31 protein-coding genes and 1 riboswitch (1 of these 32 running past the window's edge) are annotated in these 57,671 nt (G+C 74.2%); of the genes, 17 read left to right on the forward strand and 14 right to left on the reverse strand.

Annotated elements, in window-relative coordinates; translation table 11 throughout:
- The first annotated feature begins 408 nt into the window (after window positions 1–408).
- The 4 genes from ACZ6I1_RS09485 to ACZ6I1_RS09500 all read left to right on the forward strand — a co-directional run bounded on the left by ACZ6I1_RS09485 (window position 409) and on the right by ACZ6I1_RS09500 (window position 5,962).
- A complete protein-coding gene (locus ACZ6I1_RS09485; RefSeq protein WP_469284977.1) occupies window positions 409–1,872 on the forward strand; it encodes an NCS2 family permease in 1,464 nt (487 codons plus the stop codon).
- A gap of 139 nt (window positions 1,873–2,011) precedes the next feature.
- Window positions 2,012–3,232 (forward strand): XdhC family protein, encoded by a 1,221-nt coding sequence (locus ACZ6I1_RS09490; protein ID WP_469284979.1) that lies wholly within the window; start codon window positions 2,012–2,014, stop codon window positions 3,230–3,232.
- A 130-nt stretch (window positions 3,233–3,362) separates the two neighbouring features.
- Complete coding sequence (locus tag ACZ6I1_RS09495; protein ID WP_469284981.1) at window positions 3,363–4,610, forward strand: YncE family protein; 1,248 nt, start codon at window positions 3,363–3,365, stop codon at window positions 4,608–4,610.
- 119 nt (window positions 4,611–4,729) lie between these two features.
- Window positions 4,730–5,962, forward strand: a complete 1,233-nt coding sequence (locus ACZ6I1_RS09500; protein WP_469284983.1) for a GNAT family N-acetyltransferase — start codon at window positions 4,730–4,732, stop codon at window positions 5,960–5,962.
- 95 nt (window positions 5,963–6,057) lie between these two features.
- Here the strand turns inward: ACZ6I1_RS09500 and ACZ6I1_RS09505 are convergent, their stop codons facing one another.
- On the reverse strand, window positions 6,058–8,274 hold the full coding sequence (locus ACZ6I1_RS09505; protein WP_469284985.1) for a terpene synthase family protein: 2,217 nt from the start codon (window positions 8,272–8,274) through the stop codon (window positions 6,058–6,060).
- Window positions 8,275–8,386: 112 nt separating this feature from the next.
- Complete coding sequence (locus ACZ6I1_RS09510) at window positions 8,387–10,411, reverse strand: ATP-binding cassette domain-containing protein (protein ID WP_469284987.1); 2,025 nt, start codon at window positions 10,409–10,411, stop codon at window positions 8,387–8,389.
- Between the two features lie 348 nt (window positions 10,412–10,759).
- Here ACZ6I1_RS09510 and ACZ6I1_RS09515 point away from each other — a divergent pair, with 348 nt between their 5' ends.
- On the forward strand, window positions 10,760–12,406 hold the full coding sequence (locus ACZ6I1_RS09515) for an FG-GAP repeat domain-containing protein (protein WP_469284989.1): 1,647 nt from the start codon (window positions 10,760–10,762) through the stop codon (window positions 12,404–12,406).
- Window positions 12,407–12,476: 70 nt separating this feature from the next.
- Here the strand turns inward: ACZ6I1_RS09515 and cobN are convergent, their stop codons facing one another.
- Window positions 12,477–16,094 (reverse strand): cobaltochelatase subunit CobN, encoded by a 3,618-nt coding sequence (gene cobN / locus ACZ6I1_RS09520; RefSeq protein WP_469284991.1) that lies wholly within the window; start codon window positions 16,092–16,094, stop codon window positions 12,477–12,479.
- A gap of 53 nt (window positions 16,095–16,147) precedes the next feature.
- Window positions 16,148–16,253, reverse strand: a riboswitch (cobalamin riboswitch).
- A gap of 568 nt (window positions 16,254–16,821) precedes the next feature.
- Here cobN and ACZ6I1_RS09525 point away from each other — a divergent pair.
- The 3 genes from ACZ6I1_RS09525 to ACZ6I1_RS09535 are packed head-to-tail and all read left to right on the forward strand — an operon-like array spanning window position 16,822 to window position 20,212.
- Complete coding sequence (locus ACZ6I1_RS09525; protein ID WP_469284993.1) at window positions 16,822–18,054, forward strand: cobalamin biosynthesis protein CobG; 1,233 nt, start codon at window positions 16,822–16,824, stop codon at window positions 18,052–18,054.
- Window positions 18,051–18,698: a precorrin-8X methylmutase gene (locus ACZ6I1_RS09530; RefSeq protein WP_469284995.1), complete on the forward strand. Its 648-nt coding sequence runs from the start codon at window positions 18,051–18,053 to the stop codon at window positions 18,696–18,698. The genes ACZ6I1_RS09525 and ACZ6I1_RS09530 overlap by 4 nt, the downstream gene beginning before the upstream one ends.
- On the forward strand, window positions 18,695–20,212 hold the full coding sequence (locus ACZ6I1_RS09535) for a precorrin-2 C(20)-methyltransferase (RefSeq protein WP_469284998.1): 1,518 nt from the start codon (window positions 18,695–18,697) through the stop codon (window positions 20,210–20,212). Before ACZ6I1_RS09530 ends, ACZ6I1_RS09535 begins: the two co-directional genes overlap by 4 nt.
- Before the next feature lie 151 nt (window positions 20,213–20,363).
- Here ACZ6I1_RS09535 and ACZ6I1_RS09540 read toward each other — a convergent pair whose 3' ends face one another.
- The 6 genes from ACZ6I1_RS09540 to ACZ6I1_RS09565 all read right to left on the reverse strand — a co-directional run bounded on the left by ACZ6I1_RS09540 (window position 20,364) and on the right by ACZ6I1_RS09565 (window position 25,627).
- On the reverse strand, window positions 20,364–20,756 hold the full coding sequence (locus tag ACZ6I1_RS09540; RefSeq protein ID WP_469285000.1) for a hypothetical protein: 393 nt from the start codon (window positions 20,754–20,756) through the stop codon (window positions 20,364–20,366).
- A gap of 65 nt (window positions 20,757–20,821) precedes the next feature.
- Complete coding sequence (locus tag ACZ6I1_RS09545; protein WP_469285002.1) at window positions 20,822–21,631, reverse strand: cobalt-precorrin-6A reductase; 810 nt, start codon at window positions 21,629–21,631, stop codon at window positions 20,822–20,824.
- The gene (cobM, locus tag ACZ6I1_RS09550; RefSeq protein WP_469285005.1) at window positions 21,621–22,370 is read right to left on the reverse strand and encodes a precorrin-4 C(11)-methyltransferase; all 750 of its coding nucleotides are present in this window, start codon (window positions 22,368–22,370) and stop codon (window positions 21,621–21,623) included. The genes ACZ6I1_RS09545 and cobM overlap by 11 nt, the downstream gene beginning before the upstream one ends.
- On the reverse strand, window positions 22,367–23,620 hold the full coding sequence (cbiE, locus tag ACZ6I1_RS09555; protein WP_469285007.1) for a precorrin-6y C5,15-methyltransferase (decarboxylating) subunit CbiE: 1,254 nt from the start codon (window positions 23,618–23,620) through the stop codon (window positions 22,367–22,369). Before cbiE ends, cobM begins: the two co-directional genes overlap by 4 nt.
- 286 nt (window positions 23,621–23,906) lie before the next feature.
- Window positions 23,907–24,563, reverse strand: coding sequence for a TetR/AcrR family transcriptional regulator (locus ACZ6I1_RS09560; RefSeq protein WP_469285010.1), 657 nt, complete (start codon window positions 24,561–24,563; stop codon window positions 23,907–23,909).
- A 119-nt stretch (window positions 24,564–24,682) separates the two neighbouring features.
- Entirely contained in the window at window positions 24,683–25,627 is a 945-nt protein-coding gene (locus ACZ6I1_RS09565; RefSeq protein WP_469285011.1) for a trypsin-like serine peptidase, read from the reverse strand.
- A 198-nt stretch (window positions 25,628–25,825) separates the two neighbouring features.
- Between ACZ6I1_RS09565 and ACZ6I1_RS09570 the strand changes: the two genes are divergently transcribed.
- Window positions 25,826–26,875: a phosphatidylinositol-specific phospholipase C domain-containing protein gene (locus tag ACZ6I1_RS09570; RefSeq protein WP_469285013.1), complete on the forward strand. Its 1,050-nt coding sequence runs from the start codon at window positions 25,826–25,828 to the stop codon at window positions 26,873–26,875.
- 18 nt (window positions 26,876–26,893) lie between these two features.
- Here the strand turns inward: ACZ6I1_RS09570 and ACZ6I1_RS09575 are convergent, their stop codons facing one another.
- Entirely contained in the window at window positions 26,894–27,817 is a 924-nt protein-coding gene (locus ACZ6I1_RS09575; RefSeq protein ID WP_469285014.1) for an aldo/keto reductase, read from the reverse strand.
- A gap of 67 nt (window positions 27,818–27,884) precedes the next feature.
- On the opposite strand from ACZ6I1_RS09575, the gene ACZ6I1_RS09580 reads away from it, so the two are divergent.
- Window positions 27,885–28,880, forward strand: coding sequence for an ArsR/SmtB family transcription factor (locus ACZ6I1_RS09580; protein ID WP_469285016.1), 996 nt, complete (start codon window positions 27,885–27,887; stop codon window positions 28,878–28,880).
- A gap of 39 nt (window positions 28,881–28,919) precedes the next feature.
- On the opposite strand, the gene ACZ6I1_RS09585 is transcribed toward ACZ6I1_RS09580, so the two are convergent.
- The gene (locus tag ACZ6I1_RS09585) at window positions 28,920–29,867 is read right to left on the reverse strand and encodes an ion transporter (protein ID WP_469285018.1); all 948 of its coding nucleotides are present in this window, start codon (window positions 29,865–29,867) and stop codon (window positions 28,920–28,922) included.
- A 250-nt stretch (window positions 29,868–30,117) separates the two neighbouring features.
- On the opposite strand from ACZ6I1_RS09585, the gene pqqA reads away from it, so the two are divergent.
- Genes pqqA through pqqB form a run of 5 tightly spaced genes read left to right on the forward strand, consistent with a single transcriptional unit; the run spans window position 30,118 to window position 33,289 of the window.
- Complete coding sequence (gene pqqA, locus ACZ6I1_RS09590; RefSeq protein WP_469285020.1) at window positions 30,118–30,222, forward strand: pyrroloquinoline quinone precursor peptide PqqA; 105 nt, start codon at window positions 30,118–30,120, stop codon at window positions 30,220–30,222.
- A gap of 58 nt (window positions 30,223–30,280) precedes the next feature.
- Window positions 30,281–30,976: a pyrroloquinoline-quinone synthase PqqC gene (gene pqqC, locus ACZ6I1_RS09595; protein ID WP_469285022.1), complete on the forward strand. Its 696-nt coding sequence runs from the start codon at window positions 30,281–30,283 to the stop codon at window positions 30,974–30,976.
- Window positions 30,977–31,002: 26 nt separating this feature from the next.
- The gene (gene pqqD / locus ACZ6I1_RS09600) at window positions 31,003–31,257 is read left to right on the forward strand and encodes a pyrroloquinoline quinone biosynthesis peptide chaperone PqqD (protein ID WP_469285024.1); all 255 of its coding nucleotides are present in this window, start codon (window positions 31,003–31,005) and stop codon (window positions 31,255–31,257) included.
- Complete coding sequence (gene pqqE, locus ACZ6I1_RS09605; RefSeq protein ID WP_469285025.1) at window positions 31,248–32,372, forward strand: pyrroloquinoline quinone biosynthesis protein PqqE; 1,125 nt, start codon at window positions 31,248–31,250, stop codon at window positions 32,370–32,372. The genes pqqD and pqqE overlap by 10 nt, the downstream gene beginning before the upstream one ends.
- Window positions 32,369–33,289 (forward strand): pyrroloquinoline quinone biosynthesis protein PqqB, encoded by a 921-nt coding sequence (pqqB, locus tag ACZ6I1_RS09610; protein WP_469285028.1) that lies wholly within the window; start codon window positions 32,369–32,371, stop codon window positions 33,287–33,289. The genes pqqE and pqqB overlap by 4 nt, the downstream gene beginning before the upstream one ends.
- 99 nt (window positions 33,290–33,388) lie before the next feature.
- On the opposite strand, the gene ACZ6I1_RS09615 is transcribed toward pqqB, so the two are convergent.
- From ACZ6I1_RS09615 to ACZ6I1_RS09625, 3 genes are all read right to left on the reverse strand, one after another.
- On the reverse strand, window positions 33,389–34,147 hold the full coding sequence (locus ACZ6I1_RS09615) for a thioesterase II family protein (protein ID WP_469285030.1): 759 nt from the start codon (window positions 34,145–34,147) through the stop codon (window positions 33,389–33,391).
- A gap of 28 nt (window positions 34,148–34,175) precedes the next feature.
- Window positions 34,176–34,373: an acyl-CoA carboxylase epsilon subunit gene (locus ACZ6I1_RS09620; RefSeq protein ID WP_469285033.1), complete on the reverse strand. Its 198-nt coding sequence runs from the start codon at window positions 34,371–34,373 to the stop codon at window positions 34,176–34,178.
- 72 nt (window positions 34,374–34,445) lie between these two features.
- Window positions 34,446–36,005, reverse strand: coding sequence for an acyl-CoA carboxylase subunit beta (locus tag ACZ6I1_RS09625; RefSeq protein ID WP_469285035.1), 1,560 nt, complete (start codon window positions 36,003–36,005; stop codon window positions 34,446–34,448).
- A 321-nt stretch (window positions 36,006–36,326) separates the two neighbouring features.
- On the opposite strand from ACZ6I1_RS09625, the gene ACZ6I1_RS09630 reads away from it, so the two are divergent.
- Both ACZ6I1_RS09630 and ACZ6I1_RS09635 read left to right on the forward strand, forming a co-directional pair.
- Window positions 36,327–52,883, forward strand: coding sequence for a type I polyketide synthase (locus tag ACZ6I1_RS09630; protein WP_469285037.1), 16,557 nt, complete (start codon window positions 36,327–36,329; stop codon window positions 52,881–52,883).
- Window positions 52,880–57,671, forward strand: the 5' end (the start) of a protein-coding gene (locus ACZ6I1_RS09635) for an SDR family NAD(P)-dependent oxidoreductase (protein ID WP_469285300.1). The gene runs 5,741 nt beyond the window's last position; only the first 4,792 of its 10,533 coding nucleotides appear in the window; the start codon lies at window positions 52,880–52,882; its stop codon lies beyond the right edge, outside the window. The genes ACZ6I1_RS09630 and ACZ6I1_RS09635 overlap by 4 nt, the downstream gene beginning before the upstream one ends.

A 57,671-nucleotide genomic window follows, 5' to 3' on the forward strand; every position in this document is an offset into this window, starting at 1 on the left:
CTTCCTTGGGGGCGATCGGGAGGGAGACGGTTTGGGGGCCAAAAAAGACCCTGCTCTTTCGGGAGTCCTTTACGGGGACCCTTGGGGAGGGTGGGGTCGGGGGGCCGCGAGCCCCCCGGACCCCCTCACACTCTCCGGGCGGTGCGACATGGGAACGTCACACTTCACACCGCGCCGCCCGGAGTACTCGAAGTACCGCACCGCTCGCGGTCCGCTTCGCCCGGCAGTACCCCTGCAAGAACCCCCACGTAGTACCAGCGGTCACCCCCGCACTACCCGCAGTACACGCAGTGCACCTTCGCGTCGCCTCGGGCCGTCACCCCGGGTCGTGCAGCCAACGCAGTTTCCCAAATCCCGCGTCTCCAATCTTCATGCGGGTGCCCCTTTGAACCTTGGGAGTTAGGCACCATGACCCAGTCGTCTGTGGAGCCCAAGACCACCGCGGAAGAGGCCGGCGACGGCTCTCGCACCCCCGCCGGGCGTTCTTGGCTCGATCGCTACTTTCACATAACCCATAGAGGGTCCAACGTCGGCAATGAAGTGCGTGGCGGTATCACGACCTTCATGGCGATGGCGTACATCCTCTTGCTCAACCCCCTGCTCCTGTCGGGCAAGGACGCCGCCGGCACCGTGATGGACGCATCCGCGATCATCACCGCCACCGCCTTCGCGGCGGCCGTCACCACGCTCCTCATGGGCTTCGTCGGCAAGGTGCCGCTGGCCCTCGCCGCCGGCCTGTCCGTCTCCGGCGTGCTGGCCTCGCAAGTGGCCCCGCAGATGACCTGGCCGCAGGCCATGGGCATGTGCGTGGTCTACGGCGTCGTGATCTGTCTCCTGGTCGTCACCGGCCTCCGCGAGATGATCATGAACGCGATCCCCCTTGCGCTCAAGCACGCCATCACCATGGGCATCGGCCTGTTCGTCGCCCTGATCGGCTTCGTGAAGGCCGGGTTCGTCGGCAACGGCGGGGAGTTCATGCCCCCCGTCCAGCTCGGTGCGACCGGTGAGCTGTCCGGCTGGCCCGTGCTGCTCTTCGCCATCACCCTGATCGCCATCTTCATGCTCCAGGCCCGCAAGGTCCCCGGCGCGATCCTGATCGGCATCGTCGGCGGCACGATCCTCGCCGCGATCCTCAACGCCATCGTGGACATCGACCCGAAGGCCTGGAAGAACGGCCCGCCGGAGCTCAGCGGCTCCGCGGTCTCGATGCCGGACTTCTCGCTCTTCGGCGACGTCTCCTTCGGCGGCTGGGGCGACGTCGGCTACATGACCGTCGGCATGATCGTCTTCACCCTGGTGCTCGCCGGCTTCTTCGACGCGATGGCCACCATCATCGGCGTCGGCACCGAGGCCAAGCTCGCCGACGACAAGGGCCGCATGCCGGGCCTGTCCAAGGCCCTGTTCATCGACGGCGCCGGTGGCGCCATCGGTGGCGTCTCGGGCGGCTCCGGCCAGACCGTGTTCGTCGAGTCCGCGACCGGCGTCGGTGAGGGGGCCCGCACAGGCCTCGCCTCCGTCGTGACCGGCCTGTTCTTCGCCGCCTGCCTCTTCTTCACCCCGATCACGCAGATCGTCCCGGGTGAGGTCGCCTCCGCGGCCCTGGTCGTCATCGGCGCCATGATGATGCAGAACGCCCGCCACGTGGACTGGGCCGACAGCTCGACCGCGATCCCGGTCTTCCTGACCGTCGTGATCATGCCCTTCACCTACTCGATCACCGCCGGTGTCGCCGCGGGTGTCATCTCCTACGTCGCCATCAAGATCGCTCAGGGCAAGGCCCGTGAGATCGGCGGCTTCATGTGGGCGCTGACCGGAATCTTCCTGGTCTTCTTCGCGCTCCACCCGATCGAGGGCTGGCTCGGGGTCGGCTGACCCGGGCCGCGGCCGATCCGTACGGCTCGGCCGCCACGGCTCGACCGGTACAGCTCGATCGGGACGGCTCCATCCGCACCGAGAACCGCGCTCTTCACGTATCCGATACTGGAAATCGAACCTCGCCGAGGAGGCCCCCATGCTGGACATCGCCGAAGAACTGAACCGGTGGGTCGAGCAGGGACGTGACTTCGCCGTCGCCACCGTGGTGGCGGTCGGCGGGAGCGCGCCCCGGCAGCCCGGGGCCGCGCTCGCCGTCGACGGCGAGGGCACGGCCATCGGCTCGGTATCCGGTGGATGCGTGGAGGGCGCGGTGTACGAGCTGTGCCGACAGGCGCTGGAGGACGGCGAGTCCGTCCGCGAGCGCTTCGGATACAGCGACGACGATGCCTTCGCCGTGGGTCTGACCTGCGGCGGAATCATCGACATCCTGGTGACCCCGGTCCCGGTGGGCTCTCCCGTACGGGAGGTCTTCGCGGCCGGTCTGGCCGCCGCCGCCCGTGGGGAGGCGGCGGCGGTCGCCCGTATCGCCGAGGGCCCCGCGGACCTGACCGGCGGAGCGCTCCTGATCCGCCCGGACGGCTCGTACGAGGGCACGCTCCGCGCGCCGCAGCAGCCCGACTCCACCCCCGGCGCCGAAGGCGCCCTCGGCGGACACCCCGAACTGGACCGCGCCGTCGCCGAAGAGGCCCGCGCCATGCTGGACGCCGGCCGGACCGGCGTGCTGGAGATCGGGGCCGACGGCCGGCTCTGCGGAGAGCCGCTCACGGTGCTGGTCGAATCCAGCGTCCCGCCCCCGCGGATGATCGTCTTCGGTGCCATCGACTTCGCCTCCGCCCTCGTGCGCATCGGCAAGTTCCTCGGCTACCGGGTCACCGTCTGCGACGCGCGGCCGGTCTTCGCGACGAAGACCCGCTTCCCCGAGGCGGACGAGATCGTCGTCGACTGGCCGCACCGCTACCTGGAGGCGCAGTCCGCGGACGGCTCGGTGGACGGCCGCACCGTGCTGTGCGTGCTCACCCACGACGCCAAGTTCGACGTCCCGCTCCTCGAACTGGCCCTCAGGCTTCCCGTCGCCTACGTCGGCGCCATGGGCTCCCGCCGCACCCACGAGGACCGCAACAAGCGGCTCCGCGAGGTCGGCGTGAGCGAGCTCGAACTGGCCCGGCTGCGCTCCCCGATCGGCCTGGACCTCGGCGCCCGCTCCCCGGAGGAGACCGCGCTGTCCATCGCCGCCGAGATCGTCGCCAACCGCCGCGGCGGCAGCGGCGTGGCGCTGACCGGAGCGCACATCCCGATCCACCCCGATCCGCAGGGCGTCTCGAACACCGTGATAGGCAGGATCGGTTCCGTCGCTTGAAGAGCTGAACCGCGTACGTGAAGAAGGGCGCGACCCCCAAGGGGTTGCGCCCTTTTCGCGTACCGCCTATTTTACCGGCCGGTAACAGGAGGCACCTTCTCCATCCCTTCCCCCCACCGGAGTTGAACGGATGTCACGTACCCTCCGCACCCTCGGCGCGCTCGCCGCGGCCACCCTGCTGTCCTCCCTCGCGCCCGGCGCGCCCGCCGCGGCCGCCCCCGGTGACGGCGGCCTGCGCGAGGTGCTCTTCGTCGGGAACAACTGGGAGGGGACCGCCGACGTCCTCGCCTCCACCGGCGATCTCGCCAAGGTCGGCCGGATCAACGTCATACCCGACAAGGAGGAGCGGCTCCGGGAGATCTACCTCAACCCCGTCAAGCTCGGATTCTTCCTCGGCATCCGGGCCACCGCCGGCGAGGGCCACGACCAGTTCGTGGACGACATGTACACCACCCCCGACGGCTCGGCCGTCGTCGCCTCCCGGCCCAGCTTCGCCGACGTCGTCTCCATCGACGTACGGACCGGGCGGATCAACTGGCGCTTCCCCGTGTCCGGTTACCGCGCCGACCACATGGCCGTCTCGCCCGACGGGACCCGGATCGCGGTATCGGCCTCCACCGCCAACACCGTGCACGTCCTCGACATCGCCACGGGCCGGCAGGTCGGCTCCTTCGCCACCGGCGACAAGCCCCACGAGAACAGCTTCACCGACGGCGGCCGCTACCTGTGGAACAGCTCCATCGGCGACGTGACCTCCGCCCTCGACGCCCCCTGGCTGGACTGGACGAAGGGCGACCGGAAGATCACCGTCGTGGACGCGCAGACCTTCCGCACGGTCAAGGTGATCGACATGCGCGAGCGGCTCGACGCCTTCGGCCGCCCGGACCTGTCCGACGCCGTACGCCCCGTCTCCTTCAGTACCGACGAGTCGAAGCTCTACTTCCAGGTGTCGTTCTTCAACGGCTTCCTGGAGTACGACGTGGCCACCGACCGCATCACCCGCCTCAAGACCCTCCCCGAGAACCCGGCCACCGGCACCGACCGCACCAAGTGGGTCAACGACTCCCGCCACCACGGCATGTCCATGAGCCCGGACGGGACCAAGCTCTGCATCGCCGGAACCATGGACGACTACGCGACCGTCGTGGACCGGGCCACCCTCACCGAGGGGCCGCTGGTGCCCGCCGACAAGCCGTACTGGGCCACCGTCGACGGCGACGGCACGGCCTGCGTGATCTCCGAGAGCGGTTCGGACCGGGTGACGGCCATCGACTTCGCCACCGGCGCCAAGCGGGTGTCCGTGCCCGTCGGCGACCACCCGCAGCGCGTCCGTATCGGACACGTCCCGGCGGGCTGGACGGGCCCCGCCACCGGGTGAGGCGGGCGCGGCCAGGCGGACACCGCGGATCCGAGCGCCCGCAGCAGCACCTGGCCAAACGCGCAGATCCGGCCACTATGAGGTGACCGGTCCCCCCGTGACCGATTAGTCTCGTGATCATGGTGGACATCCGCGAGGTACCCGAAGCCGACATCGACCGTGCTCTGGAGCTCGCGTACCTGGTCTTCAACGACCGGCCCGAGAAGGAGGGCCGCGAACGGCATCACGCGCTGCTGGAACGCTGCAGCCGGATCGGCGCCTACGACGGCGACACCCTGGTCGGCTTCATGGCCGCACACGACTTCCGGCTCTCGGTGCCCGGGGCAGACCTGCGCTGCCCCGGGCTCACCTTCGTCTCCGTCGCCCCCACCCACCGCCGCCGGGGCGTACTCACCGCGCTCATGGCCGAGCAGCTGCGGCGCGCCTCGGCCGCCGACAGCCCCCTCGCCGCCCTGTGGGCCTCCGAAGCCGCGATCTACGGCCGCTTCGGCTACGGCGGGGCCACCACCGGCGTCACCATCGAGATCGACTCCACCCGGCCCCTGCCGCTGCGCATCGTCGCGGACCGGCGTCCGCTGCGCCTCGTCGCCCCCGACGAGGCGCTCACCGTCATCGGGCCCTTCCACGAGGCGGCCCGCGCCGTGCGGGCCGGCCGGCCGACCCGCAGCCCCGAGCGCTGGACGCAGGAATGGCTGGCCGAACAGGACGAGGAGGACGAGGAGTTGAGCCCGCCCCGGATCATCGTCCTGGGCGACCCCGGGGAGCCGATCGCCGGCTACGTGCTCTACCGCACCAAGCCGGAGGACGACAGCGGACCCGTCCGCACCCCGGGCCTGGTCCGCGTGGAGGAGCTGGAGGCCCGGACCCCGGCCGTCGCCGCCGCCCTGTGGGAGTGCCTCGCCGCCCTCGACCTCACCGGCCGGGTCACCGCGTGGGGCCGTCCGGCCGACGACCCGCTGCTGCACTTCGCCGCCGACCGGGACCAGGTGCGGGTCACCGCCCAGTTCCCGGCGCTCTGGCTGCGCCTGGTCGACGTACGGGCGGCGCTCACCGAGCGGTCCTGGGCCGCGCCGGTGGAACTGGTGCTGGAGCTGACCGACGTGCGGCTGCCCGCGAACGCCGGGCGGTACCGGCTGAAGGCCGGGCCGGACGGGGCCGCGTACGAGCCCGCCCGCGCGGCACCGGACCTGACCCTGGACGTCCGGGAGCTGGCCGCCTGCTACCTGGGCGGCACCCGGGTCGTCGAGCTGGTCGCCGCCGGGCTGGTCGCCGAGCACGCGCCCGGCGCGGCGGCGGCGCTGGACGCGGCCCTGCGGACCGACCTGCTGCCGCACACGAGCGACGAGTTCTGACGCGCGGGGGAGGGTGGGGGGTGGGGGGTGGGGTCGGGGGTGGGGTCGGGGCGGTCCGTCCGGCCCCCCACCCCCCGCGCTTCAGGCGGGCCGCCTCAGGCGGGCAGGGAGATGCGGGCCGCCGACATCCCGAAGCCGGAGTCCAGGACGCCGGTGGACAGCGCGTCGGGGAGCCCGTGCAGGTCCTGCGGACGGTAACGGGCGATGCTCTGATGCCAGTTCAGGACCCCGGCGTGCCAGTCCTTCAGCTCGCCGACGTACGCGTCCAGGGCGGCGCGGGCCTCCTCGTCGAGCTTCCAGTCCTCGTAGAGCAGCGGCAGCTGGTGCGCGACGATGTGCTCGAACTCCTCCGTGCGCTGCGTCATCAGCGCATGGCAGATGTGCAGTGCCTCCGGGTAACCGATGTCGAAGAAGTTCCGGGTGACCAGGACGTAGTTGTGGACCTCGCCCTCGAACTCCACCTCCTTCTGGTACGAGTAGATGTCGTTGATCAGGCAGGCGGCGTCGGCGACGGCGTTCTCCAGCGACCGGATCGTCCCCGAGGCGTAGATCTCCTCCGGAACGCCCCGTCCCTGGTGCCCCAGCCGGCACAGGTACATCGTGAGGTAGGTGCCGAAGGTGCGGCGGCGCATCTCCGCGTAGTCCACCGGGTCCGGGATGCGGTTCTGGATCTGGTTGTCCACCTCCCACAGCCAGCTCTCCAGCATGTCCACCAGCGTGGCCCGGAACTCGGTGCGCTGCGCGGTGGACATGCCGGCGCTGGTGCGCACCCAGAGGTCGGCCAGCGCGCGCTCCATCGCCGTCGCCGGCTCCGCCTGCTCCGCGTGGTCGACGGGGATCATCGAGACGAGCCGCGCCGTGGTGGCCTTGGCCGCCGCCAGGTTCTTGGCCTGCGCGAACACCACCGGGTAGTAGTCGTCCCCGTAGGTGCCCCAGGTCAGCCAGCAGGCGTTGAGGGCCAGCTCCTCGGGGGTGGCGTCCGGGTCGAGTCCGGCCGAGCAGACCGCGAAGTCGTAACCCCGCAGCTTGGCTTCGGTCCAGATGGCCGAGCCCGGGTCGCCCGGCTGCGGGTCGAGCAGGCCCATCCGCTTGGACCACGCCACCGATTCCTCGCGCGCGTACGCCAGGTGCGGGCTGAGGCTCAGCCGGTGCGGCATGTAGATGTCGGGAATGACGGAAGGCCCGGTCTTCTCGAACGGGACGTGCGTGAAGGAGCGCCGGCGCAGGTCCATCGAGCGCTGGGTGAAGACGGACCGCAGCTCGAGCGCGGCGGTGCCGAGCCCGGACGGCAGGAAGGGCAGGGTGAGCGGGGCGGTGGCCCGGGCCTCCTTGTTCATGTAGCGGCTGGAGACCATGTGCCACTCGTGGCCGCCCGACTGCCAGTCCTGCAGGCCCTTGGCGTAGGCGAGGACGGCGGCGATCTCCGCCGGGTTCAGGGCGAAGTCCGCGAAGAGCTGGGGGAGTTCGGCGAGCGCGGTCTGCTCGAACTGCTGGAGGCGCGAGGTGAGCAGGTCGTTGGAGGCCTCGGCGGCCTCCTGGGTGGTGCAGCCGAGGAAGGTCTCCAACACCAGGATGGCATTGGAGAGTTCACCCTCGTCGGCGACCTCGCGCTGGTAGGAGAAGATGTCGTTCCTGAGGTGCACGGCGTCGGAGAAGGCGTCGCGGAGCACGCCGAGCGGCCGCGAGTGCGCCACGCGGGCCGGGACCTCGGCGGAGACGTACTCGATCAGGCCGGCGGACCAGGGGGCGCCGCCGACCTTGCGGCGCATCTCGATGTATTCGAGGGGGTTGGCGACGCGCCCGATGTTGATGTTGGCCAGTTCCCACATGGACTCGTTGAGGAGGTTCTTCGTGGAGACGGAGAACCGTTCCCTCCAGTCCGCGGACATGGCGGGAACGGTACGCCGCCAGAGGTCGGCGAGGCCCGCCTCCACCGGGTTGGTGGGCTCGGGGAAGCCGTCGGCCAGATCCATCGGCATGAAGGCGGCGAGCTTGTCGAGGTACTCCTTGGCGCCGTCGCGGTCCTGCGAGCGCTTGTACATCTCCAGGAAGTGGTCGTCGAAGAAGAACACCCAGACGTACCAGTCCGTGACCAGGGACAGCGCCTCGCTGTCGCAGTCGGGGTGGGTGTACGAGCACAGCAGCGCGTAGTCGTGCGAGTCGAGGTCGCTCTCCTCCCAGACGCCGGAACCTTCCAGCATCCCGAGTGCGCGCGCCCATTGCTTGGTGTGGACCCTCGCGGCCTCCAGGTGGGGGTTCAGTCGCGCCGGATAAGGCACATAGAAATCCGGCAGTTGAAACGGCTGCGTCACGGCAGGGTCGGCCTTTCGTCCATGGGTGCGGGGGCCGGTGGGGCCCGGCCCCCGCACGAGATCAGCAGTGCCCTACCCGTGGTGGCCTCGGGATAAGGGGGAGTTCACTGCTTCAGGTGACGGACGGGTCGTTCAGCGGCGCGGTGGCCTGGCAGGGGATAGGAGCCGCGTCTGCCTGACCGGGCTGGTCGCCGTACTGGTCGGCCTGGATCCGGAACATGGCGGCGTAGCGGCCGCCCAGGGCCAGCAGCTCCTCGTGGCTGCCCCGTTCGACGAGCCGGCCCTCGTGCAGCACGTAGATGACGTCGGCGTACCGCACCCCCGACATCCGGTGGGTGACCAGGACGACCGCGCGCTGCGGCCCGGCCAGGCCGCGGATGCGGTCGAAGGCGGCGATCTCCGACTCCGGGTCCAGCGCCGAGGTGGGCTCGTCCACGACGAGGACGCGGGCGTCCCGGAAGCGGGTGCGGGCCAGCCCGAACTTCTGCCACTGGCCGCCGGACAGCTCCGAGGCACCCCGGAACATCCGGGCGAGCAGCGTCTCGTAGCCGTGCGGGAGCTTCGCCACGATCTGGTCGGCGCCCGCGTACCGGGCCGCGGCCACCACGTCGGCGGCCTGGTCCGGGGACCCGTCCCCGCCCCGGCCGCCCGCCCGGCCGATGGCGATGTTGGTACAGGCGGTCACCGGCCAGCGCTCGAAGTCCTGGGTGAGCAGCGAGACCCGGTCGAAGACCTGCTCCCGGTCGGCCTCCCGGACGTCCACCCCGTCCCAGGTCAGCGAACCGGCGTCGGGCAGGTGCAGGCCGGCGAGGAGTTTGACGAGGGTGCTCTTGCCGGAGCCGTTCTCGCCGACCAGGGCGACGACGGTGCCCGCCTCGATGGTGAGCGAGACGCCCCTCAGGGCGGGCTCCTCGCGGTCCGGATAGCTGAAGGAGACGTCCTCGAGCCTCAGCGTGCCGAGCCGTTCGGGCAGGGGCGCTCCGCCCGCCGGGACGGCGCGACGGCCGGCCTCGGCGACGAACCGCTCCAAGTCCCGCACGTACAGGGACTCCTCGTGCAGGGTGTTGGTGGTGGCGACGAGCGCGCCGAGCCCGGCCGAGCCGGCGCGCACCGCGATCACGGCGGTGCCGGCCACGGCCAGGTCCATCCGGCCGGTGACGATGAGCACGCCCATCGCCGCGTAGGTGACGAGGGCCGCGACGCCGGAGAGCGCGGCGGCGAGCAGTTCGGTGGCCGCCTTGTCCTTGGCGAGGCGGGTGGCCTCGCCCTCGGCGTGTTCGGCCATGTTGCGGTAGTGGCCGAGGAGGTAGCGCCCGACTCCGTGCACCCGTACCTCGGGGGCCGACGTACGGGAGATCAGCAGCTGCCCGATGAGCCGGGCGGCGCGGACGTGCTCCACCCAGGTGATCATGGAGAGGTAGCGGCGCTGGGCCACCCGCATCGCGCCCCAGCCGCGCGGGGCGGCGATCAGCAGCAGCATGGGCAGCAGCAGCGGGTGCAGCACGGTGAGCACCCCGGCGGTGGCGACCAGGGAGATCAGCCCGCCGAGGGTGGCCACGCAGGCCCCGACGGTCCGGCGGGCCGACGGCGGACCCCACTGGGCGCTGTCGAGCAGCCGCCGGAACTCCCCGTCCTCGATGGCCTCGAGCTCCACCTCGACGGCCGCCTTCAGGTACTGCTCGTGCGCGGCCCGCTCCACCTTGGGCTCCAGCCGGCCGGCGGCCGACGTGGACCACGAGGCCAGTACGGCACCCAGTACGGCGACCAGCGCGCCCGCGGCGAGGGCGGGCAGGGCGGCGTGCAGCCGGTCGGCGGCACTGCCCGCGCCCAGCAGCGTACGCAGCACCCGGCTCAGGACGAGCAGCCCGACGGCGGAGGTGACCCCCTGCCCGGCCTCGGCGAAGGCGACGGTGAGCAGGGCCCGCCGGTCGGTGTCCCAGGCGAGCCGCAGCGTCCCGCCGGCCATCCGGGGCATGGAGCGCAGGGTGGTCAGGAGCCGGCTCTCGAGCCGGGCGTAGTCGTGGTTGGACCAGCCGGCGTCGTACCGCAGGGGCCCGCCGAACAGGCGCCGCTCACTCTCGGAAACGGCCGGCTCGGCGGGTGCGGGCCGCTTGAGGAGCCTGATGCGCAGACTCATCCGCGGCCACCCCCGCCCACTGCCGGGTCGAACGCCACATGAACGTGCACGAATCGCAAGATTCCTCCCGAGGTGCCGCGGCCGCGAACTGACGACGCAAGAACGTGGCTGCTCAGAGCGGCGTCACGGGGCGCGGGGAGCGAAGGCTCGCACGGATGTCCTGCTCGGCCGGGGCCGCTGAGAAGCGCGGCGTTCGAATCACCCGCAGGTGTCGATGCCCCCCTTCGAGGGATTGCGCGGGCCCGCCGGCGGGTGCGTCGGCCGTGCGGTGGGCTGCGCGTTTATTGCCTGGGGCGGGTCGGACATGTGCTCTAGGGTCTGGTTGTTGATCACATGAGGGGAGTGTGCATGTCGATAAGAAGAGCCGCCGCGCGCGGGGTGGCCGGAGCGCTGGCCGCCTCGGCGGTCATCGCGCTGGCGCCCACGGCCGCCGCGTCGGGGGCCACGGCCGGTGTCGCGAACGCGGGGGAGACGTTCGGCGGCGCGCAGGTCTCGAGCCGGACGTCCAAGAAGCCCCCGAAGACCGTGGCGGCGCTGACGGTCGCGAACCCGGGAACCTCCCCGGCCACCGCGTGCACCGGCGGACTCATCGGCAACACGCAGGTGAGTCTCTTCGCCACCGTGGAGGGGCCGGAAACGGACGGGCTCACTGCCCAGTTCCAGGTCTTCCGCGCGGGTCAGAGCACCCCTGCCCTGACCCAGTCGGTCCCGGCGCTCGCGGGCCGGGCCGCGACCTGGTCGGTGCCGGACGCCGACCTGCCCGGTGGTGACTACACCTGGAACGTGCGCGGTGCGAACGCCGCGGGGCAGGCCTCCGCCTGGTCCGCGACCTGTGCCTTCTCCGTCGATCGGACGCGGCCGCAGGTGCCGCCCGCGATCAGCTCGGTGCAGTTCCCGGACGCGTCGAAGGGTGTGCCCGAGCAGACCGGCACCGCCCGGACCCCCGGCACCTTCACCTTCACCGCCGGCGGGGTCGAAGACGTCTCCGAGATCGTGTACTGGACCGACTGGGATGCCCGCCGGGTTTCGGTCGTGCCCGGCTCCGGCGTGACGCTCGTACCGCCGACCGCCGGCCCGCATTCCGTGCGCGCGCAGAGCGTGGACAAGGCGGGCAACGTCTCGGACACCGCCACCTACTCCTTCTTCGCCAACGGCAGCACGGCTCCGGACGCGGCCGGAGACCTCAACGGTGACGGCCACCGCGACCTGTGGACCGTCGACCCGGCCGGCCGCCTCCAGTTCCGCGCCGGCAAGGGCGACGGGACGTTCGCGGCCCCCGTCGACGGCGGCCTCACCGTCGCGGCCGGAGCGCAGGTCGTCGCCAGCGGCGACTGGACCGGCGAGGGCTCCAACGATCTGGTGGTACTGGAGTACAACGACGTCACGCGGACCAAGCTGCTGTGGGCTTACCCCAACGGCGGACTGGGCGCGGTCAACGAGGCCGACCGGTTCCAGCTGAACGTGGGCTGCCCGGTCAGGGACCCGGAGCTGGGCTGCGAGACCGGCGACGACCACTGGTACGACGCCGACCAGATCGCCGCCGCCGGCGATGTCGACGGTGACGGCGGCCCCGACCTGCTCGTCAAGCGGGGAGCGGAACTCTGGCTGTACTCCGGCGGCTTCCCCTACCTGGACAACACCGCACCCGTCCTGGTCGGCGGGACCGGCTGGGCATCGGTCACCGTGGTCGCCCCGGGTGATGTGAACGGTGACGGCGCGGCCGACCTCTGGCTGCGTGAGGACGCCACCGGCGGCCTCTTCGCCGTCTCGGGAGCCAAGGGCGCCGACGGCACGCTCGCGCCGGCCTCTTGGGGCTCCGCCCGGGCCGAGATCGCCTCGGGCATCGCCCGCGCGGACTATCCCTTCCTCGGCTCCGCCGGAGACCTCACGGGCGACGGGGTGACCGACCTCTGGGCCGTTGCCGCCGACGGCCGGCCCGTGTTGTTCCGCGGTACTGCCGGCGGCATCGACACGACACCGGTGGTCCTCGGCTGAGCCGATCCGCCGAAGACCCTCCGACACCGGGAGCCCCCCGGCCGCCACGGCGGCCGGGGGGCTCCGACGGTTACTCCGCTTCGCCCTCCAGGTTGCCTTCCGTGTCCAGGTAGACCTGGCGGAGGGATTCGAGGATCTGGGGGTCCGGCTTCTCCCACATGCCGCGGGACTCGGCCTCCAGGAGGCGTTCCGCGATGCCGTGCAGGGCCCAGGGGTTGGCCTCCTCGAGGAAGGCGCGGTTCTCCGGGTCCAGGACGTACGTCTCCGTGAGCTTGTCGTACATCCAGTCCGCGACCACGCCCGTCGTGGCGTCGTAGCCGAAGAGGTAGTCGACCGTGGCCGCGAGCTCGAAGGCGCCCTTGTAGCCGTGGCGGCGCATCGCCTCGATCCACTTGGGGTTCACGACGCGGGCGCGGAAGACGCGCGAGGTCTCCTCGACCAGGGTGCGGGTCTTGACCGTTTCCGGGCGGGTGGAGTCTCCGATGTACGCCTCGGGGGCCGTGCCGCGCAGGGCGCGGACGGTGGCCACCATGCCGCCGTGGTACTGGAAGTAGTCGTCCGAGTCGGCGATGTCGTGCTCGCGGGTGTCCGTGTTCTTCGCGGCCACCGTGATGCGCTTGTAAGCCGTTTCCATCTCGTCGCGGGCCGGGCGGCCCTCCAGACCGCGGCCGTACGCGTAACCGCCCCAGACCGTGTAGACCTCCGCGAGGTCGGCGTCCGTACGCCAGTCGCGGGAGTCGATCAGCTGGAGGATGCCGGCGCCGTACGTGCCGGGGCGCGAGCCGAAGATACGGGTCGTGGCGCGGCGTTCGTCACCGTGGACGGCCAGGTCAGCCTGGGCGTGGGCGCGGACGAAGTTGTCGCCGGCCGGCTCGTCCAGGGACGCCGCCAGCCGGACCGCGTCGTCCAGGAGTCCGATGACGTGCGGGAACGCGTCGCGGAAGAAGCCCGAGATGCGCAAGGTGACGTCGATGCGGGGGCGGCCGAGTTCGGCGAGGGGGATGGGTTCCAGGCCGGTCACGCGGCGCGAGGCCTCGTCCCACACCGGGCGGATGCCGAGCAGGGAGAGGGCTTCCGCCACGTCGTCGCCCGCCGTGCGCATCGCGCTCGTGCCCCAGAGGGAGAGGCCCACAGAGGCCGGCCACTCGCCGTTGTCCGTGCGGTAGCGGGTGAGGAGGGACTCCGCCAGCGCCTGGCCCGTCTCCCACGCGAGGCGGGAGGGGACGGCCTTGGGGTCCACCGAGTAGAAGTTGCGGCCCGTCGGAAGGACGTTGACCAGGCCGCGGAGCGGGGAGCCGGAAGGGCCCGCCGGAATGAACGAGCCGTCCAGGGCCGCGACGACGTGCGCGATCTCGTCCGTGGTGCCGGCCAGCCGCGGGACCACCTCGCGGGCCGCGAAGGACAGGACCGCCGCGACCTCCGGGGAGTGGCCGGCCGCGACCGCCTCCACGGCGTCCAGGGACCAGTTCGCGTCCTCCATCGCCTGGACCAGGGCGCGGGCCCGCTCCTCGACGGCGTCCGCCGAGGTACGGGTGGCCGCCGACTCGTCGAGGCCCAGGGCCTCGCGCAGGCCCGGAAGGGCCGTCGTACCGCCCCAGATCTGCCGGGCGCGCAGGATGGCGAGGACCAGGTTGACGCGGGACTCGCCGGTCGGGGCGCCGCCCAGGACGTGCAGGCCGTCGCGGATCTGGGCGTCCTTGACCTCGCACAGCCAGCCGTCGACGTGCAGGAGGAAGTCGTCGAAGCCGTCGTCGTCGGGGCGTTCGGCCAGGCCCAGGTCGTGGTCGAGCTTCGCGGCCTGGATCAGGGTCCAGATCTGGGCGCGGATCGCCGGGAGTTTGGCCGGGTCCATCGCGGAGATCTGCGCGTACTCGTCGAGGTGCTGTTCCAGGCGGGCGATGTCGCCGTACGACTCCGCGCGCGCCATCGGCGGGACGAGGTGGTCGACGAGCGTCGCGTGGACGCGGCGCTTGGCCTGGGTGCCCTCGCCCGGGTCGTTGACCAGGAACGGGTAGATGAGGGGAAGGTCGCCGAGGGCCGCGTCGGGCGCACAGGAGGCGGACAGGCCGGCGTTCTTGCCCGGGAGCCACTCGAGGTTGCCGTGCTTGCCCAGGTGGATCATCGCGTCGGCCCCGAAACCGCCGTCCTCGGTGCGCGCCTGGATCCAGCGGTACGCGGCCAGGTAGTGGTGGGACGGCGGGAGGTCCGGGTCGTGGTAGATCGCGATCGGGTTCTCGCCGAAGCCGCGCGGCGGCTGGATGAGGATGAGGAGGTTCCCGCGGCGCAGCGCCGCCAGGACGATGTCGCCCTCGGGGTTGGAGGAGCGGTCGACGAACATGGTGCCGGGGGCCTCGCCCCAGTGCTCCTCGACGCTCGCGCGCAGGTCGGCGGGGAGTTCGGCGAACCAGCGCTTGTAGTCGGCGGCCGGGATGCGGACCGGGTTGCGGGCCAGCTGCTCCTCGGTGAGCCAGTCCTGGTCGTGGCCGCCGGCCTCGATCAGGGCGCGGATCAGCTCGTCGCCGTCGCCGGACACCAGGCCGGGGACCTCCGGGAGCGGGCCGAAGTCGTAGCCCTCGGCGATCAGGGTGCGCAGGAGTTCCACCGCGCTCGCCGGGGTGTCCAGGCCCACCGCGTTGCCGATGCGGGAGTGCTTGGTGGGGTACGCGGAGAGGACGAGGGCGATCTTCTTGTCGCGGCGCTCGATGTGGCGCAGGCGCGCGTGGCGTACGGCGATGCCGGCCACGCGCGCGGCGCGCTCGGCATCGGCCACGTAGGCGGGCAGGCCGTCCTCGTCGAGCTCCTTGAAGGAGAACGGGACGGTGATCAGACGACCGTCGAACTCGGGTACGGCGACCTGGGTGGCGGCGTCGAGGGGGGACAGGCCCTCGTCGTTCTCCTCCCACGCGGAACGGGAACCGGTCAGGCAGAGGGCCTGGAGGATCGGCACGCCCAGGGCGGCGAGGGCGCCGGCGTCCCAGGACTCGTCGTCACCGCCGGCGGAGGCGGTGGCGGGGCGGGTGCCGCCGGCCGCGAGGACCGTCGTGATGACGGCGTCGACGCCGGACAGCGCGGCGAGGAGCTCCGGCTCCGGGGCGCGGAGGGAGGAGACGTACAGGGGGAGCGGCTGGGCGCCGTGGGCCTCGATCGCCTCGCACAGGGCGTGCACGAAGGCGGTGTTGCCGCTCATCTGGTGGGCCCGGTAGTAGAGCACGGCGATGGTGGGGCCGGCCGACGTGTGGGGCGCGCGCTCCAGGGGGCCCCAGGTGGGGGCGGCGGCGGGCGGCTCGAAGCCGTGGCCGGTGAGGAGGACCGTGTCGGAGAGGAAGCGGGCCAGCTGGTCGAGGTTGGCGGGGCCGCCGTGCGCGAGGTAGCCGTGGGCCTCGGCCGCGATGCCGATCGGCACCGTGGAGGCCTCCATCAGCTGGGCGTCCGGGGCCTGTTCGCCGGTCAGGACCACGACCGGGCGGGTCTGGGCGGGGGCGAGGAGGAGGTCGAGGCCCTCCTGCCAGGCGCGGAGGCCGCCGAGGAGGCGTACGACGACCAGGTCGACGCCGTCGAGGAGGCCGGGGAGGTCGTCGAGGGGAAGGCGGGAGGGGTTCGCGAACCGGTACGGGACGGGACCGTCGGCCGTGTTCGCGGCACGGGCGCTGAGCAGATCGGTGTCGGACGTCGACAGCAGCAGGATCATGCGGCGGCAGGCCTTCCTCGGGGTTTCCGCGCCCCGGGCAGTGAGGACGGCGGGAGTTCCTGACTCACCCCGGCCGAGCGGGTCGCTCCGCGGGGTTCACAGTGGCGGGACCGCGCCGGAATTGCACCGGGCTTCCTCCCATGTCGCCGTCCTCGGCGATGGCGGGCCGTGTGGCGCCGCCGGGGATCATCCTACGGGGGGCGGTGCCCTTGTCGGGAGGGTGGGGGTGTTCGGCTTCCGGCCGGTGCGGGGCCGGGCGTTGCCGGGTGGTGGTGGGTGCGGCGCCGTTGCGGGGGCTCCGCCCCCGGGCCCCCGCGCCTCAAACGCCGGCGGGGCTGGATTGGGCTCGGCGCGTGGGGAGGGGGGCTGGGCGTTGCGGGGTGGTGGTGGGTGCGGTGCCGTTGCGGGGGCTCCGCCCCCGGGCCCCCGCGCCTCAAACGCCGGCGGGGCTGGATTGGGCTCGGCGGGGCTGGATTGGGTCGGCGGGGCGGGAGGGGTTTGGCGGGGCTGGATTGGGCTTGGCGGGGCGGGAGGGGTTTGGCGGGGCTGGATTGGGCTCGTGGGGCGGGGTTGGCTCGGTGGGGGGAGAGGGCTTGGCGGGCTGGGTCGGATGGGGTGGGGCTGGAGGGGGAAGGTGGGGCTGGAAGGGGTTTGGTGGGGGTGGATTGGGCTGGTCGGAGGGGGTGGCGTGGTGACGGACACAGGTCGGGGGGAGGGAATCGTAGGTATGCTCGCCGCCATGTCACAGCCCCCTGCCGCCGCATCGCGGGACGAGCCCGTCATACGGGAGCGCGGTGACGCCTGCCCCGGCGCGCTGCGGCTGCACGCGGCCGACGACGGGTTCCTGGCCCGTGTGCGGATTCCCGGCGGGCTGCTCAGCGCGTCGCAGGCCGCCGCGCTGGCCGTGGCCGCCGACCGGTTCGGGGACGGGCACCTGGAGCTGACCTCGCGTGGGAACGTGCAGCTGCGCGGGCTCCCCGACGGCTGCGGCGCCGGGCTCGCCGAGTTGCTCGACGCGGCCGGGCTGCTGCCCGCCCCGTCCCACGAGCGGGTGCGGAACATCGTCGCCACCCCGCTCGCCGGCCCCGGTCCGGTGCGGGCGCTGGACGCGCTGCTCTGCGCGGACCCGAGGGCCGCGGCCCTCTCCGGGCGGTTCCTGTTCGCCGTCGACGACGGGCGGGGGGACGTGGCCGCGCTCGAACCCGACATCACCCTCCTCGGCCCCGACGCGGACGGCCGTACGCTGCTGCGCCTCGGCGCGGCCCGCGACGCCGTCGAGGTCGCGGAAGGCGACGCTCCCGCGGCTGCCCTGGTGGCCGCCCACCTGTTCCTCGACGCCGCCGCCGAGGCCGGTACGCGCGCCTGGCGTGTCGTCGAGTTGCCCCCGGAACACGCCTTGGAAGGCGAGGAGTTCGTGCGCCGGCTCGCTGCCTCGGGCATCGCCGCGCGGTACGTGCCCGACGCGCCCCGGCCGTACGCCCCGCCGCCCGCGCCCGGGGCGCACGGGGACGCGCGGTGCGTACTGGTCCCGCTCGGGCGGCTCACCACCGCCCAATGGCGGACCCTGCCCGGCGAGTTGCGGATCACCCCGTGGCGCAGCATCGTCATCGGCGGCGACGCCCCGGCCGTCCACCCCGGCCTGGTCACCGAGCCCGACGACCCCTGGCGGTCCGTCACCGCCTGTACCGGAAAGCCCGGTTGCGCCAAGTCCCTCGCGGACGTGCGCGCCGACGCACGGGACGTCGTACGCCGGACCCGCGGAGCACTGCCCGTGCACTGGTCCGGGTGCGAACGCCGCTGCGGGCATCCGCGCGGCACCGCCTGGGTGGACGTGGTCGCGACTCCGGGCGGATACCGGGTCGGCGCCCCCGGCCGGCCCGCGCGGCACCCCGTACCGGTCCCCGAACTTCCCGCGGTCCTCGCGGACGCCCGCATCGATCCCGACGTAGTGAAGAAATGAGCGAGTACACAGTGTTCGAGTACGAGAAGGACGGCGCCGCGATCTACCGCCAGTCCTTTGCCACGATCCGCGCCGAGGCGGACCTCTCCGGGCTGCCCGCCTCCGTCGCCCAGGTCGCGGTGCGCATGATTCACGCCTGCGGGATGACCGACCTGACCAAGGACCTGGGGTACACGCCCGAGGTGGTGCTGCGGGCCCGCGCCGCGCTCGAGGCGGGGGCGCCGATCCTGTGCGACGTGCAGATGGTCGCCAGCGGGGTCACCCGCAAGCGGCTGCCCGCCGACAACGACGTCATCTGCACGCTGTCCGACCCGGCCGTGCCGGAGCTCGCCGCGAAGATGGGGACCACGCGCAGTGCCGCCGCCCTCGAAGTGTGGCGCGACCGCGGTCTGTTGGAGGGCTCGGTGATCGCCGTCGGCAATGCGCCGACCGCGCTGTTCCGGCTGCTCGAGATGATCGAGGAGGGCGCCCCGCGCCCCGCCGCCGTCATCGGCGTGCCCGTCGGCTTCATAGGCGCCGCCGAGTCGAAGGACGCCCTCGCCGCGCACCCCTCCGGGCTCGACCACCTGGTCGTGCGCGGCCGGCGGGGCGGCAGCGCCATGGCCGCCGCCGCGCTCAACGCCATTGCGAGCGTGGCCGAATGAGCGGGAACGCCGTCAAGGCCGACAAGGCCGGCAAGGGCAGGCTGTACGGGGTCGGGCTGGGCCCCGGCGATCCGCGTCTGATGACCCTGCGGGCCGTCGAGGTGATCGGCGCGGCGGACGTCGTCGCCTATCACAGTGCGCGGCACGGGCGGTCCATCGCCCGGTCGATCGCGGCGGAGCACCTGCGCGAGCACCACATCGAGGAACCGCTGGTCTATCCGGTCACCACCGAGACCACCGACCACCCCGGGGGCTACCAGGGTGCGATGGAGGAGTTCTACGAGTCCGCCGCCGCCCGGCTGGCCGCGCACCTCGACGCCGGCCGGACCGTCGCCGTGCTCGCGGAGGGCGACCCGCTCTTCTACAGCTCGTACATGCACATGCACAAGCGGCTCGCGCACCGCTACGCGACCGAGGTGATCCCCGGTGTGACGTCGGTGAGCGCCGCCGCCGCCCGGCTCGGCACCCCGCTCGTGGAGGGTGAGGAGGTGCTGACCATCCTCCCCGGCACCCTGCCCGAGGAGGAGCTCACCGCCCGCCTCGCGGCCACCGATTCGGCGGTCGTGATGAAGCTCGGCCGGACCTTCCCGGCCGTGCGCGGGGCGATGGAGCGCAGCGGCCGGCTGGCCGAGGCCCGCTACGTCGAGCGCGCCACCATGGCCGGCGAGCGGACCGGGGTCCTGGCGGACACCGACCCGCAGTCCGTGCCGTACTTCGCCGTCGCCGTCGTGCCCAGCCGGATCGGCAACCCGGGCAGCGTGCCGTCCGGCCCCGGCGAGGTCGCCGTCGTCGGCACCGGACCCGCCGGGCCGCTGTGGCTGACCCCCGAGACCCGGCGGGCGCTGGCCGACGCCGAAGTGCTCGTCGGGTACACCACCTACCTGGACCGGGTGCCGGTCAAGCCGGGCCAGATCCGGCACGGCTCCGACAACAAGGTGGAGTCCGAGCGCGCCGAGTTCGCCCTCGACCTCGCCCGGCGCGGACAGCGGGTGGCCGTGGTCTCCGGGGGCGACCCCGGGGTCTTCGCCATGGCCACGGCGGTCCTGGAGGTCGCCGGCCAGGCCGAGTACAAGGACGTGCCCGTACGGGTCCTGCCGGGGGTGACCGCGGCCAACGCGGCGGCCGCCGCGGCCGGCGCTCCGCTCGGCCACGACTACGCCACCATCTCCCTCTCGGACCGGCTCAAGCCGTGGGAGGTCATCGCGGAGCGGCTGCGCGCCGCGGCCTCGGCGGACCTGGTCCTCGCCCTGTACAACCCGGGTTCGAAGAGCCGGACCTGGCAGGTGGCGAAGGCCCGCGAACTGCTGCTGGAACTGCGCGCCCCGGAGACCCCGGTGGTCGTCGCACGGGACGTGGGCGGGCCGGAGCAGTCGGTGCGGACGCTCACCCTCGCCGAACTGGAGCCGTCCGAGGTGGACATGCGCACACTCCTGCTGATCGGCTCCTCGCAGACGCAGGTCACCGAGCGGGCCGACGGCTCGCGGATCACGTGGACGCCGCGCCGGTACCCGTGACCGGTACCCGTGACCGGTACCCGTGACCGGTACCCGTGACCGCTACCCGTGACCGGTACCCGTGACCGGTACCCGTGACCGGTACCCGTGACCGGTACCCGTGACCGGTACCCGTGACCGGTTGACGTGACCCCGCCGACCGGTACCCGGCCTACGGGAGCGGCGGCAGGGTCACCTTCGGGATCGACGGGTCGTTCGGGTCGAACGGCGTCGGCGTCCACGGCTCGATCGGGGGCTTGGGCGGTGCCGGCGGCGGGGTGGGGCCGCGGTAGGGGTTCTGCGGCACCGACGAGGTGCGCTGCGCGGCCGGCCGGGAGGTTCCCGCGGTCGGCCGCCGCGACTCCTGCGCCTTCGGGGGGTCCGCAGTGGCGGCGGCCGAGGGCGCTTGGGTGGGCGACGGCGACGCGGGGGAAGCCGTCGGCGACCCGGAGGTCTCGGCCGGGGCGGCCGGTGCGGTCGTCGCCGGAACCGCGGCCGGTTTCCCGGCCGGTCCGCCGCCCGAACACCCACCGGCCAGGAGGCCGCCCACCAGCAGGGCCGCCATCGCCCCCGAGATTCTGCCGCCGGACCCCAACGCCCGCCCCCTTCGCGCTTCGCACATCTGAACGATCAGTGCGCGTGATCGTAGCGCAGCCTGCGCAGGGCCGCGGCCACCGAGCCCACCTCCACCACGCCCTCCGGGACCGCGGGCCGGCGTACGACGAGGACCGGGACGCCCGCCTCGCGGGCGGCGGTGAGCTTCGGAGAGGTGGCCGAGCCTCCGCTGTCCTTGGTGACCAGTACGTCGATACGGTGGCGGGCGAGCAGCTCCCGCTCGTCGGCGAGGGTGAACGGGCCCCGGTCCAGGAGGACTTCGAGCCGCGGAGGCACGGGCGCGGCCGGTGGATCCACGGAACGCACCAGGAACCAGGTGTCGGTGAGGTGCGCGAAGGCGTGCAGACCCATCCGGCCCGTGGTGAGGAAGGCGCGGGTGCCGAGAGAGGGCAGCAGCGCGGCCGCCTCGGCGAGGGTGTCCGCGAAGGTCCACTCGTCGCCCGGCTGCGGAGTCCACCCGGGGCGGCGCAGCGCCAGCAGCGGGACCCCCGAAAGGGCCGCCGCCCCGGCCGCGTTGAAACTCATCCGCTCCGCGAACGGGTGCGTCGCGTCGACCAGGTCGGTGACCCCGTGCGTGGTGATCCACCGTGCCAGCCCGGCGGGCCCGCCGAAGCCGCCGATCCGGGTCTCGCCCGGCGGCAGCACGGGGGCGGCGACCCGCCCGGCGAGCGAGGTCGTCACCCGGATCGCCTCCGGCGCGGAGGGCAGGTCCGGGCCGTCGGCGTCCGCCCCGCCCGTCAACGCCTCCGCGAGGCGGCGGGCTTCGGTCGTGCCGCCCAGGATCAGGACGTGCCGGTCCGGCGCGCGGCCCGGTTCAGCAGACATGCCGGTCGCGCTCGGGGGAGTACAGGTGGCTGTCGCGGAACTGCTCGGCGCCCAGCGTGCGGCCCACCACGATGACCGCGGTGCGGACCAGCCCGTGCTCCTTCACCCGGTCCGCGATGTCGGCCAGCGTGCCGCGCAGGATCAGCTCGTCGGGGCGGCTGGCCATCGCCACCACCGCCACCGGGCACTCGGCCCCGTAGTGCGGCAGCAGTTCGTCCACGACCCGGTCCACGTAGCGCGTGGCCAGGTGCAGCACCAGCAGCGCGCCGCTGCGGCCCAGGGTGGCGAGGTCCTCGCCGGGCGGCATCGGGGTGGCCTGCTGGGCGATGCGCGTCAGGATCACCGTCTGGCCGACGGTGGGGACGGTCAGCTCCCGCTTCAGCGCGGCGGCCGCGGCGGCGAACGCCGGAACGCCCGGGACGACCTCGTAGGGGATGCCGGCCGCGTCGAGCCGCCGCATCTGCTCCGCGACGGCGCTGAAGATGGACGGGTCGCCGGAGTGGAGCCGCGCGACGTCCTGGCCCGCCGCGTGCGCCCGTACGCACTCGGCGACGATCTCGTCCAGGTTCAGCTGCGAGGTGTCCACCAGCCGCGCGTCCGGCGGGCACTCGGCCAGCAGTTCGCGCGGGACCAGGCTGCCCGCGTAGAGGCAGACGGGGGCGGCGGCCAGCGTCCGGGCACCGCGCACCGTGATCAGGTCGGCGGCGCCGGGGCCGGCGCCGATGAAGTACACGGTCATGTCTGGTCCTGATCCTTTTCCTTGGTAACCGACCACTGGGTGACGGGCATCGCCTGCCGCCAGCCCGTGAAACCGCCGACCGGCACCGCGTGCGCGACCGAGAGCTTCACCAGTTCGCCGCCGTGGCGCCGGTAGCGGTCGGTGAGGACCGCCTCCGACTCCAGGGTCACGGTGTTGACCACCAGCCGGCCGCCGGGGGCCAGCGCCGCCCAGGCCGCGTCCAGCAGTCCCGGCGCGGTCAGCCCGCCGCCGATGAACACCGCGTCGGGGGCGGGGAGTCCGTCGAGCGCGCCGGGTGCCGCGCCGACCACCACGCGCAGGCCGGGCACGCCGAGCGCCGCGGCGTTGCGGGTGATGCGGGCCGCCCGCTCCGGTACGCGCTCCACCGCCACCGCCCGGCACGAGGGGTGCGTGCGCATCCACTCGATGCCGATGGACCCCGAGCCGCCGCCGATGTCCCACAACAGCTCGCCCGGGGCGGGGGCCAGCGCGCACAGGGTCGCGGCGCGCACGCGGCGCTTGGTGAGCTGACCGTCGTGCTCGTACGCGGCGTCCGGCAGGCCGGGGGTCGCGCCGAGCCGGGGCGCCGGGTGGGCCGGGTCCCGGCGGCAGTCCACGGCCACCACGTTCAGGGGGTCGCCCGGCGGGTGGTCCCAGCCGTCGGCGAGGCCCTCGTACGCGTCCTCGCGCTCGGAGCCGAGCTGTTCCAGCACCCGGATCCGGCTCGGGCCGAAGCCCCGCTCCCGCAGCAGAGCGGCGATCTCGCCGGGGGACGCGGCTCCGGCGCTGAGCACCAGCACCCGCCGTCCCTCGTACAGGGCGCCCGCGAGCCGGGACACCGGGCGCCCGACGACCGTGACCACCTCGGTGTCCTCCACCGGCCAGCCCAGGCGGGCGCAGGCGTACGAGACGGAGGAGGGGTGCGGATGGACCGCGAGGGCGTCCGGGCCGAGTTCCTGGGCGAGGGCGCGGCCGATCCCGTAGAACATCGGGTCTCCGCTGGCCAGGACCGCGATCCGGCGGCCCGCGTGCTCGGCCATCAGCTGGGGAACGGCCGGCCGCAGCGGGCTCGGCCACGCGACCCGCTCACCGGGGCACGGGCCGGCCGGCAGCAGGTCGAGCTGGCGCGGCCCGCCGATCAGCACCTCGGCGGAGGAGAGCGCGGACCGCGCGGCGGCGGTGAGTCCGGCCCAGCCGTCGGCGCCGAGGCCGACGACCGTGACGGGTATGGGGGGCGGTGCGGAGCTCACTGCGCGGTACCTCGGAACGGGAGGGGAACGGGGGAGGGAAGCGGAAGACGTGCGGACCGCAGCCTACTGGCCTGCGCCTACGCCTGCCCGGACGGCCCCCGCTCCCGGCCCCGCCCGGGGCGCCCGCGGGACACCGGCGCGCCCCCGTCCGCCCCCGGGACGCTTCCGGGCGCCCCGGGCGGGACCTGACCGCGCTCCGCCCGGCGCCCGACACTCGGTGCCATGGACGACACTCCGGACAACCACCCAGGATCCACGGCCCGCCGGAAGGCCGTGCGGCGCGTGCCTACGGCTGGTCGGGCTCGGGACCGGGCTCGGCGTCGGGATCGGGACCGGGTTCGGGACCGGGATCGGGGCGCAGGGAGCGCCAGATGAGCTCCGGGAGGTGGCGGGCGGCTTCCGGCAGGTCGATCTCGTAGGTGCTGGACAGCCAGCGGCGGGCCGCCTCGGTGAGGGGGCCCATGACCATGACCTCGATCACGGGGGCCGGGAGCGGCGCGATCTCGCCGCGCTCCATCCGCACCTTCAGCCACTGCATGATGGCCCCGAACTTCTCCGCCTTGGCCGCGGCGATCTCCTCCGCGTGGCCGACGATGTATCCGGAATACGCCGAAGCGTGCAGGAACAGGGCGACGTCGCGGTGCTCCTGGGTGAAGCGCAGATAGGACGTCACCCAGGACTGCACGCCGGTGCGGGCGGTCCGGCAGCGGATCAGGGCGGCGGTCATGTCCTCGCACAGCTGGTCCATGCACCGGATGTAGAGCGCGGCGGCCAGGCCGTCGAAACTGCCGAAGTGGTGGTAGAGGCTGCCCGGGCTCACCCCGCTGGCCGAGACGACCGCGTTCACCGTGAACCCCTGCTGGCCGGACTCGGCGAACACCCGCAGCGCAGCGGTCAGGAGCTGGTCGACGGTGGCCTCGCCGCGTTGCTGCTTAGGAGACATCCCGGTCCCGTCGGTGTGCGTGGGTTTCGGCAGGCAAACCTTCCCGGCCACAGCACGGGCGACACCTGAAAATAGACAGTCGTTCTAGAAAGACGGTCCGGTATCGGCTCCGAGGCGCGCTAGGAGGCCGTGGCGCGTTCGTACAGGGCCCGGACCGCGTCGCCGAAGTAACTGCTGTACGAGGTCTCCTCGTCGCCCCCGCCGTCGCGGCCGCCGATCACCCCGATCAGCGTGTGCCCGTCCGTCAGCACCGGACCGCCACTCGTGCCGTTCGGCACGTCCGCGCAGTCGAAGCGCAGCTGCGTCGGCCCCGCGGCGCGGGCCGTGTTGCGGCAGTCCAGCGGCTGCTCGGAGCCGTTGGGATAGCCCACGAGCCGTGCGGGCAGGGGCAGTTCGGGCCGGAAGGCGATGGTCTCGGCTCCCGTGACGTCCTCCAGCCGCTGGCCCGGGTAGCCGGGGCGGCGCAGCCGGATGAAGGCGATGTCGTGGTCGGGGTCCTGGTCCTCGCTCCAGCGCGGGTCCACGTCGATCCGGGTGGGTACCCAGATCCCGTACGGAGCCACGCCGTCCTGGTAGCCGGGGGCGAAGGCCAGGTTGGTGCGGAAGCCGCCGGAGTACACGCAGTGGGCGGCGGTGGCGATCAGGTCGCGGTGCGGGGAGCGGACCACCACGGCCGAGCAGTGGTGGTCGGGGTCGCCGTCGGTGCCGGGGGAGAAGAGCGCCCCGACGGCCGGCTCGGCCTGCGCGGGCCGCGCCTCCAGCGGGTCCGAGGGCTGCCACCCGTCGGACCGCCAGTCCGGCGAGGAGCCGACGCCGGCGAAGGCCTTGCCGTCCGTCGGAGGGTTCGGGTCCTCGCGGACGATCCCGTCCAGCACGGCGGCCGCCGTCCGGTCGGCACGCTCGGGGTCCTGCTGGTAGACGCCCCGCGCCGCGTCCCCGTCCGCGCGGTTCGCGACCAGGCCGCGCAACTCCCAGAGGTACCACCCGCCCACGACGGCGACTGCGCCGAGCACGGCGACCAGCACGGCGGCCCGTACGGCCCGCCCGTGCACCTTGCTGACCATGTGGTTCTCCCCCCGCAAACGCGTCCCGGCTCCTCGTTCGATGGGGAGAGGCGAGGGTCGGGTTCCGCAATCCGGACGTGTCCGTCCTCACAGCGGCTCCCCGGCCGTCCGCACGTCACTCCCCGGTCTTCCATGCGTCATTCAACTCCCCTACGCTCCAGGCGACTTGAGCCGCACTGGAGCGACAGGAGCCGAAGCATGAGACTGCGGAACCGGATGGCGGGCGCGGTGACGGCGGGACTGGCGGCCGCCGCCCTCGCACTGGGCACGGCCCCCGCCGGCGCGGCGGGTGCCTCCGACGGGCTGTCCTACGCGGGATCGACCGGAGTCGGCGTGCACAACGCGTACGAGAAGGTCAAATACCCCTACTTCGCGGACGCCCTCGACTCGGGCGCCGCCATGCTCGAGCTCGACGTGTGGACCAACTTCTTCGGCAGTTCGTGGCGGGTCTCGCACAACAACCCCTTCGGCAACGACAACAACTGCGAGAACGCCACCACCCCCGCCCAGTTGCGCACCAAGGCCCGCAACCAGAACCTGGCGGGCTGCCTCTCCGACATCCGCAGCTGGCACGACGCCCACCCCGGCCACCGGCCCGTCGTCCTCAAGCTGGAACTCAAGGACGGCTTCGCCGCCAACCTCGGCCGCGGCCCGGCCGACCTCGACGCGCTGCTGACCGCCAAGCTGGGCGACGCCGTCTACCGGCCCGGCCAACTGGCCGCGGGCCACCCCGACCTCGACACCGCCGCCCGCGCGGGAGCCTGGCCCAGCCGCGCCGGGCTCGCCGGGAAGTTCATCGTGGAGCTGATCCCCGGCACCGTCGAGGAGGGCAACAGCTCCGACACCCTGTGGACCGACCGGGAGTACGCCACCCACCTGCGCTCCCTCGCCGCCCAGGGCCGGCTCGGCCAGGCCGCGGCGTTCCCGGCCGTGCACCGGGCCGAGGCGGGCGACCCGCGCGTCGCCCGCTACGCCGATGCCTCCCTGCGCCCCTGGTTCGTGGTCTTCGACGGGGACGCGAGCGCCTACGCCGGGGGATCCATCGACACCGGCTGGTACGACCGCAACCACTACCTGGTGATCGCCACCGACGCCCACGGCGTCGCCCCGGCCATCGACTCCACCCGCCCGACGGAGGCGCAGGCCCGCGACCGCCTCGCACTCCTCGCAGGACACCACGCGTCCATCGTCTCCGCCGACTGGTACCCGCTGCCCCAGGTCCTGGGCACGGTCGTACCGCGCGGCTGACGCCGGGCGGCCACGTGGTCAGCTCCGGACGTCCTCGACTGTTCCGTGGCGGGGGAGGTCCAGGGCGCTGAGGTCCTCCCCGGACAGGCGCAGCGAGCCGGCGGCCACGTTCAGGGCGAGGTGCCCGGGGTCGCCGGTACCGGGGATGGCCAGGACGTGCGGGCCCTGGTGCAGGGTCCAGGCCAGCCGGATCTGGGCCGTGCTCACCCCGTGGGCGCGGGCGACGGCGAGCACCTCGTCGCCGTCGTCGGCGGTGGCGCCGGCCGTGCGTCCGGCGCCGGCGATCGAGTAGAACGGCACGAACGCGATGCGCTGTTCACCGCAGAGCTCCAGGAACTCCTTCTGCTGCGGTGACGCGCCGATGCCGTACATGTTCTGCACGCACACCACGGGCGCGATGGTCCGGGCCTCGGCGAGGTGGTGGGGGTGGACGTTGGACAGGCCCAGGTGGCGGATGAGCCCGGCCTCGCGCAGTGCGGCGAGTGCGCCGAAACGTTCGGCGATCGAGTCGGTGCCGACGATGCGCAGGTTCACCACGTCGAGGTGGTCGCGGCCGAGCTGGCGCAGGTTCTCCTCGACCTGGCCGCGCAGCTGCCCGGGGGTGGCGTGCGGCAGCCACTGCCCCGAAGGGTCGCGGCCGGGTCCGACCTTGGTGGTGATGACGAGGTCGTCCGGGTAAGGGGCCAGCGCCCGGTTGATCAGCTCGTTCGCGCTGCGCAGCGGGGAGAAGTAGAACGCGGCGGTGTCGATGTGGTTCACGCCGAGTTCGACCGCGCGGCGCAGCACGCCGATCGCCTGGTCGCGGTCGCGCGGGGCGGCGCCGGCCGCGAACGCCTCGCCGGTCTGGGGCAGGCGCATCGTGCCGAAACCGATCCGGTTGACCGTGCGGTCGCCGAGTTCCCAGGTGCCCGCTGCCGCCGCGTCGATCGTTTGTGAGGTCATGGCGGGATGATCTCTGCACGGTAGGCTGAGCCGCCATTGATTCACGCATGCCTGAATCCACGGGGAAGTGGTCGTCCTGGCGGAGCTGTCGTTCTCGGCAAGCGATCTGGCGCAGGTGCGGTTCGCCGTCTCGCCGATGTGGGAGGTGGCGCCCGGCTTCCGGCTGCTGCGGTCCCACGCCGCGCATCCCGTCCACCACACCTGGGCCGACCAGGTCAGGCCGCGTCTGGCGGCTGCCGGGCTGGACCGTGGCTGGCTCGCCGAGCTGATCCCGCCCACCGGCTACGTCCCCGACTTCCTCAACCCGGCCCCCGCCGGTCCGTCTCCCGCGCCGAAGGCGGAATGGGAGGCGATCCGGGCCGCGCCCGCCGACCGGGTACGCCAGGACCTCGACCACCTGGCCCGCCACCAGGGCGGCCTCGGCCCCCGGCTGCGCATGCTGCACGCCGACCCGGAGGCCCGCTTGGCCAAGGTCACGGACGAGCTCGAAACGTACTGGGAGCTGGCGCTGGCCCCGTACTGGGCCCGGATCCGGACCGTGCTGGACGCCGACGTCTTCCACCGGGCCCGCACGGTCGCCGAACACGGTGCGGGCCGCCTCCTCAACGACCTGCACTCCACGGTCAGCTGGGACGCGGGCGGGCTGCGGATCGCCCGCCGCAAGCAGCCGCTGACCCGCGAAACGGCCGGCACGGGGCTGCTCCTGATCCCCTCGGCCTTCACCGGACCCGGGCTGCGCACCCGCACGACACCGCCGGATCCACCGCAGCTCGCCTATCCCGCACGGGGTATCGGCACCCTGTGGCAGGCACGGCACACCACCCGGACCGACGCCCTCGCCGCCGTACTCGGCCGCTCGCGCACCCTGCTGCTGACCGAACTGGAGACCCCGGCCTCCACCACCCACCTGGCCCACCGCACCGGGCTCTCACCGGCCGGGGTATCGCAGTACCTCACCGCGCTGCGCGACGCGGGTCTGGTCAGCGCCCACCGTGCCGGCCGCTGCGTCCTCTACGCGCGCACCACTGCGGCCGAGACCCTCCTCAATGCCGCGTCCGCCTGACGTCCGGTCGCCGGCCCGGAGGACTTCCGCAGCCGACCGCTAGGGACCCGAGTGCGAGGCCTCCAGCTGCCGCGCCGGGGGCAGGTCCCCGCCGGGTCCGGCAGGTCCGCCGGGTCCGGCGGGTCCGGTGGCGAGGCTCGCCTCGATCTCGTCCAGCGCCCGGCGGGCGGTGGCGATCCGCTCCCTGACGTCCTTCGGGTCCGCGGGGTCAGGGCCGCCGCCGGGGGTCGGGGGCGGGGTCGGGCCGGCCGCCCGGCCCGCCTCCGCCTCGATCTCGCGCGCCTCGTCGAGGGAGTTCAGCACGACGCCGATCAGGACGTTCACCAGTACGAAGGAGGCGAGCAGGGCGTACGAGGCGTAGTAGATGATGCTGAGCCGGGAGATCTGCAGCCCGGCCCGCACCGCGTCGGTGAGCCCGTCCAGCGTGGTCAGCAGGAACAGGGTGAGCATGGCGCGGCCCACGGAGCCGTAGTGCTGCGGGTCCGACTCGGCGAAGCAGACCCAGCCGACCATGGCGTACACGTACAGCACCAGCGCGCCGACGAACAGGAAGCTGGCGGTGCCGGGCAGGCTGCGGCCCACGGCGATCAGCAGGATGCGCAGGTGCGGCAGGAAACGCGCGGTGCGCAGCACGCGGGCCAGCCGCAGCAGCCGCAGCAGGGTGGTGTTCTCGCGGACGAGCGGGAGGAAGGCGCAGACCACCACCGCGAGGTCGAAAAGGTTCCAGGGATCCCGGAAGAATGCTTTCGGCCGGTCCGCGTGCGCGCCCATCCGCAGCAGCATCTCCACCGTGAACACGATCAGGCAGGCGCCCTCCGCGGCCTCCAGCACCTGCCGGTACTCCCGCGCCGGCCCGCTGTACGTCTCCACGCCCATCAGTGCCGCGTTGAGCAGGATCACGCCGAAGACGGCCAGGCCGAAGGCGGGGGCCTCCGTCACCACCCGGCACCGGGCCGCCAGTTTCACCCGGCCGCGTCGGGCCGGCATCGGGACTCTCATCTTGCTCCTCGTACGCGTCTTCGCCGCAGGCCCGCGCCCGGCGGGGCGCGGTGGTCGTTCCTACTAACGGCACACACCCGATCGGGTTTCCGTCCGGTGTGCACGCCAACGCGCCGTGCCGCGGAGGGCCGCAGGGGTGAACGTGCGGGGTTAGGGGCGGTTAGGGGATCTGCGCCACCCCGGCCAGGCCGTAGGTTCCTGGCGGAAACCCGAAGGGCACCGAGCGAAGGAGCACCCCATGGCCGAGGTCCCCCAGACCCCCGAGGCGTGGACCACCCCGGACTTCATCGCGTACGAGACCGCGTTCGAGGTCACCGCGTACGCCGCGCGTCTGGAGAAGTGAACCCAATGGCGGCGGGCGGGAGTCCGGGCGACCGGCTCCCGCCGTGGCGGGAGAACACATGACGTCACCACTGGACGAGTCCGAGTTCATCAGCGCCCTGCGCGCGCTGTCCTCCTCCTACTGGGGAAGCCACCCCTTCCACCGGCGGCTGCACGCCGGCGAGCTCGACCGGCGGGCGCTGCGGCTGTGGGCCGCCAACCGCTGGTACTACCAGCGGATGCTGCCGCAGAAGGACGCGGCGATCATCAGCAACTGCCCGCTCCCGGACATCCGGAGGGTGTGGGTGGAGCGGCTGGCCTACCACGACGGGACCGCCGGGGACGAGGGCGGCATCGCCCGCTGGCTGCGGCTGTGCGAGGCCGTGGGGCTCAGCCGCGAAGAGGTGCTCGACGAGCGGCACGTGGTGCCGGGCGTGCGCTTCGCGGTCGACGCGTACGTGAACTTCGCCCGGACCAAGCCGTGGGCCGAGGCCGTGGCCTCCGGGCTCACCGAGATGTTCGCCGGGCACCTGATGACCCGCAGGGTCGCCGACATGCTCGCCCACTACGACTGGATCCGCCCCGCCGACCTGGCCTACTTTACGGACCGCATCGAGGCGGTGTCCGGTGAGGGCAAGGGCACCCTGGACATCGTCGTCCGGCACTGCGCGACACGGGAGCAGCAGGACGCGGCCGTCGCCGCGCTCCGGTTCAAGTGCGACCTGCTGTGGCTGATGCTGGACGCCGTCGAACGCGCCACCGCCACGGGCGCGTAGTGGCCGCAACCGCAGAAGGAGTGGCCGTGGACCGGCCCGTGCTCGGCCGCGGAGTGCGGCTCGTCTACGACAGGACGCGGCAGACCCATGTCGTGCTGCACCCGGAAGGGGTGCTCGTGCCCAACGGGACCGCCGTCTCGGTGCTCGAACTCTGCGACGGCACCACGACCGTCCCGCAGATCGCGGCGGCGCTCGGCGCCCGCTACGCCGGTGTCCGCGAGACCGAGGTCGGCGCCCTCCTGGAACGGCTCACCGAGAAGGGCGTCGTGCGATGGATCTGACCGCCCCCACCCGCCCCGAGGACGCCCCGGCCGCGGCTCCGCCGCTCGGGCTGCTCGCCGAGCTCACCCACCGCTGTCCCCTGCACTGCGCCTACTGCTCCAACCCCCTGGAACTCATCGCCCGGGAGCGGGAGTTGAGCACGGACCAGTGGCTGGAGGTGTTCACCCAGGCGCGCGAGCTCGGCGTGCTCCAGGTGCACCTGTCCGGCGGCGAGCCGCTGGCCCGCCCCGACCTGCCCGAGCTCGTCTCGCACGTCAGCGGCCTCGGCTGCTACGTCAACCTCGTCACCAGCGGACTCGGCCTCACCGAGCGGCGCCTCGCGGACCTGGTCGGGCGCGGACTGGACAACGTACAGCTGTCGGTGCAGGGAGCCGACGCCGCCCGCGCCGACCTGCTCGCGGGGGCCAGGGCCCACCACCACAAGATCGCCGCCGCGGCGCTGATCCGCGAGCAGGGCCTGCCGCTCACGGTCAACGCCGTACTGCACCGCGCCAACCACGACCAGCTGGCGGGCCTCATCGACCTGGCCGAGGCCATGGGCGCGGACCGGCTGGAGCTCGCCAACACCCAGTACTACGGCTGGGCGCTGCGCAACCGGGAAGCCCTGATGCCCACCCGCGAACAGCTGGCAGCGGCCGAACCGGTCGTCCGGGAGGCGATGCAACGGCTCAAGGGCACCATGGAGATCGTGTACGTCCTCGCCGACTACTACGAGCCGTACCCCAAACCGTGCATGCACGGCTGGGGGGCGATCCAGCTCACGGTCGCCCCCGACGGCACCGTGCTGCCCTGCCCCGCGGCCGGCGCGATCACCACCCTCGACCTGGACAACGTCACCGAGAAGCCGCTGGCCGAGATCTGGTACTCCTCCGGCTCCTTCAACGCCTACCGCGGCGAGGAGTGGATGTCCGACCCCTGCCGCAGCTGCGACCGGCGCTCCCTCGACCACGGCGGCTGCCGCTGCCAGGCCTTCCTGCTCACCGGGGACGCCGCGGCCACCGACCCGGTGTGCTCCCGGTCCGCGCAGCGCGGCACCGTGGACCTGCTGCTGGCGGGCGTCCCCGCGACACCGCCCGCACTGGTGATGCGGGGACCGGCGGCGGTGCGCCGATGAGGGCGGTCCTGCTCGGCACCGCCGCCGGAGGCGGCTGCCCCCAGTGGAACTGCGCCTGCCCGGTGTGCACGTCGGGAGCCCCCGCCCGCTGCCAGGACGGCCTCGCGGTCAGCGCCGACGGCGTCGGGTGGTACCTGGTCAACGCCTCGCCCGACATCCGCGCACAGCTGCTCGCCACCAAGGAGCTGGCGGCCGGTCCCGGGCCGCGCGAGACACCGGTGCGCGGCGTACTGCTCACCGACGCCGAACTCGACCACACCCTCGGTCTGTTGATGCTCAGGGAAGGCGCCGGGCTGCGGGTGTGGGCACCGGCGGCCGTGCTCGGGGCGCTGGAGGCGGGGTTCCCGGTGCGGGGGATCCTCGGCGGCTACGGCGGCTGGGAGTGGTCCGAGCTGCCCGCCGGCAAGGAGCGGGAGGAGCGGGAGGAGCAGGAGGTCGGCGGGCTGCGGGTGACCGCCTTCGCCGTCGGCGACAAACGCCCCAAGTACGCGCGCACGCTGCCCGGTCCGGACGGCCCCTGGGTGGTCGCCTACCGCTTCGAGGACCCGGCCACGGGCGGGGTCCTCGTGTACGCGCCCTGCCTGGCCTCCTGGCCCCCCGGCTTCGACGAGTTCACCGCCGGGGCCGGCTGCGTCCTGCTCGACGGCACGTTCCACTCGGCGCGGGAGTTCGGCGGCGCCACGCGCGCGGCCGGGGCGGGCGGCGCGCAGGCCGCGATGGGTCACCTGCCGGTGACCGGAGAGGGCGGGAGCCTGGCACACGTCGGGCGCCTGCGGGCGCAGCGGCCGCACACCAGGTTCGCGTACACGCACCTCAACAACACCAACCCGATGGCCGATCCGCGGTCGGCGGCGCACCGCGAGGTGTGCGCGGCGGGTGCGGAGATCCCGGCAGACGGGACCCGCATCGAGCTCTGACAGGGTCAGCGGGGCGCCGGGCGAGGTGCCCGACGCCGAAGGGTCCGGCCGCCGTACGGCAGCCGGACCCTTCCGCGTGGCGGGGTTCCGGTGCGCGGCTCAGGCGAGCTGCTGCCGCACCAGCCCGATCACCTCGGAGGCGTGCTGGTTCAGGTAGAAGTGGCCGCCGGGGAACAGGTGGAAGGAGCAGGCCCCTCCGGTGTGACCGGCCCAGGCCGCGGCCTCCTCCGCGGTCACCTCCGGGTCGCTGTCCCCGTTGAGCACCACCACCGGACAGGCCAGGGCCGGGCCGGGGTGGTAGCGGTAGGTCTCCGCGGCCTTGTAGTCGCCGCGGATGGCCGGGAGCACCGCCCGCAGCAGCTCGTCGTCGGCCAGGACCGCCGGGTCCGTGCCGCTCATCCCCTTGATCGTGGCCAGCAGCCGCTCGTCCGGGGCGAGATGGAGCCGCTCGTCCTCCCGGTGCCGGGAGGGGGCGCGCCGCCCGGAGGCGAACAGGGCCGCCGGCGTCACGCCGGCCTCCTCCAGCCGAAGCGCCACCTCGAAGGCCAGCGTCGCGCCCAGACTGTGCCCGAACAGGGCCACGGGCCGGTCGCACCACGGCCACAGCTCCGCGAACACCCGGTCCGCGAGAGCGCGTACGTCGTCCACGCACGCCTCGTGGCGGCGGTCCTGGCGGCCCGGGTACTGCACGGCCACCACGTCGGCCCCCGGGGACAGGGCCCGGGACACCGGGAAGTAGTAGCTCGCGGAGCCGCCCGCGTGGGGGAAGCAGAACAGCCGTACGGGAGCCTCCTCGGCGGGGTGGAAGCGGCGCAGCCAGGCACTGGGCGCCCGCACGGGCGTGGTCGTACGGTTCATGGGTGGTCGGTGTCCTTAGCTCGTCGGTTCACAGGGCCGTCCAGGTCCCCGGCGGGCGCCAGCCGCGCGCGGGGCCCCAGGAGGCCCGGGGCCGGGGTGCGGACTGCTCCCCGGTGTGGTCCCGGCCCCGGGCGGTGGAGAGCAGCACGAGGAGGACGGCGGCGAGTTCGGTGCTGTCCGGGGCGCCGCGCACGATCCTCAGGTGGGGTTCGGCCCGCTCGCTCATCGGGCGTGCTCCTCTGCGGTGAAGAGGGATGGGGGTGGGGGTGGGGGTGCCGGTCGCAACGGCGGGCGCCGGTCAGAACGGCGGGTTGCCGTGCTTGCGCTCGGGCAGCGGCACGTGCTTGGCCCGCAGCGCCTCCAGCGCGTCCACCAGCACCTGCCGGGTCGTGGCCGGGTCGATCACGTCGTCGACGAGGCCCCGCTCGGCGGCGTAGTACGGGTGCATGAGCTCCTGGCGGTACTGCTTGACGCGCTGCGCGCGCGCCGCCTCCGGGTCGTCCGCCGCGGCGATCTCCCGCCGGAAGACCACGTTGGCGGCGCCCTCCGCGCCCATCACCGCGATCTCGTTCGTCGGCCAGGCGAAGGACAGGTCCGCGCCGATGGAGCGGGAGTCCATGACGATGTACGCGCCGCCGTACGCCTTGCGCAGGATCATCTGCACCCGGGGCACGGTCGCCGCGCAGTACGCGTACAGCAGCTTCGCGCCGTGCCGGATGACACCGCTGTGCTCCTGGTCGCTGCCCGGCAGGAACCCCGGTACGTCCACCAGGGTCACCAGCGGGATGCTGAACGCGTCGCAGGTCTGCACAAAACGCGCCGCCTTTTCCGAGGCGTTGATGTCCAGCACCCCGGCGAGCGAGGCCGGCTGGTTGGCGACGATGCCCACCACGTGCCCGTCCAGCCGGGCCATACCGCAGATGATGTTGGTGGCCCAGTTGGCGTGGACCTCGAACAGGTCGCCGTCGTCGACGATCTCCTCGATCACCGCCCGCATGTCGTACGAGCGGTTCGGGTCGGCCGGCACCAGCCGCGACAGCTCGTCGGTGCGGCGGTCGGCCGGGTCCGTGGCGGGCACGGCGGGCGGCAGCTCCCGGTTGTTGGACGGCAGCAGCGACAGCAGGTGGCGCACCTCCTCCAGGCACTCCTCCTCGCTGTCGTACAGGAACGCGCTCGCGCCGGAGACCGACGAGTGGACCTGCGCGCCGCCCAGGTCGTTGTGGCTGATCTTCTCCCCGGTCACCGCCTGCACCACGTCGGGACCGGTGATGTACATCTGCGCGATGTCGCGCACCATGAACACGTAGTCGGTCAGCGCGGGGGAGTACGTCGCCCCGCCCGCGCACGGCCCGAGCATCACGCTGATCTGCGGGATCACCCCGGACGCGGCCACGTTGCGGCGGAAGATGCCGCCGTAGCCGGCGAGCGCGGTGACGCCCTCCTGGATCCGGGCCCCCGCGCCGTCGCTGAGCGACACCAGCGGGGCGCCCGCCGCCAGCGCGAGGTCCATCACCTTGTGGATCTTCTGCGCGTGGGCCTCGCCGAGCGAGCCGCCGAAGATGCGGAAGTCGTGCGCGTACACGAACACCCGGCGGCCGTCGACCTTGCCCCAGCCGGTCACCACCCCGTCGGTGTGCGGCCTGCGGTCCTCCAGGCCGAAACCCGTCGCCCGGTGCCGGCGCAGCTGCTCTATCTCCCGGAAGGTGCCCGGATCGAACAGCAGGTCCAGCCGCTCGCGCACGGTCAGCTTGCCGCGGGCGTGCTGTGCCTCGGAGGCGCTCGCGGACGGGCCCAGCTCGACGGACTCCTTGATCGCTCCTAGTTCGGCCACTCGGACACTGACATCGGCAACTGTCATGCTCCACCCGTCTCTTCGGCCATCGGGGCGCACGAACGGCGGCGCCCTGGGCAGCAGTGCGTGCCATTGAAGGCGTCCGGGGCGCGTACCGAGAACACCGACCACCCCCCTGACCGCTCCGGGGCCCGCCCGCACCCCCGCCGAGCTGGCACGTCGCGCCGCGCGGCGCGGACGGGCGGTGTCCGGGCCCGCCGCCGGGCGGGCCACGGGCAGGGTCAACACCTGGGGGGATAGGGGTGTCGCCTCCCTTCGGGGCCGACCTAGCGTGCGATCACCCCGTGGCCGGAACTGACCCGGGGCAATCGATACCGAGCTGGGAGCGTGCAGATGTCCGCGGGCTTCGATCCTGTCGCTGATGACCCGTCCGGCGCGGAGGTCCGCCCCGGGGCCCACCTGGCCGCCCGGCTGACCGGACTTCCGGGGAGCGAGCAGTCCAGGCTGCTCCTGGACCTGGTCTGCGCGCAGACCGCCGACATCCTGCGCACGGCCCATCCGGACACCGAACCGGTGATCGCGACCGGCCTCTCCTTCAAGGAACTGGGTCTGGACTCCATCGCCCTGGTCGACCTGCACGCCCGGATCAACGCCGCGACCGGGCTGGGCCTGCCGGTGACCGCCGCGTTCGACCACCCCAGCCCCGAGCTGCTGGCCGCGTACGTCCGTACGGAACTCCTCGGAGCGCCCGCCGGGCCCGCCGGGCCCGCCGCCCCGCGTACCGCGGCCCCCGCCTCCGGGCCGGAGGCCCGCGCCGCCTTCGACGGGGAACCCATCGCCGTCGTCGGCATCGGCGGGCGCTTCCCCGGCGGGGTGCGCTCGCCGGAAGAGCTGTGGGACCTCGTCGCCCGCGGGGAAACCGCCGTCGGCCCCTTCCCCGACGACCGCGGCTGGGACCTCGACGCCCTCTTCGACGACGATCCCACCGTGCCCGGCACCTGCTACACCCGCACCGGCGGATTCCTGCACGACGCCCCCGAGTTCGACGCCGAGTTCTTCGGGATCAGCCCGCGCGAGGCGCTCGCCATGGACCCCCAGCAGCGGCTGCTGCTGGAGACGGCCTGGGAGGCCCTCGAGCGCACCGGCATCGACCCCACCTCGCTGCGCGGCAGCCGCACCGGCGTGTTCATCGGCGCCGGCCCCTCCGAGTACGGGCCGCGGGTGCAGGACGCCCCCGAGAGCCTGACCGGCTACCTCGTCACCGGCGGCGCGCTCAGCGTCACCTCCGGGCGCGTGGCCTACGCGCTCGGCCTGGAGGGCCCGGCGCTCACCGTCGACACCGCGTGCTCCGGATCACTGGTCTCCCTGCACCTGGCCGTGCAGTCGCTGCGCCGCGGCGAGTGCTCCATGGCGCTGGCCGGCGGTGTCACCGTCCTGAGCACGCCCGGCCTGTTCACCGAGTTCAGCAGGCAGCGCGGGCTCGCCCCGGACGGGCAGATCAAGGCCTTCGCGGCGGCCGCCGACGGCACCTCCTTCGCCGAGGGCGTCGGCCTGCTGGTGGTGGAGCGGCTCGGCGACGCCCAGCGCAACGGGCACCGGGTCCTCGCCGTCATCCGCGGGTCGGCCGTCAACCAGGACGGCGCCAGCAACGGGCTCACCGCCCCCAGCGGCACCGCGCAGCAGCGCGTCATCCTCCAGGCCCTCGCCGACGCGGGACTGTCGGGCGACGAGGTCGACGCGGTCGAGGCGCACGGCACCGGGACCACCCTGGGCGACCCGATCGAGGCCCGGGCGCTGATCGCCACGTACGGCAGGGACCGGCCCGAGGAGCGGCCGCTGTGGCTCGGCTCGGTGAAGTCCAACCTCGGGCACACCCAGGCCGCGGCCGGGGTGGCCGGCCTGATGAAGATGATCATGGCGATGCGGCACGGCGTACTCCCGCGCACCCTGCACGTCGACGCGCCCACCGGCAACGTCGACTGGTCCGCCGGGACCGTACGGCTGCTCACCGAACCCGTGCCGTGGCCGGCGCAGGAGGACCGGCCGCGCCGGGCGGGCGTCTCCGGCTTCGGGATCAGCGGCACCAACGCGCACGTCATCGTGGAGGAGCCGCCGCGCGAGCCCGGCGGCGGCGGGGCCGCGGGGCCCGTCGCGGTGCCCGCCGCAGTGCCCCTCGCGGGGGACGGTGGCGCGGACACCGCCGGGGCGTCCGGCGACGCGGGCGGCGCCGCGCCCCTCGCGCTCGTGGGCGTCAGCGGGCGCTCCGGCGAAGGGCTGCGGGCGCAGGCCGAGCGGCTCGCGGAGTTCGTGGCCGCCCGGCCCGAGCTCGCCCCGGCGGACCTCGGCCACGCTCTCGGCACCGGGCGGGCCGCCCTGGAGCACCGGGCCGCCGTCCTGGCGGCCGACCGGGAGGAGCTCCTGGCCGGCCTGCGCGCCCTGGCCGAAGGGGAGGCCACCCCCTCCACCCGGACCGGAACGGTCCCCTCCGGGCGTCTCGCGTTCCTCTTCACCGGCCAGGGCAGCCAGCGCCTGGCCATGGGACGGCGGCTGTACGACACCCAGCCCGTGTTCGCGGACGCCCTCGCCGACGCCATCGGCTGGCTCGACCTCCAGCTCGACACCTCCCTGTGGGACGTCCTCTTCGCCGAACCGGGCACCGGGGCCGCCGCGCTCCTCGACGAGACCCGCTACGCGCAGACCGCCCTCTTCGCGGTCGAGACCGCCCTGTTCCGGCTCGTCGAATCCTGGGGGATCCGCCCGGACTTCCTGGCCGGCCACTCCATCGGCGAGATCGCGGCCGCCCACGCCGCGGGCGTCCTCAACCTGGAGGACGCGGCCACCCTCGTCGCCGCGCGCGGCCGGCTCATGCAGGAGCTGCCCCGGGGCGGCGCCATGGTCGCCGTCCAGGCCACCGAGGCGGAGGTACTCCCGTTCCTCGAGGCCGGGGCCGGGGCCGGGGCCGAGGCCGGGGCCGGGGCCGACGGCTCCGGTGCCCAGGTCGCCGTAGCCGTCGCCGCCGTCAACGGCCCCGATTCCGTGGTCCTCTCGGGCGAGGAGCACGCCGTACTCGCCCTCGCCGAGCGGTTCGCCGCCCAGGGCCGCAAGACCAAGCGGCTCCAGGTCAGCCACGCCTTCCACTCGCCGCTGATGGAACCGATGCTCGCCGAGTTCCGGCGGATCGCGGGCGTCCTCGGCTACCGCGCCCCGCGCATCCCCCTGGTCTCCACCGTCACCGGACGGCTCGCGACCACCGAGGAGCTCACCTCCCCCGACTACTGGACCGGCCACGCCCGCGAGGCCGTCCGCTTCGCCGACGCCGTCGACTGGCTGACCGTGCGGGGCGGCGTACGCACCTTCCTGGAGCTCGGCCCCGACGGCGTCCTCAGCGCGCTCGGCCCGCACTGCCTGCCCCAGGAGCGCGAGGCCGACACCGTCTTCGCACCCGTGCTGCGCGCGGGCAGGGACGAGGTCCGCGAGGCGCTGGGGGCCGCCGCCCTCGCCCACACCCGCGGCGCCGCGCTCGACTGGAATGCCGTCTACGCGGGCCGCGCCACGCGCCGCGTCGACCTGCCCACCTACGCCTTCCGCACCCGGCGGTACTGGCTCACCCCCGAGCGGGCCGGCGGCGACCCGTCCGGCCTGGGCCAGCTCGCCGCCCGGCACCCGCTGCTGGGATCGGTCGTCGACCTCGCGGGCGCCGGGGGCACCGTCCTGACCGGCCGCCTGTCACCGCGCACCCACCCGTGGATCGCCGACCACACCATCGCCGGGGTCACCCTGCTGCCCGGCACCGCCTTCGTGGAACTCGCCCTGCGGGCCGCCGCGGAGACCGGCTGCACGCTGGTCGAGGAGCTGACGCTCCAGTCGCCGCTGGTCCTGCCCGCCTCGGGCGCAGTGGCGCTCCAGGTCGTGGTCGCCGCCCCCGACGAGGACGGCCGCCGCGCCGTCGCGTGCTACTCCCGCCCGGACGGCGCCGAGCACGCCGACGACCCCGGGCACCCCGAGGACGAGTGGGTCCGCCACGCCACCGGCGTCCTGGCACCCGCCGCCCCCGCAGCGGACACGGAGGCCCTCTCCGGCCCGTGGCCCCCGGCCGGGGCCGTCCCGCTGGACGTCAGCGGCCTCTACGCGGACATGGCGGACGAGGGCTACGGCTACGGGCCCGCCTTCCACGGCGTACGGGCCGCCTGGCTCCGCGACGGCGAGGTCTTCGCCGAGGTCGAGCCCCCGCAGCCGACCCGGGCGGACACCGCCGGCTACGGACTGCACCCGGCCCTGCTGGACGCGGCCCTCCATCCCGCCGACCACGCCCTCGCGGCCGGCGGCGACCGCCCCGAGGGGACGTGGATCCCCTTCTCCTGGAACGGGGTCGCGCTCTACGCGGGCGGCGCCGCCGCCGTCCGGGTACGGATCACCGCGCGCGGCCGCGAGGAACTCACGGTGACGGTCGCCGACGCCGACGGCGCCCCCGTAGCCCGGATCGACTCCCTGCTGCTGCGCGCCGCCACCGGGGCGCAGCTCGCGGCAGACCGCCCCGACCCGCTGCTGCACGTCCAGTGGAACTCCATCGAACTGCCCGCGGAACCGGTACAGTTCGCGGAATTCGCCGACGTGGTGGATCCCGCCGGCGGGCCCGTGCCGCCCGTCGTCGTCTACCGCACCCTCCCGACCCCGGACGGCGGCGAACTGACCGCCGCCGTCCGGACCGTGGCCGCCGACGCGCTGGCCGCCCTGCAGACCTGGCTGGCGGACGACCGCTACGCCGACTCCCGGCTGGCCGTCGTCACCCGCAACGGCGCCGCCGTCCCCGGTACCGGCCTCGACCTCGCCCAGGCGCCCGTCTGGGGCCTCGTACGCTCCGCCGAGGCGGAGAACCCCGGCCGCTTCACCCTCGTCGACACCGATGAGGCCGCACTCCCCGCGCTCGGCCGGGCGCTCGCCGCCGCCACCGAACCCGAACTCGCCCTGCGCGGAGCCGGGTCGTACGTGCCGAGGCTGGCCGCCGTACCCCCCGCCGACGAGGAGCGCCCCGCCCCCTGGGACGCCACGGGCACCGTACTGATCACCGGCGGCACCGGCGGCGTCGGCGCCGCACTCGCCCGCCACCTCGTCCGGCGGCACGGCGTCCGCCACCTCCTGCTGACCAGCAGACGCGGCCCCGACGCCCCCGGCGCACGCGCACTCGTCTCCGAGCTCGCCGCCCTGGGCGCCGAGGCCACCGTCACGGCCGCCGATGCCGCCGACCGAGACGCCCTGGCCGCGCTGCTCGCCGCGATTCCGGCCGCGCACCCGCTGCGCGCCGTGGTGCACGCCGCCGGAGTCATCGACGACGGCCTGACCGGCGACCTCACCCCGCAGCGCCTCGACACCGTGATGCGCCCCAAGGCGGACGCCGCCTGGAACCTCCACGAACTGACCGCGGGCCTGGACCTGACCGCGTTCGTCCTCTTCTCCTCCGCCTCGACCGTCCTCGACGGCGCCGGCCAGGGCAACTACGCCGCCGCCAACCTCTTCCTGGACGCCCTGGCCGCCCACCGCGCGGCGGCCGGCCAGGTCGTCACCTCGCTCGCCTGGGGCCTGTGGGCCGGTGGCGGCGGCATGGGCGCCACCCTCGACGCGGCGGCCCTCACCCGCATCGAGCGCCTCGGCCTCGACTCGCTGACCTTCGAGGAGAACCTGGACCGGCTGGACCGGGCCCTGGCCGGCCACGAGCCGGCCGTGGTCCCCGTACGGGTCAACCACCGCGCCGTGCGCAGCCGCGGCGACGGTGCGCCCCTCCTGCTGCGGGGCCTCGTCCGGACCGCCGCACGCCGCCCGGCGGCCGCGGGCTCCCCCCGCCGTGCCGACGTGCCGCTCGGCGCGAGCCTCGCGGAACTCGGCGCGGCCGACCGGCTCGCCACCGTCCTGCGGCTGGTCCGCACCGAGGCCGCGGCCGTCCTCGGCTACCAGAGCGCCGAAGAGGTCACCGCGAACCGGGCGTTCACCGAGACCGGCTTCGACTCACTGGCCGCCGTCGAACTGCGCAACCGGCTCGGCGCCGCGACCGGCCTGCGGCTCAGCGCCACCCTCACCTTCGACTACCCGACGGCGACCGCGCTGGCCGAACACCTGGTGACCAAGCTCGTCGGCTCGGCGGCCCCGGCCCACGCCGCCGCCCCCGCCCCCGCCCCGGCGGGCACGGGCACCGGCACCGCTGTCGCCGCCGACCCGGTCGTGATCGTCGGCATGGCCTGCCGCTATCCCGGCGGGGTGGGCTCCCCCGAAGAGCTGTGGCAGCTCGTCGCGGAAGGCGCCGACGCCATCGGCCCCTTCCCCGCCGACCGCGGCTGGGCCGGCGACCTGTACGACCCGGAGATCGGCAAGCCCGGCAAGACGTACTCCACCGAGGGCGGATTCCTCTACGACGCCGCCCGGTTCGACCCGGCGTTCTTCGGGATCAGCCCGCGCGAGGCCCAGGCCATGGACCCGCAGCAGCGGCTGCTGCTCGAGGTCGCCTGGGAGACCTTCGAACGCGCCGGGATCGACCCCCGGTCCGTCAAGGGCAGCAGCACCGGCGTCTTCGCCGGGGTGATGTACCACGACTGGGGGCTGCGGCTCGGCCCGCTCCCCGAGGACGTGGCCGGCTACCACGGCAACGGCAGCCTCGCGAGCGTGGTCTCCGGCCGGGTCGCCTACGCCCTGGGCCTGGAAGGCCCGGCGATCAGCGTGGACACCGCCTGCTCCTCCTCACTGGTGGCCCTGCACATGGCGGCCCGTTCGCTGCGCGCCGGGGAGTGCTCGCTGGCCCTCGCGGGCGGGGTCACGGTCATGTCCACCCCGGACACCTTCCTCGACATGAGCCGCCAGCGCGGCCTCGCCTCCGACGGCCGCTGCAAGTCGTTCGGTGCGGGCGCGGACGGTACGGGCTGGGGTGAGGGTGCGGGTGTGCTGCTGCTGGAGCGGCTGTCGGACGCGCGGCGCAACGGTCACCGGGTGCTGGCCGTCGTGCGCGGTTCGGCGCTGAACCAGGATGGCGCGTCGAACGGCCTGACCGCTCCGAACGGTCCGGCGCAGCAGCGGGTGATCCGCCAGGCCCTCGCCGACGCCGGCCTGACGGCGGCCGAGGTCGACGTGGTGGAGGCGCACGGCACGGGCACCCGGCTGGGCGACCCGATCGAGGCGCAGGCCCTGCTGGAGACCTACGGGCAGGAACGCCCCGAGGGCCGGCCCCTGTGGCTGGGCTCCGTCAAGTCCAACATGGGCCACACGCAGGCCGCGGCCGGTGTCGCGGGGATCATCAAGATGGTCCTGGCCATGGAGCACGGCGTGCTGCCCCGCACCCTCCACGCAGACACCCCGTCCGAGCAGGTGGACTGGTCCGCCGGTGAGGTGGAACTCCTCACCGAGGCACGCGCCTGGACTCCCGCACCGGCCGGGGTGCGGCGGGCCGGCGTGTCCTCCTTCGGGATCAGCGGGACCAACGCCCACGTGATCATCGAGCAGGCCCCGGCGGCCCCGGCGGACACCGATGCGGCCGTCGAGGCCCTGCCGGGGGCCGCGCTCCCCGCCGTCCCCTGGACGGTCTCCGGAGCCACCCCCGAGGCCCTGCGCGCCCAGGCCGACCGGCTCCGGGAACGCCTGGACTCGCTCTCCGACGGCGAACTGGCCCCCGCCGCCCACGTCCTGGCCACCGGACGGGCGGCGCTGGAACACCGCGCCGTCGCCCTGGGCGCCGACCGCACCGAGCTCTCCCGCTCGCTGGAGCTCCTCGCGGGCGCCGCGGTGGCCCAGGACGCCAAGACCGCCTTCCTCTTCACCGGCCAGGGAGCCCAGCGGCTCGGCATGGGCCGCGACCTGTACGCCGCCTTCCCCGTCTTCGCCGCGGCCTTCGACGCCGCGTGCGCGGAGCTCGACCGGCACCTCGGGCAGCCGCTGCGCGCCGTGGTCTGGGGTACGGACGCGGACGCGCTGAACGCCACCGCCCTCGCCCAGCCCGCCCTGTTCGCCCTCGAAGTGGCGCTGTTCCGGCTGGCCGAAACCTGGGGCCTGCGGCCCGACGTACTGGCCGGGCACTCGATCGGCGAGCTGGCCGCCGCGCACGCCGCGGGCGTCCTGTCCCTCGCCGACGCGGCGGAACTCGTCGTCGCCCGCGGCCGGTTGATGCAGGCGCTGCCCGCCGGCGGCGCGATGGTCGCCGTCCAGGCGGCGGAGGAGGAAGTCCTGCCGCTGCTCACCGACGGCGTGGGCATCGCGGCCGTCAACGGGCCGCGGTCGGTGGTGGTGTCGGGCACCGAAGCGGCCGCCGTCGCACTCGGCGCGCACTTCGCCGCCGCCGGACGCAAGACCAGCCGCCTGTCCGTCTCGCACGCCTTCCACTCGGCGCTGATGGAACCCATGCTCGAGGAGTTCGCGGCCGTGGCCGCACGGTTGACGTTCCACGAGCCGCGCATCCCGGTCGTCTCCACCGTCACCGGCGAGACCTCCGCGCCGTGGCAGTCGCCCGCCTACTGGGTCCGCCAGGTCCGCGAGGCCGTCCGCTTCGCCGACGCGGTACGCCGGGCCGAGGAGCTGGGCGTCCGCACCTTCGTCGAGATCGGCCCCGACGCCGTCCTCACCGCGCTCGGCGCGGGCTCGGCCACCCACGAGGACACCGCCTTCGTCCCCCTGCTGCGCCGCGACCGCGACGAGGCCCGCGAAGCCCTCACCGGCATCGGCGCGGCCTGGGCGCACGGCAGCGCCGTCGACTGGCCCGCCGTGCTCGGCAGCTCTGCCCGGCCCCGTCCCGGCACCCTCGTCGACCTGCCCACCTACGCCTTCCAGCGGGACCGCTACTGGCTCGACGTACCCGCCGCCACCGGAGACCTCGGCTCGGCCGGTCTCGACCCGGTCGAACACCCCCTCCTCAGCGCGGCCGTCGTGGCGCCCGAGTCCGGCACCGTCGTCCTGACCGGCCGGCTCTCGGCCGCCGGACAGCCCTGGATCGCCGACCACGCCGTGCACGGAGCCGTCCTGCTGCCCGGCACCGGCTTCGTCGAGCTCGCCGTACGCCTCGGCGACCAGGTGGGCTGCGACGTCCTGGAGGAACTGACCCTCGAAGCGCCGCTCGTCCTGCCCGCCGCCCGCGGCGCCGCCCTGCGCGTCACCGCCGGCGCCCCCGACGCGTCGGGCCGCCGCCCCCTGCACATCCACTCCCGTCCGGACGGCGCCCCCGAAGGCGCCTGGACCCGTCACGCCACCGGCTTCCTCACCACCGGCACGCCGCCGCACGTCGACGCCGACCTCACCCAGTGGCCGCCGCACGGCGCCACCCCCGTCGAGGTGACCGGGGCGTACGAGAGCCTGCGCGAGCGCGGATACGGCTACGGGCCCGCCTTCCAGGGCCTCACGGCGGCCTGGCGGCGCGGCGACGAACTGTTCGCCGAGGTCGCCCTGCCCGACGCGGTGCGCGGCGAGGCCGCAGGCTACGGCCTGCACCCGGCGCTCCTGGACACCGCCATGCACGTGGACGTCCTCGTCGACCAGGGCGAGGGCGGCACCGAGGCGCTGCTGCCCTTCGCCTGGAGCGGGGTCGCCCTGCACGCGACGGGAGCCGCGGCCCTGCGCGTGTACGTACGCCGGATCCGCGGGGCCGAGGAATCGGCGATGGTCGTCGCCGACGAGACCGGCCGCCCCGTGATGACCGTGGCCTCGCTGATCTGCCGGCCCGTCTCCGCCGGCCAGCTGGAACCGGCCGGCGGCCCCCTCTCCGACGCCCTGCACCACATCGAGTGGACCCCGCTCCCCGAGCCGGCCGAACCCGTCCACAGCTCCTCCCTCGTGGTCCTCGACGAGTACGGGCTGGCCATCCTCGGCGACCCGTCGGCCGTCGTCCTGGCCTGCTGCCCCACCCCCGTGCGCCGTCCCGTGCTCGAAGCCACGCGCACCGTCAGCTCGTACGTACTGGGCCTGCTGCAGTCCTGGCTGACGGACGAGCGGTTCGAGTTCACCACCCTGGTCGTCGTCACCCGCGGAGCGGTCGCCACCGGCGCGGACACCGCTCCCGACCTCAGCCAGGCCCCCGTGTGGGGCATCGTCCGGGCGGCGCAGGCCGAGAACCCGGGCCGGATCATCCTGCTCGACACCGACCCGGACATCGACCCGGCGGACTTCCCCGCCGTCGCGGCCGCCGCCCTGGCCCACGGCGAGCCCGAACTCGCCCTGCGCGACGGCCGTTTCCTCGTCCCGCGGCTGCTGCCGACCGCCGTCCCCGAGGCGGACACCCCCTGGACCGGCGACGGCACCGTCCTCATCACCGGCGGCACCGGCGGACTCGGCGCCCGCCTCGCCCACCACCTCGTCACCCGGCACGGCGTACGCCACCTGCTGCTCACCAGCCGCCGCGGCCCGCAGGCCCCCGGCGCCGCCGCACTGCGCGAGCGGCTCCTCGCAGCCGGAGCCGAGGGCGTCCGCGTCGCGGCCTGCGACGCCGCCGACCGCACCGCCCTGGCCGGCGTACTCGGGTCGATCCCCGACGCGCACCCGCTCACCGGCGTCGTCCACGCGGCGGGCGTGGTCGACCCCGGGCTGATCGGCACCCTCACCCCCGACCGCCTGGACACCGCCCTGCGGCCCAAGGCGGACGCCGCCTGGCACCTGCACGAACTCACCGAGGGCCTCGACCTGACCGCCTTCGTGATGTTCTCCTCGGCCGGCGGACTCGTCCTGCCCGCCGGACAGGGCAACTACGCCGCGGCGAACGTCTTCCTGGACGCGCTCGCCGCCCACCGCCGGGCGGCCGGCCTCCCCGCCACCTCCCTCGCGTACGGGCTGTGGGCGGTCAACACCGGCCTCGGCGGCGAACTCACCGACGCCGACGTCGAGAAGATGAACCGGCTCGGCCTGCCCGCCCTCCCCGCCGACCGCGGACTCGCCCTCTTCGACGAGGCCCTGCGTACCCGGCACGCCCTGCTCGCCCCCCTCCAGGTCGACCCCGCCGCCCTGCACGCCCGCGGTACCGACCTCCCGCCGCTGCTGCGCGCCGCCGCGGCCGCCGGCCGGCCCGCCGCCCGCCGCAGCGCGGCGAACACCGCACCCGCCGGCGACGGCCTCGCCCGCAGGCTGGCCCCGCTCGGCGCCGCCGAACGCCGCCGGGCCCTCCTCGACCTCGTCGCCACCCAGGTCGCCGCCGTCCTCGGCCACGCCTCCACGGACACCGTCGGAGCGGACCGCGCCTTCAAGGAACTGGGCTTCGACTCGCTCGCCGCCGTGGAACTGCGCAACGCGCTGAACACCGCCACCGGACTGCGCCTGCCCGTCACCCTCGTCTTCGACCACCCGACCGCCCGCGCCATCGCCGACCACCTCGACACCGAACTCGGCGGCGCGGCCCCGGAAGCGGCCCCCGAACAGCCCGCGGCCCCGACAGCCCTCGCGGACGACGAACCCATCGCCATCGTCGGGATCAGCTGCCGCTTCCCCGGAGGCGTGCGCTCCGCGGAGGACCTGTGGGAGCTCGTCGCCGAAGGACGCGACGCGATCGCCGGCTTCCCCGCCGGCCGGGGCTGGGACACCGACGCCCTCTACGACCCGGAGCCCGGCCTGCACGGGAAGACGTACGCCCGCGACGGCGGATTCCTCTACGACGCGGCCGAGTTCGACCCCGCGTTCTTCGGCATCAGCCCCCGCGAGGCCATCGCCATGGACCCGCAGCAGCGGCTGCTGCTCCAGGCGGCCTGGGAGGCCTTCGAACGCGCCGGCATCGACCCCACGACGATGCGCGGCAGCCAGACCGGCGTCTACGCGGGCGTCATGTACCACGACTACGGCTCGCGCCTCCAGCACATCCCCGACGACGTCGCCGGCTACCTCGGCAACGGCACCGCGGCCTCCATCCTGACCGGCCGCGTCGCCTACGCGCTGGGCCTCGAAGGCCCCGCCGTCAGCGTGGACACGGCCTGCTCCTCCTCGCTGGTCGCCCTCCACATGGCCTGCCAGGCGCTGCGCCGCGGAGAGGTCGGCATGGCGCTGGCCGGCGGTGTCACGGTGATGTCCACGCCCGAGATCTACGTCGAGTTCGCCCAGCAGCGCGGCCTGTCCGCCGACGGCCGGTGCAAGGCCTTCGCGGGCGCCGCGGACGGCACGGGCTGGGCGGAGGGCGTCGGCCTGCTCCTCGTCGAACGCCTCTCCGACGCGCAGCGCCTGGGCCACGAGGTCCTCGCCGTGATCCGCGGCTCGGCCATCAACCAGGACGGCGCCAGCAACGGACTGACCGCCCCCAACGGCCCCTCGCAGCAGCGCGTCATCCAGCGCGCCCTGGCCACCTGCGGCCTCACCACCTCCGACGTGGACCTGGTCGAGGGCCACGGCACGGGCACCCGGCTCGGCGACCCGATCGAGGCGCAGGCGCTGCTCGCCACGTACGGCCGGGGGCGGCCCGCCGACGACCCGGTGTGGCTGGGCTCCATCAAGTCCAACATCGGACACGCCCAGGCCGCGGCCGGCGTCAGCGGTGTCATCAAGTCCGTCATGGCCCTGCGCAACGGCCTGATGCCCAAGACCCTCCATGTGGACGTGCCTTCGCCCGAGGTCGACTGGGACGCCGGGAACGTACGGCTCCTCACCGAGGCCAGGCCTTGGCCCCGGCGGGCGGACCGGCCGCGCCGGGCCACCGTGTCCTCGTTCGGTCTCAGCGGCACCAACGCCCACCTGATCGTCGAGGAGGCCCCGGAGCCGGCCGCGGCCCCGGCCCCGCTCCCCGGCGTGACCCCTGCCGTATGGCCGCTGCTGCTTTCCGGCTCCGACGCGGACGGCCCGGCACGCCAGGCACGCGAACTCCACGCCCGCCTGCTCGCCGGCCCGGCACCGGACCTCGGCGACGTGGCGTACAGCCTGGCCACGGGCCGGGCGGCGCTGGAACACCGCGCGGTCGTCCTGGCCGCGGACGCGGAGAGCGCGCTGAACGGGCTCGAGGCCTTCCTCGAAGAGATCGAGGGGGACGGCGGCAGCGTACGGGGCTCCGCCCGGTCCGGCGGGCGGACGGCGTTCCTGTTCACCGGTCAGGGTGCGCAACGGCTCGGCATGGGGCGTGAGCTGTACGCCTCCTTCCCCGTCTTCGCGGCCGCCTTCGACACGGTGTGCGCGGAGATCGACCCGCTGCTGGGACGGTCACTGCGTGCGGTCGTCTGGGGCGGGGAAGCGGAGGAGCTGAACGCGACCGCGCTCACCCAGCCCGCCCTGTTCGCCCTCGAAGTGGCGCTGTTCCGGCTGGTGGAGACGTGGGGCGTACGGCCCGACGTGGTCGCCGGGCATTCGATCGGCGAGCTCGCCGCGGCACATGCCGTCGGGGTGCTGTCGCTGGCGGACGCGGCCCGGCTGGTGGTGGCCCGCGGCCGGCTGATGCAGGCGCTGCCCGCCGGGGGCGCGATGCTCGCCGTCCAGGCGACGGAGGAGGAGGTCCTGCCGCTGCTCACCGACGGGGTCGGCATCGCGGCCGTCAACGGTCCACGGTCGGTGGTCGTCTCGGGCGTCGAGGCAGCCGTGCTCGCGCTCGGCGAGCAGTTCACCGCCGCCGGCCGCAAGACCAGCCGCCTCGCCGTCTCGCACGCCTTCCACTCGGCGCTGATGGACCCGATGCTGGACGAATTCCGGTCCGTGGCACAGGAAGTGAGGTTCAGCCCGCCGCGCATCCCCGTCGTCTCCACGGTGACCGGCGCGTCCTGCGAGGCCTGGCAGTCTCCCGAGTACTGGGTCGGCCAGGTCCGCGAGGCCGTCCGCTTCACCGACGCCGTGCGCACCCTGGAACAGCAGGGCGTGACCCGGTTCCTGGAGATCGGACCCGACGGCATCCTCACCGGCCTGGCCGCGCAGAGCGCCGACGACGCCGTACTCGTCGCGGGCCTGCGCAAGAACCGGCCGGAGGCGCAGACCCTGCTCACCGCGCTCGCACAGCTCCACGTGCACGGGGCGGCCGTCGACTGGCAGGCCTTCTTCGCCGGTACCGGCACCCGCCGCCGCGTCGACCTCCCCACCTACCCCTTCCGGCGCACCCGCTACTGGCTCGAGGCGCCCGCCGCGGTCGGTGACGCGACCGGACTGGGCCAGCAGCCCGCCGGGCACCCGCTGCTCAGCGCGGTCGTCGTCTCGCCCGAGACCGGCGCCCCCGTGCTCACCGGCCGGATCTCCGTCCCCACCCACCCCTGGCTCGCCGACCACGCCGTGCACGGCAGCGTGCTGCTGCCCGGTACCGCGTACGTCGAGATGGCGCTGCGCGCCGGACACGAGGCGGGCTGCGCCCGCTTGGAGGAGCTGACCCAGGAGACCCCGCTGCTGCTGCCCGGGAACACCGGAGTCGCCGTGCAGGTCGTCGTGGGCGAGGCGGACGCTTCGGGACGGCGCGACGTCACCCTCTACTCACGCGCCGAGGACCTCGACCCCGACGCCCCGTGGAGCCGCAACGCCCGCGGTGTGCTCGCCCCCGAGCCGGCGGTCCCCGACGCCGATCCGGAGGCCTGGCCCCCGGCCGGCGCCCACCCGGTCGACGTGAGCGGGATGTACGAGGACCTCGCCGGACTCGGGTACGGCTACGGACCGGTCTTCCAGGGCCTCACGGCCGCCTGGCGGCGCGGCGACGAGCTGTACGCCGAGATCTCGCTGCCCGACCACGCCCGGACCGAGGCCGCCGCGTTCGCCCTGCATCCCGCACTGCTCGACGCGGCCCTGCACGCGGAGCGCATCTTCGACGGTGACGGCGACGGTGACGGCGACGGTGACGGCGACGGTGGGGGTGGCGGGCCTGTCCGCGCCGCGCTGCCCTTCGTGTGGAACGACGTCACCCTGCACGCTTCCGGCGCCGCCGCCCTGCGGGTGCGGCTGACCAAACCCGGCCCCGACGCCCTCGCCCTGCGGATCACCGCGCCGACCGGTGAGCCCGTGGCCACGGTCGGGTCCCTGGTGGTGCGCGAGGTGTCCGCCGAGCAGCTGGCGGGCGGCGACAGCCGCCGCGCGGACCTGTTCCGCGTCGACTGGCAGCCGTACGAGCCCTCCCGGGCGGCGGTCTCCGCCGACGACTGGGTGGTGGTGGGCTCCGCCCTCCCCGCCCTCCCTGGTCTCCCCGCCCTCCTCGGCCTCCGGACGGTCGGCTCGCTCGCCGACCTCGCCCCGTCACCGCACGCGCCGGGCACGGTCGTCCTCAGCGCGCCCGACGTCTCCGATGTCTCCGACGTCTTCGGAACCACCGGCGGCGTGCCCGAACAGGTCCGCACCTCCGTGGGCCGGCTGCTCGACGGGCTCGGGCAGTGGCTGGCCGACGAGCGGTTCGCCGACTCCCGGCTGGTGCTCGTCACTCGGAACGCCGTACCCGTCGGCCCCGGCGCCACCGTGGACTGCGTACAGGCCCCGCTGTGGGGCGTGTTGCGCGCCGCGCAGGCCGAGAACCCGGGCCGCTTCACCGTCGTCGACCTCGACGGGACGGAGGAGTCGGCGCAGGCCCTGCCCGCGGCCGTCGCCACCGCCGAGACGGAGATCGCCCTCCGGTCCGGCCGGATCCTCGTACCCCGCTACACCGCCACCACCCCTGCCACCCCCACCACCCCCGCCACGGACGCCGCGGCCCCGCACTGGAACCCGGACGGCACCGTCCTGATCACCGGGGGCACCGGCCTGCTGGGCGGGGTGCTCGCCCGGCACCTGGTCGCCGAGCACGGCGTACGCCACCTCGTACTGACCAGCCGGCGCGGTACGGAAGCCCCCGGAGCCGGGGAACTCCGCAAGGAACTCGCCGCGTCGGGCGCCACCGTACGGATCGCCGCGGTCGACGCCGCCGACCGGTACGCGCTGGCGGCACTGCTCGACGAGATCCCCGCCGCGCACCCGCTGACCGGTGTCGTGCACGCCGCCGGAGTCATGGACAACGCCCTGGTCGGCGCGGTCACCCAGGAGCAGGTGAGCCGGGTCCTGCGGCCCAAGGTGGACGCCGCCTGGCACCTCCACGAGCTGACCAAGGACCTCGGACTGGCCGCCTTCGTGCTCTACTCCTCGGCCGGCGGCCAGATCCTGGCCGCCGGACAGGCCACCTACGCCGCGGCGAACGTCTTCCTCGACTCCCTGGCCGCCGACCGCCGCGCCGCCGGTCTCGCCGCGACCTCGCTGGCCTGGGGCCTGTGGGAGGGCACGGTCGGCGAGGGCCCGGAGCTCACCGAGGCAGACCTGCGCCGGATGGGCCGCTCCGGGGTGCTGGAGCTGTCCTTCGACGACGGGCTGGCCCTGTTCGACGCGGCGCTCGCCCGGGACGAGGCCCTGCTCGCCCCCGTCCGGCTCGACCGTGCCGCGCTGCGCGCGCGAGCCGACGAGATCCCGGCCCTGCTGAGGGCGGTGGCGGGACCGCCCGTCCGCAAGACCACCGCCAAGCCCACCGCGGTCCCGTCCGCGGGATCCGGCGACAGCGGCGGCTCCCTGGTCCGGCGCAAGCTGGCCGGGCTGCCCGCCGGGCCGGAGCGGGCCCGCTACGTGGAGGAACTGGTACGGGGCCACGCGGCCGCCGTACTCGGCCACGGCGACCCGGCGGGGGTCGCGGCCGACCGCGGCTTCACCGAACTCGGCCTGGACTCCCTCGGGGCCATCGAACTCCGCAACCGGCTCCAGAAGGCGACCGGGCTGCGGCTGCCCGCCACGCTGATGTTCGACTACCCCAACTCGGCCGCCCTGGGCGGGTTCCTGCGGGAGGAACTGGAGCCCGAGCCGGCCGCCGAAGCGGCGGCGGAGCCGCTCGACGAGGACGCCATCAGGCGGGCCCTGCTGTCGATCCCGGCCGCGCGGCTGCGCGCGTCCGGCCTCCTCGACGCCCTGCTCGGCCTGGCGCAGACGGCACCGGCCGAGACCGGCGCCGCCCGGGCTTCCGCCGCCGCCCCGGCGCAACAGGGCCCGGCCATCGGCGAGATGGACGTGGACGACCTCGTACGCGCCGCCCTGGCCGGCGGCGAACTCAGCTGATCCCCCTGATCCCCGATCCGAATGATGAGGATGACGTGAGCACATCGGTGGAACAGGTCGTCGCGGCCCTGCGCAAGTCACTCACCGACAACGAGCGGCTGCGCGAGGAGAACGCCCGGCTCACCGCCGCGAGCAACGACCCGATCGCGATCGTGGCCATGGCGTGCCGCTACCCCGGCGGCGCCGGCACCCCGGAAGACCTGTGGCGGCTCGTCGCCGACGGCACCGACGCGGTGTCCGGGTTCCCGGCCGACCGGGGCTGGGACCCGGACGTGTACGACCCGCAGCCCGGAGTGCCGGGCAAGTCGTACGCCCGGGACGGCGCGTTCCTCTACGACGCGGCCGCGTTCGATCCGGCGTTCTTCGGGATCAGCCCGCGCGAGGCGCTGACCATGGACCCGCAGCAGCGGCTGCTGCTGGAGATCTCCTGGGAGGCCATCGAGCGGGCCGGGGTCGACCCGACCACCCTCAAGGGCAGCCGGACGGGCGTCTACGCCGGCGTGATGTACCACGACTACGCCGACGGCAGCGCGGGCAGCTTCGTCTCGGGACGCACCGCGTACACGCTCGGCCTGGAGGGCCCGGCCGTGACCGTCGACACCGCCTGCTCCTCCTCGCTGGTGGCCCTGCACATGGCGGCCCAGGCCCTGCGGTCGGGCGAGTGCTCCCTGGCCCTGGCCGGAGGCGTCACCGTGATGTCCACTCCCGACATGCTCGTGTACTTCAGCGAGCAGCGCGGGCTCGCACCGGACGGCCGCTGCAAGCCGTTCGCGGCGGCCGCCGACGGCACGGGCTGGGGCGAGGGCGCGGGCGTCCTGCTGCTGGAGCGGCTCTCGGACGCGCGGCGCAACGGCCACCCGGTGCTCGCGCTGGTCAGCGGCTCGGCCGTCAACCAGGACGGCGCGTCGAGCGCCATGACCGTCCCCAACGGCCCGGCGCAGCAACGGGTGATCCGCCAGGCCCTCGCCGACGCCGGACTGACGACCGCCGACGTCGACGCGGTCGAGGCACACGGCACGGGCACCCGGCTGGGCGACCCGATCGAAGCGCAGGCCCTGCTGGCCACGTACGGCAGGAAGCGGCCCCAGGACCGGCCACTGTGGCTGGGCTCCGTCAAATCCAACTTCGGACACACGCAGGCCGCGGCGGGAGTCGCGGGCGTCATCAAGATGGTGATGGCGATGCGGCACGGGGTCCTGCCCCGGACCCTGCACGTGGACGCGCCCTCGGATCATGTGGACTGGTCCGCAGGCCGCGTGGAACTGCTGACCGAGGCACGCGCGTGGCCGGACGGGGACGGGAACGGGCCGCGGCGGGCCGGCATCTCCTCGTTCGGGCTGAGCGGGACCAACGCGCACGTGATCGTCGAACAGGCGCCCGCCGAGGCGCCGGCCGAGGCAGCGGCCGCCGACGAGGAGCCGGTGGACCCGCTGCCGCCGGTGGCGCCGTGGGCACTCTCGGCGAAAACCGCGCAGGCACTGGCGGACCAGGCGGCGGCGCTGCTCGCGCGGGTGCACGAGGAAGAACTCCGGCCCGCGGACGTCGGCCACTCACTGGCGAGTTCCCGGTCCCTGTTCGAACACCGGGCCGTGGTCGTGGGCGACCGGGAAAACGCACTGGCCGCCCTCGCGGCGGGCGCAGAACACCCCGCGGTGCAGACCGGTCAGGCGCGCCCGGGTGGGCGTACCGCCTTCCTGTTCACGGGGCAGGGTGCGCAACGGCTGGGAATGGGGCGGGAGTTGTATACCTCCTTCCCGGTGTTCGCGGAGGCCTTCGACGCGGTGTGCGCGGAGGTCGACCCGTTGCTGGGGCGGTCGCTGCGGGAGGTGGTGTGGGGTGAGGACGCGGAGGCGTTGAACGCGACCGCGCTCACCCAGCCGGCCCTGTTCGCGCTGGAAGTGGCGTTGTTCCGGCTGGTGGAGGCGTGGGGCGTACGGCCCGACGTGGTGGCCGGGCATTCGATCGGCGAGCTGGCTGCGGCGCATGTTGTGGGTGTGCTGTCGCTGGCGGACGCGGCCCGGCTGGTGGTGGCGCGGGGCCGGCTGATGCAGGAACTCCCGGCCGGGGGAGCGATGCTGGCTGTCCAGGCGACGGAGGAGGAAGTCCTGCCGTTGCTGACCGACGGTGTGGGTATTGCGGCGGTCAACGGTCCGGAGTCGGTGGTCGTGTCGGGTGTCGAGGCCGCGGTGCTCGCACTCGGTGAGCAGTTCACGGCCGCCGGACGCAAAACGAGCCGGCTCGCGGTGTCGCACGCCTTCCACTCGGCCTTGATGGATCCGATGCTGGACGGTTTCCGTGCGGTGGCGGAGGAGTTGGAGTTCCGCGCGCCGCGCACACCCGTCGTGTCCACGGTTTCGGGTGACGTGTCGGAGGCGTGGCAGTCCGCGGACTACTGGGTGGCGCAGGTGCGGGAGGCGGTCCGGTTCGCGGACGCGGTGCAGGTGTTGGAGCGGCAGGGTGTGAGCCGGTTCCTGGAGATCGGGCCCGATGGGATCCTGACCGGGCTGGCCGCGCAGAGCGTCGAGGAGGCCGTGACCGTCGCGGGTCTGCGCAGGAACCGGCCCGAGGCGGAAGCGCTGGTCACGGCTCTGGCCCAGCTGCACGTGGACGGCGTACACGTCGACTGGCAGGCCTTCTACGCGGGCACCGGAGCACGCCGGGTCGACCTTCCCACCTACCCCTTCCAGCACACCCGCTACTGGATCGACGCGGTGCAGGCGGCAGCGGGCCACGCGCACCCGCTGCTCGGCGCGGTGGTGACCCTGGCCGACTCGGGTGGCGCCGTCCTCACCGGGCGGCTCGCCGTCGGAGCGCAGCCGTGGCTGGCCGACCACGTGGTGCGGGACGCGATCCTCTTCCCCGGCGCGGGCTTCGTCGAACTGGCCCTCCGCGCGGGCGACCACGCGGGCTGCGGCGTACTGGAAGAGCTCGCCCTCCACGCACCCCTCGTACTTCCCGAGGACGGCGCCGTCGCGGTGCAGGTCGTCGTGGGCGCCGCCGACGCGTCCGGTCGGCGCCCGGTCGGCGTGTACTCCCGGGACGAAACCCACCCCGACCCCGAGTGGACGCTGCACGCGGAAGGGCTGCTGTCCGAAGGCGCGGACGCGCCCGCGTTCGATCTGACCGCGTGGCCGCCGCCCGGCGCGGTGCCGGTCCCCCTCGACGGCGCGTACGAGGCCCTGAGCGAGCGCGGTCTCGTCTACGGGCCGGTGTTCCAGGGGCTGACGGCCGCCTGGCGGCTCGATGGAGACCTCTACGCCGAGGTCTGCCTGCCGCAGGACGTGGAGGCCGGTGCGTACGGGCTGCACCCGGCGCTGCTGGACGCCTCGATGCACGCGGCGCTGGTGGACGGCGCCGATGACGACGGCGCCACGGTGCTGCCGTTCGTATGGAAGGACGTACGGCTCTTCTCGGCCGGCACGGCGGCCGCCCGCGTACGGATCTCCCGGCCCACCCCGCAGAGCCTGTCCCTGGACATGGCGGACGCCGACGGTGCGCCGGTCGCCGTGGTCGGAGGGGTCGTGGGCCGTGCGGTGGACGAGGCCCGCCCGGGCGGCCGGGACAACGCGGACCCGCTCTACCGCGTCGCATGGCAGCCGGCCGGACCAGAATCCGGCTCCGGCTCCGGCTCCGGCTCCGGCGGGCCGGGCGAGGGGGAGTGGGCACGGTGGGAGGACCTCCCGGCCGAAGGGCCGGTGGACGGCACGGTCGTCTTCGAGTGCGTGGCGCCGGACGAGGAGGAGGTGCCCGCCGCCGCCCACGCCCTGACCCACCGGGTCCTGGCCGTGGTGCAGGCGTGGCTGGCGGACCAGCGGTTCGCCCGTGCCGTGCTCGTCGTGGTCACCCGCGGCGCGGTGGCGGTCGGTGACGGCGATCCGGTGGACGTGTGCCAGGCGCCGGTACGCGGTCTGATCCGCGCGGCCCAGGCGGAGAACCCGGGCCGGTTCGTCCTCCTCGACACCGACGGCTCCGCAGAACCGGGCCTCGTACGGGCCCAGGGCGAACCGGAGCTGGCCGTACGCGAGGGCAAGGTACTGGTCCCCCGGCTGGTCCGGGCCGCGTCCGCCGCCACCGATCCGGAGCCCGTGTGGGACGCGGCCGGCACGGTCCTGATCACCGGCGGCACCGGAGGCCTGGGCGCGCTGGTGGCGCGGCACCTGGTGGCCGTGCACGGGGTGCGCCACCTGCTGCTGGCCGGCCGGCGGGGCGCGGACGCGCCCGGCGCGGCCGCACTGGTCGCCGAACTGGAGGGACTGGGTGCACAGGTCGCCGTCTCCGCGTGCGACGTGTCCGACCGCGACGCCCTCGCGGCCCTCTTGTCCGCAGTGGACCCCGCGCACCCGCTGCGCGGGGTCGTCCACGCGGCCGGCGTCCTCGACGACGCCGTGATCACCTCGCTGACCCCGGAGCGGGTCAGCGGCGTGCTGGCACCCAAGGCGGACGCGGCCTGGCACCTGCACGAACTGACGGAAGGCCTCGGCCTCACCGCGTTCGTCCTCTTCTCCTCCCTCGCCGGAACCCTCGGCTCGACCGGCCAGGCCAACTACGCCGCCGCCAACGCCTTTCTCGACGCCCTCGCCGCCGATCGCCGGTCCACCGGGCTGGCGGCCACCTCCATGGCCTTCGGCCTGTGGGACACCGAAGGCGGCATGGGGACGGGCCTCGGCGCCGCCGAACTCGAACGGATGCGGCGGTCCGGCACCCCCGCCCTTCCCGCCGACCGCGGCCTCGCCCTCTTCGACGCCGCGCTGCACTCGGGCCTCGCGGCCACCGTGCCGGTGCGCCTGG

The organism is Streptomyces sp. NPDC046303 (assembly GCF_055588085.1).

Excerpts from the sequence above, each read along its gene's own strand:
- ACZ6I1_RS09515 (WP_469284989.1), top strand. The coding sequence starts at position 10,760 with ATGTCGATAAGAAGAGCCGCCGCGCGCGGGGTGGCCGGAGCGCTGGCC.
- ACZ6I1_RS09525 (WP_469284993.1), top strand. The coding sequence starts at position 16,822 with ATGCTCGCCGCCATGTCACAGCCCCCTGCCGCCGCATCGCGGGACGAG.
- ACZ6I1_RS09535 (WP_469284998.1), top strand. The coding sequence starts at position 18,695 with ATGAGCGGGAACGCCGTCAAGGCCGACAAGGCCGGCAAGGGCAGGCTG.
- ACZ6I1_RS09575 (WP_469285014.1), bottom strand. The coding sequence starts at position 27,817 with ATGACCTCACAAACGATCGACGCGGCGGCAGCGGGCACCTGGGAACTC.
- pqqA (WP_469285020.1), top strand. The coding sequence starts at position 30,118 with ATGGCCGAGGTCCCCCAGACCCCCGAGGCGTGGACCACCCCGGACTTC.
- ACZ6I1_RS09560 (WP_469285010.1), bottom strand. The coding sequence starts at position 24,563 with ATGTCTCCTAAGCAGCAACGCGGCGAGGCCACCGTCGACCAGCTCCTG.
- ACZ6I1_RS09625 (WP_469285035.1), bottom strand. The coding sequence starts at position 36,005 with ATGACAGTTGCCGATGTCAGTGTCCGAGTGGCCGAACTAGGAGCGATC.
- ACZ6I1_RS09620 (WP_469285033.1), bottom strand. The coding sequence starts at position 34,373 with ATGAGCGAGCGGGCCGAACCCCACCTGAGGATCGTGCGCGGCGCCCCG.
- pqqE (WP_469285025.1), top strand. The coding sequence starts at position 31,248 with ATGGATCTGACCGCCCCCACCCGCCCCGAGGACGCCCCGGCCGCGGCT.
- ACZ6I1_RS09545 (WP_469285002.1), bottom strand. The coding sequence starts at position 21,631 with ATGTCTGCTGAACCGGGCCGCGCGCCGGACCGGCACGTCCTGATCCTG.
- ACZ6I1_RS09570 (WP_469285013.1), top strand. The coding sequence starts at position 25,826 with ATGAGACTGCGGAACCGGATGGCGGGCGCGGTGACGGCGGGACTGGCG.
- ACZ6I1_RS09585 (WP_469285018.1), bottom strand. The coding sequence starts at position 29,867 with ATGCCGGCCCGACGCGGCCGGGTGAAACTGGCGGCCCGGTGCCGGGTG.
- ACZ6I1_RS09565 (WP_469285011.1), bottom strand. The coding sequence starts at position 25,627 with ATGGTCAGCAAGGTGCACGGGCGGGCCGTACGGGCCGCCGTGCTGGTC.
- ACZ6I1_RS09510 (WP_469284987.1), bottom strand. The coding sequence starts at position 10,411 with ATGAGTCTGCGCATCAGGCTCCTCAAGCGGCCCGCACCCGCCGAGCCG.
- cobN (WP_469284991.1), bottom strand. The coding sequence starts at position 16,094 with ATGATCCTGCTGCTGTCGACGTCCGACACCGATCTGCTCAGCGCCCGT.
- pqqC (WP_469285022.1), top strand. The coding sequence starts at position 30,281 with ATGACGTCACCACTGGACGAGTCCGAGTTCATCAGCGCCCTGCGCGCG.
- ACZ6I1_RS09495 (WP_469284981.1), top strand. The coding sequence starts at position 3,363 with ATGTCACGTACCCTCCGCACCCTCGGCGCGCTCGCCGCGGCCACCCTG.
- ACZ6I1_RS09500 (WP_469284983.1), top strand. The coding sequence starts at position 4,730 with ATGGTGGACATCCGCGAGGTACCCGAAGCCGACATCGACCGTGCTCTG.
- ACZ6I1_RS09540 (WP_469285000.1), bottom strand. The coding sequence starts at position 20,756 with ATGGCGGCCCTGCTGGTGGGCGGCCTCCTGGCCGGTGGGTGTTCGGGC.
- ACZ6I1_RS09615 (WP_469285030.1), bottom strand. The coding sequence starts at position 34,147 with ATGAACCGTACGACCACGCCCGTGCGGGCGCCCAGTGCCTGGCTGCGC.
- ACZ6I1_RS09530 (WP_469284995.1), top strand. The coding sequence starts at position 18,051 with ATGAGCGAGTACACAGTGTTCGAGTACGAGAAGGACGGCGCCGCGATC.
- ACZ6I1_RS09490 (WP_469284979.1), top strand. The coding sequence starts at position 2,012 with ATGCTGGACATCGCCGAAGAACTGAACCGGTGGGTCGAGCAGGGACGT.
- pqqB (WP_469285028.1), top strand. The coding sequence starts at position 32,369 with ATGAGGGCGGTCCTGCTCGGCACCGCCGCCGGAGGCGGCTGCCCCCAG.
- ACZ6I1_RS09485 (WP_469284977.1), top strand. The coding sequence starts at position 409 with ATGACCCAGTCGTCTGTGGAGCCCAAGACCACCGCGGAAGAGGCCGGC.
- cobM (WP_469285005.1), bottom strand. The coding sequence starts at position 22,370 with ATGACCGTGTACTTCATCGGCGCCGGCCCCGGCGCCGCCGACCTGATC.